Consider the following 56,923-nt stretch of genomic DNA (forward strand, 5'->3'; position numbering starts at 1 on the left):
GACGGCTGCCGTCGTGACCGGGCGGCCCGCGGCGGCGTCGGCGAAGAGTTCCTTGACGGCGGTGCCGACGACGGTCTCGAACTGCGATTCCTCGGGGACCTGCGGGAGCGCGGCGGCGCTGGTGGCGAGGGTCTCGCGGAGCACGGTGAGGGCCGGGTCGTCGAAGGCCCGGTTGTGCTGGGCGGCCTTGACGGGCGGGATGGAGCCGTACGCCTTGTTGAGGGTGATCTGCTCCTCGTCGCTGGTCATGAACTTCACGAACTTCTTGGCGCCGTCGAGGTTCTTGGTGTTCTTGAAGACGGCCATGTTGATGCCGGCGACCATGGAGTTGGTGGCCCGGTCCGCGCCGGGCTCGCCGGATCGCACCGGGGCGGGGGCGACGCCCCACTCGTCCTGGTCCATGCCCTGCGCCTTGAAGGTGGCCGACGCGGTCTGCCAGAGCACCATGGCCGTCTTGTCCTTGGCGAAGTCGCTCAGGGACTGGTTCTTCGCGTACTCGGCGTTGCCCGGCGCGATGATCTTCTCGTCGGCCATGAGGTCGACGTACTGCTCGACCGCCGCCACGGCGCCGGCGGAGGTGAAGTCGGCCTTGCCGTCGGGGGTGAAGAAGTCCGCGCCGTGCTGCTTGGCGAGGACGAAGACCTGGTGGCTGTTGGAGGAGAGGTTGGAGCCCTCGGCGCCGAGGGCCCACTTGCCGTCCTTGGAGAGCCTCTTCCCGGTCTCGGCCATCTCCTCCCAGGTGGCCGGGGGCTTGTCGACACCGGCCTCGGCGAACATCTTCTTGTTGTAGTAGAGCGCGTAGGCCATGGAGTACAGGGGCACGGCGGCCGGGTCCTGGCCGTGGGCGCCGGTGGAGTCGAGCGCGGACCGCACGAAGCGGTCCTTGCCGCCGATGGCCTCGAAGTTCTTCGCGTCCCAGGGCAGCAGGGCGCCGCTGGACTGGAGCGAGGCGCTCCAGGTGTTGCCGATGTTGAGCACGTCGGGGCCCTGACCGGAGGTGGTCGCGGTGAGGATGCGGTTGAGGAGGTCGGCCCAGGGCACGACCTCCAGCTTCACCTCGATGCCCGTGCGCTTCTCGAACTTGTCGAGTTCCGGCTGGAGGACCTTCTTGTCGACCTCCAGGTTCGCGCCCTGGTTGGAGGCCCAGTAGGTGAGGGTCCGCGGCTTCTCGTTGGAGCCTTCCGTGCCGGCGGACCCCCCGCCGCAGGCCGCCGCGGTGAGGGTGAGGGTGACGGCGCCGACGGCTGCGGCTCTGATTCTGCGCATGACTCCAGAGGCCTTCCGGGAAGTGACGGGGTCGCCCGCGGAGGGGGGTGGGAGCGGCGCCCCGCGTTCCCGAAGCCCCCCACGGCTTAATTTAGGATGTGAGTTAAACCTCAAGCGAAGGTCGCGTCAAGGGCTCCTCCACATGTAAGTTGCGGTGACGACTTCGGAACGAGGGGGGCAGGGTGAAGATGCGCAGTGGCCGTACAGTGCGTGACCTGCGGCGGGAGAACCGCAGCGCGGTATTGCAGCGGTTGTACTTCGACGGGCCGCTCAGCCGGTTCTCGCTGGGGCCGGTCACCGGGCTGAGTTCGGGTTCGGTGAGCAACGTGGTCTCCGAACTGGTCGCCGAGGGGCTGGTGGAGGAGGCCGGCAGCGTCGACTCGGCCGGCGGCCGTCCCCGCACGCTGCTGCGGGTCAGCGCCCGGAGCGGCTACATGATCGGCGTCGACATCGGCGAGACCCGGGTGCGGATCGAACTCTTCGACCTCGCCCTCACCGAACTGGCCCGGGTCGAAAGGCCCCTGGAGACCGACGGTCCGCGCCGCCTCGACCGCTACGACGTCGACGTCGTCGTGCGCCATCTGCGCGAGGGCATCCCCCAGGTGCTGGAGGACGCCGGCGTCGCGGCGGGGCGGCTGCTCGGCGTCGGGATCGGGGTGCCGGGCATCGTCGCCGGGACCGCGGAGGACGGCGCCGTCGTGCACGGCCAGACGATCGGCTGGGACGCCGTTCCCCTGGAGCGGTTGCTGCGCGAGTCCCGGATCCTGCCCGAGACCGTGCCGTTCTACATCGCCAACGGCGCCCGGACACTGGGCCAGGCGGAGATGTGGTTCGGCGCGGGCCGGGGCGCGCAGAGCGCGGCGGTGGTGCTCTTCGGCTCCGGCGTCGGCGCCTGTGTCGTCGGGGAGGACATGGGGCCGGGCCGTGCCGTGGAATGGGGGCACCTGACGGTGCGGGTGCGCGGGCGCCGGTGCCGTTGCGGCGCGCGCGGCTGCCTGGAGGCGTACGCGGGCGCGGAGGCCCTGCTGGAGCGCTGGGCGGAGGCGGGCGGGCAGCCGCCCGCGGGCGCGGACGAGGAGAGCGCGCTCACCGCGATGCTCGCCGCCGCCTACCCGGAGACCGACGAGAAGGGGGACGGCCCGGAGCCCGACGCCACGGCCCTGGCCGTCCTGGAGGAGACCGCCGAGTACCTCGGCGCCGGGTTCTCCGACCTGATCAACCTCTTCCAGCCCGAACGCATCCTGGTCGGCGGCTGGGCCGGACTGCAGCTCGGCCGGCGCTTCCTGGACTCGGTGACGGCGTACGCCACCTCGTACGCCCTGAGCTACCCCGCCGCCCGCGTCCGCATCGACCTCGGCACGCTGGGACCGGACGCCGTCACCGTGGGGGCCGCGATCCTGCCGCTCGCCGACTTCTTCGAGCGCGGCGGCCGGCCGGAGGCGGCGGAACCGGTGGAACCGGATCCGGCGTGGCGGACCGCCCTGCGGGAGCGCTCGGTGCAGTGAGCGGCGCCGGGTCCGTGCGGCGTTTCCGGCGAACTCGCCGGCCGGACCGGCCCGCCCGTCACGGGGCGCCGACCGTGACGCTCCCCTCCCACCGCGTGTCCCCCGCCGACCTGCCCACCATGGGCCGGTAGCGGCCCGGCTCCGTGGTCCAGCCGTCCGCCCGCGACCAGTGCCGCAAGGCGCGCGGGCCCACCACCACCTCCGCACGCGCCGTCCTGCCCGCTTCCGCCCGGACAGCAGCGTGACCGGCGAACCAGCGCACGGGACGCTCCACCGCCGAATCGGGGCGTGCCAGGTAGACCTGTACGACCTCGCGCCCGGCGCGGACGCCGGTGTTGCGCACCGTCACCCGGACGGTGAACGGCTCGCCCACCGCGACGTGCGGAGGAGCCCACACCTCCACGTACTCCCACGTCGTGTAGCCGAGTCCGTGGCCGAACCAGTAGGCGGGCTCGCGTCCCGACCGCAGCCATGCCCGGTATCCGATGTGCAGGCCCTCGGTGTAGTCGAGCCGGCCGTCGACCGGCCGGGTCCGCGTGACGGGCGCGTCCGCCAGGGACGCCGCCCACGTGGTGGGGAGCCGGCCGCCGGGCTCGACGCGGCCGAACAGGACGTCCGCCAGCCCCGCGCCGGCCTCCTGCCCCGGGACCCACGTGAGCAGCACGGCGCCCGCCTCCTCCCGCCAGGGCAGCTCGACGGGGCCACCGCTGTTGACGACCACGACCGTGCGGGGGTTGGCGGCCGCGACAGCGCGGACGAGTTCGTCCTGCTGCCCGCCGAGCGAGAGTCCGGCGCGGTCGTGCCCTTCGGTCCCGCTGTGCTCGGTGGTGCCGACGACCACGATCGCGGCGTCGGCGTCCCGGGCCGCCCGCACCGCGTTCTCCAGCGCGGTCGCCGGGTCCGGCTCGGGCGGCGCCGCGCTCACGACGGTGGCGCGACCCCGGCCGGGCACCAGTTCGCGCCGTGCCACGACGTGCACGGGCCGCTCGGTGGCCAGCGTCAACCGCGCCGTCCGCACGGGCGGATTGACGTGGACGACGGCCGGGTCGTCCGTGTCGCCGGGGAACTCCCCGTCCAGGAGCGGGCGGCCGTCGACGGTGAGCGTCAGGTGCCCGAAACCCCCGACACCGAACGTCCACTCCCCCGCCGGACGGGGGCGCAGCACCGCGCTGATCTCCACCGTGTGCGCGCCCGGGAGCAGGTCCGGCTACAACTGCCGTCCCGAGAGGCGATGGTGCGCGGACAGCTCCCGCCCCGCCGCGTCCAGCACCCGCAGGAGTACGCCGGGAGACCCCGAGCGCGGGTCGAGGCACCGGTCGGTGTCGAGGGGGTCGGGCGGGGCGTCCGGTGCCGGCCCGGGTGCGTGCACGACCCGGGCCCGGCCCCGCAGTCGGGCCCGGACGGCGGCCAGTGGGGTGACCACGTCGGAGCAGAAGACGCCCGCGCTGCCGCCGCCCTGGACGCGCGGGTTCGCTGCGTGCGCCCCGATGACCGCGACGGTGGACAGCTCGGCGGGGTCGAGCGGCAGGACGGCGCTGTTGCGCAGCAGGACCGAACCGGCGCCGACCGCGCGCCGCAGCAGCGCCCGGGTGTCGCGGGCCGCGCTCGCAGGCACCCGACGCGGACGATGTGGTTCCAGGGCGCCCACGCGGCCGGCGAGCCGCAGCAGCCGCCGCACCTTCTCGTCGACGGCCTCCTCGGTGACCCGGCCGTCCCGCACCGCCCGCACCAGGGAGGCGCCCCAGGGGCCGTCCGGACCCGGCATCGCCAGGTCGAGGGCGCCGCGGCCGGTGTCCTCGGTGGTGCGCACGGCCGCCCAGTCGGAGACGGCGACCCCGTCGAACCCCCACGCGCCTTTGAGGGGTTCGGCCAGGAGGGGGCTGGCCGTCATGGTGGTGCCGCCGACGGTGTTGTAGCCCGCCATGACCAGCCACACCCCAACCTCGACGGCCACCTCGAAGGGGACGAGGTACACCTCTCTGAGGGTGCGTTCGGACGCCCGGACGTCGACGGTCAGCCGGTCGGTCTCACCGTCGTTGGCGACGTAGTGCTTGGCGGTGGCCGCCACCCCGAGTGCCTGGATGCCCCGGATCAGCGCGGCCCCGGTGCGGCCGGTCAGTTCCGGGTCCTCGGAGAAGCACTCGAAGTGGCGGCCGCCCAGCGGGCTCCGATGGAGGTTGAGGGTGGGGGCGAGCACCACGTCGACGCCCTTGCGGGCGGCCTCCCGGGCGAGCAGGCGGCCGAGCCGCTCGACGAGGTCTTCGTCCCACATCGCGCCCAGCGCGCAGGCGCAGGGCAGGAGCGCCGACGTGTGCCGCTCGTCCCACGCCTCGCCGCGCACCCCGGCGGGCCCGTCCGAGGTCACCATCTCCCGCAGGCCGATGGCGGCCTCGCCGGCGGTGCGCCAGGTCGTCACGCCGGTGAGCAGGCGCACTTTCTGTTCGAGGCTCAGCTTGTCGAGGAGCCGATCCAGTGCCTCGTCGTCCATTCCCTCCCCCCTCCCCCTCTCACGCCTCCGTGCCGGACCCGTCGGTCAGGGCAGCCGATGATCCGCGTTCAGCACCGCGCCGCGCTCCGGGTGGTTCTGGTCGTAACCGCGCGTGTCGCACTGGAGGCCGCCCACGACGCAGTGGTCGACCAGCGCCTTGAGGGTCCGCTCCTCCCAGGCGTTGAAGAAGTCGTAGTGGAAGGAGTAGCCGCGGCCGCTGGCCAGGCGGACCTCGCTCATGTCGCCGTTGACCGGGAAGGCCATCTTGAACTCGATCATCGGCAGGGCGACCGGGTGGGAGGCGGGGCACATGTTGTCGTTGGTGCCGGGCTTGACGACCGGGTAGGCCATGTGGCTCTTGTGGTCGGGGGTGTCGAGGTACTTGCCGTTCCAGCAACTGGGCGCTTGGAAGCGGATGTTGAGCTGGACGTCGGGCCGGCTCGGACAACGCGCCGGGAAGTCGACGTTGAAGAAGCTGTCACCGCATTCCCAGCCCTCCACGAAGCCCTTGTGGCCGCGGAACTCCTGGGCGCTCTGCAGGGGGTCGCCGACGACGAACCGCAGCCCCTTGGGGAAGGGCCGCACGCTGGTGTAGTCGGTGACGCCGGCCTTGTAGTAGATGACCTGCGGGCCGACGGGCAGGATCTTCTTGTCGCCCTTGTACAAGGACGGCATCCAGTACGCGGAGGCGTCGGCCGGCGCCTTGCAGGTGGTGCTGCCTCCGTAGAGGCTCGCCGTCGTGCTGCCCGCGTTGGTCGTCGTGTTGCCCAGGAAGGTGTGGTCGTGGGACTTGCCCGGCTGTCCCGGGTAGACGATCGGATCGTCCGGAGCGGTGTGGGTGACGGCGCAGTTGGCCTGGAACTCCTTGTGGTAGCGCGGCGGCGGGGTGGCATCGGACGGGCTCACGCCGGTGACCTGCGGGACGGCCGGTATGTAACCGTTGCCGTCGGGGTCGTCGCCGGACGCCTGGGTCGAGACCGCCATGGTGTGCCCGGAGTGACCGGCGGCCGAGGCGTGCGAGGCAGCCGGGGTGCCGCTGGGACCGGACGTGGGATCGGACGCCGTGGCCACGGTGCCGATGCCGAGCGTGCTTGCGAGGAGTGCGCTGCCGAGCAGCAGCGCGGGAAGTCTGGAACGCCGTCTCATGGGGGGCCTCCTGCCCGCTTGCGGTGCTGAGTGGGGGGATGGTGCGAAGGGCGCCGCCGGGCACCCTTCGCCGTCAGCTGTAGATGCCGAACTCGTGCAGCGAGTAGCCCCAGCCGGTGCCACGCGCCGTCAGACGCAGTCGTACGTGCCGCGCGGTCGCCGCGACGTCGATGGTGTCGATGTCGCCGTTGCCCGTGGTGGTGGTGTGGACCGTGCGCCAGGTGGTGCCGTCGTCCGAGACCTGGACCTCGTAGGACTTGGCATAGGCGGGGTCCCACACGAGCTGGAGCCTGCGGAACGCGGTGGCGGCGCCCAGGTCGACCTGGATCCACTGCGGGTCGCTCCAGTCACTGGCCCAGCGCGTGTCGTTCCTGCCGTCCGTGGCCTTGGCGGGTTCGCACGGGCAGTCGCCGTACGACGGCTGGAAGGAGGACGCGGTGGTGGGCTTGCCCAGCGCCACGTCGGTGCCGGAGACCGGCGGCGGGACGACCTTGACCGACTTCGTCTCGATGCCGGCGTTGCCGCGGCCGTCCTCGGCCTGGATGTACACCTTCCACACGCCGAGCTTCTCGGGGGCCGTCACGGCGAAGGTCCCGCCGCCCGTGGCCCGCCACTCGGCCTCGACGAGGCGTTTGTCGCCGTTGGCGTGGTTGCCGCTGAGGAAGATCTTGTACGTGATCGGGTCGCCGTCGGGGTCGCGCACGCCGGCGCGGACGGTGAACTCGTCGCCGGCCGCGGCCGATGCCGCCGGGCTGACCGCCATGTTCGTGATGACGGGCGGCGTGTTGTCGCCGGCGGTCGAGCCGGTGTACGCCTTCTTGACGGCGTAGTAGGACAGGCGCTTCAGCCCGTCGGGCACGAGGTTGAACCAGACTCCGCCGAAGTCGTGTCCGAGGCCGTAGTGGAAGAGGGTGGCGCCTAGGGCGACGCCCCGGTGGCCGGTGACGCAGTTCCAGGCTTTCGTGTAGCCCTCGGCCTTCTGCACGTCGGTCGGCTCGTCGGGGACGCCGTTGGCGTCGTCGGGCACTTCCCACTCACCGGCCGGTCCGCTCTCGGTGATGATGTACGGCTTGGTGTAGCCGCCCTCCTTCCAGTCCTCCTGGACGCCGCAGATGTCGCCGTAGGAGTTCATCGAGTACAGGTCGAGGTCGGGCGCGTTGCGCTTGTAGTACGGCCAGGCGCCGGTCCAGGCGTCGGTCGAGGTGACGGGGTGGTCGGGGTCGATGCCGTGGATCTTCTTGGCGACGTCGTTGACGAAGCCGGTGTAGGCGTTGCGCTGCGCCTCCAGTTCGGACCCGCTGTAGCAGTTCTGCAGGCCGAGGACCGACTCGTTGCCGACGTTCCACATGAGGGTCGCCGGGTGGCTCTTGTAGGCCGCCACCCACTTGGCGAATTCGGCGAGCGCGTTGTTCTTGTACGTGGTGTCCGTGACGTAGTTGACGCAGCCGCCGGAGCCGGGGCCGCCGCCGGGTCGCAACCAGAAGCCGTTGACGACGCGGATGCCGTTCGCGGCGGCGCTGTCGAGCAGGGGCTTGGTGCCGCTGTCGGTGCCCCAGGTGCGGATGGTGTTGACGCCCATGGACTTCACGTCGGGCAGGTACTTCGGGGCGTCGGCGATGGCGGGACCCCAGGTCAGGCCCTTGACGGTGTACGGCTTGCCGCCGACCGTCAGCTGCCAGTCCCCCTGGGAGCCGGCGACCTCGACCGCTCCCCCGGCGGGCGGCGTGCCGTCCGTGGTCCCGTAGACCTGGAACTCCCGCAGGGAGTATCCGTAGCCGCCGGACCGGTCGGTGCCCAGCATGCGCACGTACCGGCCGGACCCGGAGAGGGCGACCTCGTCCGTGCCGCCGTCACCGCCGGTCACGGTCTTCAGGGGCCGCCAGTCCGTGCCGTTGTCGGACGCCTGGATCTGGTGGCCCTTGCCGTACGCGCCGTCCTCCCAGGTCAACACGGTGCGGCTGAGGTCGGCCCGCTGCCCGAGATCGACCCGCAACCACTGCGGGTCGCTCCACTGGCCGGCCCAGCGGGTGCCGGTGACGTTGCCGTCGACGGCTTTCGAGGCGGCGTATCCGTCGCCCTCCTGGGACGACGCGGTGGCGGGCTTTCCCTGCGAGAGCAGGGTCTCCGCGGCCTGGGCGGGCGGGGCGGCCAGGACGAGGGAGGACGCCGCCCATAAGCCGAGGGCGAGCAGGGGGACGCCGACGCGGCGGCCGGCCGGTCTGCGGGGCGAGCGTGCTCTGGACACATCTCCTCCTGGCGGGTCGGGGGGAGGACCGACGGACGGCTCGGTCAGGGGTACGACACGACGGTGGACGGCACGGTCGAGGTGCCGGAGGGCACCGTGGAGTCGCCGGTGTCGTTGATGACGTGGTTGTAGTGGCCCATGCCGCCGAGCGAGACCACGAGGAGGCTGTGGAACTTCACCCCCGGTTTGACGGGCGTCTTGAAGCCGTGGTCCTGGCGGATGTTCGGGTCGACGTTGTAGTTGCAGTAACTGCCCAGGCCCCACGCCTCGTGGGTGTCCACCGAGTCGTCGACGCGGTAGGCGGCGTACCCCTTCGTCGAACCGTTCTGGATGGCGGCCTGGTCGGGGGCGTCGTACGCCTTCTCGTTCTGGTAGAAGATCGTCCGGCCGCGCTCGCCGTACCACTCGACGTCGTACTTGTTGAAGTGCTCGACGAACAGTCCCGTGGCCAGGACGTCGTCGCCGTTGACGCGCACGCCGTAGTCGGCCCGGTTGGTCTCCCAGCCGACGCCCTCGCCGTGGTCGGCCCGCCACACCCAGGTGTGGTCGATGATCGTGTCGTCGCTGTTGACGACCACGCTGGTGGTCGCCTTGCCCGCGCCCGCCCCGCCGATACGGATGTAGACGTCCTGCACGGTGGTGGGGTCGGCCGCGTGGTCGGCGGAGGCGCCCTGGGGGCCGATCTCCAGCAGGGTCGGGGAGTTGACGCGTCCGGCGTCGATGAGCAGTCCGGCGAGCTTCACGCCGTCGACGTCGGCGACCTTCATGGCGGTCACCCCGTTGTCCGGGATGATCGTGGCGAGGCCGAGGCCGAGGACGATGGTGTCGGGCCGGTTGATGTCGATCGTCTGGTCGACGTGGTAGACGCCCGGGGTGAAGAGCAGGTGCAGGCCTTGGGCAAGGGCGGCGTTGATGGTGGCGGCGGTGGCGCCCGGCTTGACGACGTAGAACTTGCTCAGCGGGATCGACTCGCCCTGCGGGGTGCCGTTCGCCCAGGTGGTGCCGCGGGCGTTGGTGCGCTTGGCGGGGGCAAAGACCTTGTAGTCGTCACCGTCCAGGTAGAGGAAGGGCTTCTCGCGGGAGACGGGGGTGGTGTCGAGCGTGGTGTAGCGGGGCTCCGGGAAGCTGGTGGCCGGCGCGCCCTCGACGCCGGAGAAGACTTGGTTCCACACCGAGTTGGACCAGCCGCCGATCGAGCTGTCCCGGGTGTACCACTGCTGCTGCGAGTAGTTGCCGATCTGGCCGTCGATCTTGCTGTCGGCGATGTAGCCGCCGCTGGCCCAGCCGTAGCCGTTGGGGGCGAGGTTGAGTCCGCCCTTGACGTGCATCCGGCGGAAGGAGGCGGCCTGCGAGACCGCCCACCGGTTGGTGCCGTTGACCGGTTTCACGGCGAGGTTCTCGGCGGCGCGCCAGAAGTTCTGGGTGGCGTTGCCGTTGAACCAGCCGGCGTCGACGGTGACGTCACCGTTGATCGTGGTGTCGTCGGGGCGCAGGCCGAGGCCGGCGATCTGGGTGTAGAAGCCGATCTGGGCGTTGAGGTCGCTGTAGGTGCCCGGCTTGAAGAGGAAGGCGTGCCGGCCGGAACCGAACTGGGCCGACTCCTGCTCCTTGAAGACCTGGTCCAGCTTGGCCTGGATGCCGGGTGTGGACGGGCTGAACACGTGCACGTTCGGGCCCAGGTCACCGCCGCCGGGGATGACCGGTCCGGGGTCGTCTCCGGTGGTGCCGTACACCTTGAACTCCCAGAGGGAGTAGCCGTATGGGGTGGCGCGGGCGGTGCCGAGCATACGGACGTAGCGGGCGGTGCCGGAGACGTCCAGGGTCTCGGTGCCGCCGTTGCCGGCGGTGGTGGAGTAGGCCGTCGACCAGTCCGTGCCGTTCTGGGACGTCTCGATCCGGTAGGCCTTGGCGTAGGCGACCTCCCAGCGGAGTTCGACCCGGGTGAGGGAGGCGCGGGCGCCGAGATCGACGCGGATCCACTGCGGATCGGAGGCGGCGCTGGACCAGCGGGTGCCGTTGTCACCGTCGACCGCGGCGGTCGCCGGAGTGCCGTAGTGCTCCTGGCTGGAGGCGGTGACCGGCTTGCCCTCGGACAGCAGGGTGGGCGCGGCGTGGGCCGACGGGGCGGGGACGAAGGCGAGAAGGGCGGCGGTCAAGGCGGTGACCACCATGCCGACGACACCGCGGTGGTGACGGCGGAGGTGGCGGCGGCCGGGTCTGCGTGACACCGGCGCCGCCGGAGGTATGCCGACTGCGGACATGCGGGAGCTCCTCGGAATGGGCCGGAACGGGAGAGCGCTCTCCGGAACCTTGCCCGTACCGCCAGTGGCGGTCAAGCTTCCTCACACGTCTTTTCTTTCGTCTTTCATTAAGTGGAGATCATTGCGTTGAGTGCTGACAGTCCTTGCCCGCGCCCCACTCAGTTCCCGGTCAAACCGGCCTTGTTCGCCGCCCTCGTCATGCCGCCTTCGAGCCGGCTGCGGACCTGGGCCAGGGCAGGTCCTCCGCGAAAGCACCACAGGGCGATGACCGGATCGCAGATGGCGCAGGCCAGGGACGCGTCGTGGTGGAACGGCAGGATGGAGTGGCCCTTGAGGTGGTGGGCGACGTCCCAGGCCGTGTGGAGCAGCCAGCCGACGCCGATGAAGGTCCAGGAGTCCAGGCCGCGGTAGGCGACGTAGGCCATGAGCGCGACGAACGGGAGCTCCCACGGGCCGAATCCGCCCCCGCTCAGATAGGCGGCGCCGGCTCCGCCCACCATGATCGCGTTGAAGTGGCGTCGGTGCGGTTCCTTGATCAGGGACATCAGCAGGCAGTAGACGATGCCGACGATCACCGGTGACACGAGGTTCATGAGGGGATGACTTCTTCCTGCAGACAGGACGACCTGGAGGTGCGGGGGTGCCCTACGGCGTCGCTTTCCATCGGGACGCTCCGAAGTCAACCGGCTGCCCGTGCGCTCGCCCAGTGGCACTGATGACAGGCTTCGACGGGATAACGCCAACGCCTTCTCGACGTGTGCGAACCGCGATGCCATGGGGCTTCCGGAAGGACGGTTCGGTTCCGTCGAGCTGTTGGGAAGGTAGGTTCTGGCCATGCACACGGTCGCCGTTCTGGCGTTGCATCAGGTGATCCCGTTCGACCTGGCCACCCCGCTCGAGGTCTTCTCCCGGACCCGCCTGCCCGACGGGCGGCCCGGCTACCAGGTCCGGGTGTGCGCCGAGCGCGACGAGGTCGACGCCGGAGCCTTCACCCTGCGCGCCCCCTGGGGTCTGGAGGGCCTTCGGGGCGCGGACACGATCATCGTGCCGGGCGTCACCGATCCCGCCGCCCCGCTCCCGCCCGCCGTGCACGACGCGCTGCGGTCGGCCGCTGCCGCCGGCACCCGGATCGCGTCCATCTGCGTGGGCGCGTTCCCCTTGGCCGCCACCGGGCTCCTCGCCGGGCTGCGCGCCACGACCCACTGGCGCGCGGCCGGTCTGCTGGCCGCCACGCACCCGGACGTCGACGTCGACCCCGACGTCCTCTACGTCGACAACGGCCAGGTGCTCACTTCGGCCGGTGCCGCGGCGGGGATGGACCTGTGCCTGCACATGATCCGCCGTGACTACGGCTCGGCCGTCGCCGCCGACGCCGCGCGCCTGTCAGTGATGCCTCTCGAACGGGAGGGCGGTCAGGCGCAGTTCATCGTCCACGAGCACGCCCCCACGCCGCAGGGCTCCGAGTTCGAGGTGCTGCTCACGTGGCTCCAGGAGAACCTGGCCCGGGGCCTCACCCTCGCCGACATCGCCGAGCGGGCCGGGACCAGCACCCGCACCCTGATCCGGCGCTTCCGCGACCAGACCGGCACCACCCCGCTCCAGTGGCTCCACCGGGCCCGCGTCCGCCGGGCACAGCACCTGCTGGAAACCACGGAGCACTCCGTGGAGCGCATCGGCCGCCAGGTCGGCTTCGGCTCGCCCACCACCTTCCGTGACCGCTTCAAACGCACCACCGGCGTGAGCCCGCAGACCTACCGACGGACGTTCAGCTGACCACGTATCGGGGAGCCGCCGCGGATCCGAAGCGGTGAGCGCGGACCCTCCGAAGCGGCGGGCGCGGAACCGGCCCGCCTATCCCTCGGCGACCTGCTGGTCGGCGGCTTCGTGGGCGCGGTCGATCTCGGCCATGTGCTCCTCCGCCCAGGTCCGCAGCCCCGCGAGCGCGACTTCCAGGGACAGCCCGAGTGCGGTGAGCCGGTAGAAGACCCGTGGCGGCACGGTCGGTTCGACCCGGCGCGACACCAGCCCGTCGCGGGTCAGGCTCCGCAGCGTCACGGACAGCATCTTCTGCGAGACGCCGGGCATCCGGCGTCTCAGCTCCGCGAAGCGCACTTCGTCCGGTGCGGCATCGGCGAGCGTCTTGACGGCCATGGACGTCCACTTCGTGCCGATACGGTCCAGCAACTGCCGGGTCGGGCACTGGGGATCGAACAGATCACCGCGGCCCCCGCGCCCGGTTGCCCGGGCCCCCTGGGTGGTCACCTGTGGCTCACCACCTTCCCTGAAAGTGCCTTCTAGGAAGCGGTCGGGCACTTACCTATCGTTGGGTGGTCACCAATGGTAACCAGTCGCAGGAGCGGTCATGCCCGGCACCACCGCACACCAACTCCACCGCGTCGCGACGAACGGCGTCCGACTCAACGTCGCGGTCGCCGGGGACGGCCCCGCGGTTCTCCTGCTGCACGGCTTCCCGCACACCTGGCGACTCTGGAGCGGCATCATGGGCCGACTCGCCGGGCGATACCGGGTCATCGCCCCGGACCTGCGAGGCTTCGGTGCCAGTACCCGAGCCGTCGAAGGGTACGACGCGGGCACCCTCGCCGCCGACGCCGAAGGGCTGCTCGACGCACTCGGCGAGCCCTCGGCGGCAGTGGTCGGCATCGACGCGGGTGCCGCCCCCGCCGTCCTGCTCGCGCTGCGCCGTCCCGGCCTCGTCCGGCGTCTGGTCGTGATGGAGGCACTGCTCGGCCGCCTGCCCGGAGCGGAGGACGTCCTCGCGGGCGGCGCCCCGTGGTGGTTCGGCTTCCACGCCGTCCCCGGCCTCGCCGAGACCGTCCTGGCCGGCAACGAGGGCCCGTACATCGACTGGTTTCTCGACTCGGGGACGCTGGGGCGAGGAGTACCCGACGACATCCGTGCGGCCTTCGTCCAGGCGTTCACCGGGAGCGAGGCCCTGCGCTGCGCGTTCTCCGTCTACCGGGCCCTGCCCACCAGCGCTCAGCAGCTGCGGGACGCCGTCGCGACGGCTCGGCTGACGATGCCCACCATGGCCGTCGGCTCCCACCCCGTAGGCACCGGGCTCGAACGCCAACTCCGCGCCATCGCCGATGACTTAGTGGGGCACCACCTCCAGGACTGCGGCCACCTCATCCCCCTCGACCGTCCCGACGCGTTGTTCGCGCTCCTTGCCCCCTTCCTCGCCGCCGACCTGCCGAAGTGAGCGGAGCGGGGCCGAAGGATCACGGCCGACGGTCCGGCCGGCGCCCTGTCGGTGCTCTGTCGGCGGCCTGTCGGTGACCTGTCGGTGCCCTGTCGACGGCTGGCGGGACGGTGGAGCTCGCCGGCGCGACCGGCAGGACCGGCCGGGTGTCCGCCCGGCGGCCCGGGACCAGGAAGGAACCCCCATGACCCCTGACGTCACGATCATCGGTGCCGGACTCGGCGGCCTCACGCTCGCCCGCGTCCTGCACGTCCACGGAATACCGGCCACCGTCTACGAGGCGGAGCCCTCCCCGGCCGCCCGCTCCCAGGGCGGGATGCTCGACATCCACGACTACAACGGGCATCTGGCGCTTGAGGCAGCCGACTTGATGGACGAGTTCCGTGGCATCGTCCTGGAGGGCCGCCAGGCACTGCGGGCCCTCGCCCCGGACGGGACCGTCCTGTTCGACCAGGCCGACGACGGCACGGGGGGACGCCCCGAGGTGCAACGCGGCGAGCTGCGACAGATCCTGCTCGACTCACTCCCGTCCGGCACCGTCCGGTGGGGGCACAAGGTCAGCGGCGCCCGTACCCTCGGCGACGACCGCCACGAGGTGACGTTCGCCGACGGCAGCGGCGTCGTCACCGGCCTGCTGGTCGGTGCGGACGGCGCCTGGTCCCGGGTCCGCCCGCTGCTTTCCACCGCCGTACCCGAGTACACCGGCAAGTCGGTGGTCGAGACCTACCTGTACGACGCCGACACCCGGCACCCCGCCGCGGCGAAAGCGGTCGGAGGCGGTTCGATGATCGTGCACACGCCGGGCCGGGAACTCTTCGCGCACCGGGAAAAGGGCGACACGCTGCATGCGTACGCGGGGCTGTCCGAACCGCGGGAATGGTTCGACGCCCTCGAATGCGCCGATGCCGCCGCGGCCACAGCGCGGGTCGCGAAGGAGTTCGACGGCTGGGCGCCGGAACTGACCGCGCTGATCACCGACGGCGACACCGCGCCGGTCGTGCGCGCCCTCTACGCCCTGCCGACCGGGCACCGGTGGGACCGGGTGCCGGGGGTGACCTTGCTCGGCGACGCTGCCCACCTCTCGGCCCCGAACGGCGAAGGCGCCAACCTGGCCATGCTGGACGGCGCCGAACTCGGCGAGGCCCTGGCCGCGCGGCCTGACGACATCGCGGCCGCACTCACCGCATACGAGGAAGCCATGTTCTCCCGCGCTGCCGATGCCGCCACCGCCGAGGGCACCGAGTCCCATGGACCCGACTCCGACGACGACCCGATCCGCGCCCTGCTCACCGCCCTCGCCCAGGAGGAGCAGCCCCACTGAAGGAAGCAAGCCGCCTGGCGCTGACGGACGCCCGCAGCTACCAGGTACGCGAGCTGGAGGGCCATACCCTCGCCCCGAAAGACTCCGGCTGGTCCGCATGGGACGGCCGCGAACGCTCCCCCCAGTGCGGGCAGCGCGGGACGAACACAGCACCCGAGCAGCGCTGACCCGCCCGATGAAATCGCGGACGGGCCAGCGGCCGATGCCCGGGCCGGGCCAGTCCTGCGGCGGGTGTGAGCGCTCGGTGCACTGCCGAAACAGTTCGCGAGCGCACGCGCGACCCGGCGCTGCAGTACGGCGATGCTGGCCGGGATCGCCCTGACGTGCGAGGCCGTGGGCGGGCGGCCGCGGCTCCCGTCCGGCGGGCGGAGAGTGATGGCGGTGCAAGCGCCGTGGGAATGCTCGTGAAACGTAGGAACGCTCCGATGATTCGCAGGGAATCCACTGGCTAGGACAGCCCGACTGGGGCGGCCCTCAACGGGTGACCGTTCAGTTCCAGACAACCCGCTTCGTCCCACCACATCCCGCCTTGTGTGGTGAGGTAAGGGTGCAGTCCGCGGACGTCTCCGCCTGCGTGCAGTGCTTGCGCGACTGCGTGGAGAAGACTCGCCAGGTCAGGCCAGGAATCGGTGAAGTCGCCGCCACCGCTGTGGCCTGCCCAGCCGAGACGCCGGTTCTCTGGGCCAGGCCGCAGGTCGATCACCTGAGTCGCCCCATCGGCACCCTCAGCCCAGGGAACCCAGAGCGGGTGCCACCATGGCTCGTCTTCCCAGGGGCGAGCGGTCAATCCCTCGTTCTCCGCCGCGACGGTCATGCAGTTCTGCCAATGTTCCACGATGCCGCTCACTGCAAGCGGGGCCTGCTCCGGCAGGATGGATGTCCAGGCGCTCACACCGTTGTGGCATTGCAGAGACTCAGCGAGATCACCGGGCATCTGGGCGCCGAGGATCCGTTCCGCGTGTCGGATCTCGTCCGATGTCGCTGGTGGATTGAGGAGCGCGAAATCGGCGGCAGCGTGCGTCTCCAGCCAGGCGTCGATCAGGCGCCAGGACTCCGACGGGGGCAAGATCTTCCGTGCCATGGCGCCATCCTGCCCCACACGTCTGACAAGCGGATCGAAGGCCCTGCCGACCGATGAAACGAGGCTCAGCCAGCTGCCCTTTGCGGCGGCCAGAGAAGGATTCGTTCGAGGCGACCGCCACGCTGCAGTGGGCGTTTGTCGGGTGGCAGACGCGCCCGAACGGCAGCGGGCAGCAGGACGATACCGGGCTGCTGGACGTTCTTCCGGCCCCAGCCTGAGCGCATGACCGCAGACCCCCCGCGGCGGCCTGGCCCGCCCCATGTTCCCGGCCGCCGGCTTCAGTCCCGCAGAGGCCGGCCACGCCGAGCCGGACGCCGCCGGTCAGCCGCTACCGGGACCATCACCCTGAGTAAAATGCGTCTCTGGCATCCGGTTGTCGTGCTTCAAGGGTTCCTTCGTCCCCAGGCGGGCCCAGAGCAAGAACGTCCCCAGGCCCACGGCCAGCAGACCGACCGGAATCACTATCGCGAGAGCCCACTCGGGCATGCCGCCTCCCCCTTGGCGTCACCGGACCTGCCAAACCAGGGTAGACCCACGCCCATCCGGCCGGAACGGACGAACTCGCCAACCCCGCCGACCTGTTCAACGCCTGACCGCGGACAAGGCCTTCAGCAACGGCCCGTGCCGCCGTCACCTATGCCCCCGGGGGCATCCGACACACCATCCCGTAGAAGGCCGACAGGTCGCAGCCCTGACCATCTGGCTCCGCACCTGATGGGTCTGCAAAGGTTCTAGGCGACGCTGACGCTGCGTACGGAGGATTGCGGCCTGGCAGAAGCAGCCGCGGCCCTCTACGACCTGCTCACCGCGCACGAGCTGCGGCGCTCGCCGTCGGCACTCCCGCAGAGATTTGCGCGTCCACGCCCTGGCTTTCGGGATCGCGTCGGCGAGGGAGTCTACGCGGCCAACTTGGCGGAGATGGACCGCGGGGAGTAGCCGCCAGCTGCAAGCTTCGGTCGCCCCTGAGGAGGTAACTGGGGCATCCTCCGAGGAGCAGCCGAGGGATGGCGGAGGCGTCGGACGCGCTTAGGGCGTCGCCCGCCCTACCCGGAGCCAGGCGTGCGGCGCGCGGGCGGTGTCGGCCGCGTACTCGCTCATCATCGTGCGGTGGCCCCCCGGCACGTGCACGGTGTCGTAGTCGAGGGCGCCGGAAGAAGTCCGGCGGCGAACCCTGTTTGCACGGCCTGACGCAGGTTCTCACCGAACAATGCGGCAAAAGCCCTCAGCTGCGGAACGACTAAGCCGACATCGCGCTTACGGGGCGCGCAGAATTACGTCGAACCGTCCGGGATATCGCCGGCCCATCGGCTCGGACCCTACTCCGGTGGACCTCTGCTCGAATGCCCGCAGCATGCAGATAGGTCGCATACCTGCCCCGGCGCACAGAAGAATCCGATTAGGCCGCCACGCGTTACGAGGCAACACCAAACCCGAGAACGGCACAAGACCATTCACGCCGCACCCAACTCGTTGATGGCGTGAATCGATCGCTTACGCCACTGCACCCCGCCATTTTTGGCCGAAGGAGCCCCCGTCCGAACCTCGGCCCGAGCGATCAAGGGGCTGAAAATTGTCCACTGGATAGAGCGGCAGGTAGCTGGATCATCATTCCAAAAGGGACACCACTCCAGAGCAGCGATGCCCCATTCATCGATTAGGGTGCCGCGAACCCCTGAATATGTCTGCGAGACGCGCCCGCGTCGAAGAAGACCAAAAACTATTTGTCCACCCCTGGAGCGTCCTGTATTTTCCGATGCCGTCCGCAGCCACATCCGTGATCCGCATCCGAACCGACACACGAGGATCCTTGATGTACATCCGGTTACTCGAAGCGCAGTTCGACGATCCCGCCTACGACACCTACCTCGAAGCCCAGCAGCGCGCCTACTCCGCACCCGGCTACGAGACGTTGACGAAGTACGGAAGCACGGACGCGCGCACCACTCGCGACCCGTTGAGTTACCTCGCTGTCTTCGACGAGACGGCAGGCGACGAAGGCGAGAGGCCCGTCGGCGGTATACGGATCCACCGGAAGATAACGGGCCAACTGCCGTCCGAGATCCACCTCGCGAGCCAGGAGCTCAACGACGCCTTGGCGGCCGAAGTCGCCGCCGGCGAGTCGGTGGCGGAGATTTGCGGCATCTGGGTGGACCACGACTGGAGGGGCCGCAACCTCGCGTCCCTGCTCTGCTTCACCTCCGTCGTGGCCGCTCAGCGACTGGGCGCCACCGTGATCTGCGGGAGCGGCCCCACGGAACGCATCAAGGGATACGAACGTTGCGGTCTGCGCTTCCGGCACGACCGCCCCCTGCACGACCGCCCGTTCCCGGGCATCACGGCGTACTACTCCGTCAACCGGGCAGAGGCCATCCGCCACCGCGAGGAGCGGTTGACCCATGCGGCGGTCCTGCTGGACCGCGCCCTGGACGAAGCCCCCTGCATCCCCACCGACGTGGTCCGCGCCGTCACCGAGACACTCGGCCTCGGGCACTCCACCGCCTCGGCATCTATAGGCAACGCACGTTAGGCGATCAATGAACCTGGAAGCCCATCTCGGCACCCTCACCCAGACCGCCGGCGACACCGCTCCATGGCGACCGACGCTGTACGCACCGGTCGAGCCCGAGCAACGCTCCGCCCTGACAGAGCTCCTCGAAAGCGGTGCCGTCAACTCCGTCCACGACACGTGCGCCGACCAGCTGGAGGAGCTCCTCTCCGCCCGGCGCCCCGACTGGCGGCCGGACGCCGTCGAGTTGGCCTCCGCGGTCAGGGACCACCTCGGTGGCACGTCCCCGGCGGAGTACGGCACATGGGCGTGGTACGCCTGGTCGCGTCAGCTCGTCCACGTCCTGCCGGCGGCCGAGCACCGCGAACTCCGTCAGTCCCGCAACCGGTACAAGATCACCGCGGAGGAGCAGGACCTCCTGTCGGGGAAGACCGTGGCCGTGGTCGGCCTCTCCGTGGGCGCCGCGAGTGCGGTCACCCTCGCCCAGGAGGGGGTGGGCAACCGTTTCCGGCTCGCCGACTTCGACCTCCTCTCCCTCTCCAACCTCAACCGGCTCCGCGCCTCGGTCGCCGACGTCGGCCTGCCCAAAGTCGTCATCGCCGCACGGCAGATGTACGAGATCGACCCCTACCTGGACATCACCGTCTGGCCGGAGGGGCTGACCGAGGAGAACACCGACGCCTTCCTCGCGGGCGGTGGCCGCACCGACCTCCTCGTCGAGGAGTGCGACGACATGTACCTCAAGGTCCATGTCCGTGAACGCGCCCGCGCGCTCGGCATCCCCGTCCTGATGGAGACGAACGAGCGCGGCATGCTGGACGTGGAGCGGTTCGACCTCGAACCGGAACGCCCCCTTCTGCACGGTCTTCTGCAGGGCGTGGCGGCCGCCGGGGTCAAGAAGATGTCGACCCGCGAAAAGCTCCCGCACCTCCTGCGCATCCTCGGTCAGGACGAGCCCTCCGAGCGTCTGGTCTCCTCTCTCGTCGAGACGGGCAAGACCATTTCCTCCTGGCCACAGCTTGCCTCGGGCGTCAGCCTGGGCGCCGCGCTGGTGACCGACACCGCTCGCCGCCTCCTGCTCGGTCAGTTCACGTCCTCGGGGCGGTACTTCGTCGATCCCGGGACGCTGATCCGCGAGGGCGCGGAGACCTCCTTGGCACCGGCGGAGCCGACGCCCGAACCCGCCACGGAGGTGGCGTCCCCGCCCCTCCTGCTGCCGCCCGGCACCGCCGGCGCCACCCTGGGCGAGGAAGGCCTCCGCCGCCTGGTCGCCCACGGCATCCAGGCGCCGTCCGGCGGCAACAGCCAGCCCTGGCAATTCGTGGCCCGTGGCGAGGCGTTGGACTGCCGCGTCGACACCGCACAGCCGCAAACCATGCTCGACTTCGAAGGCCGCGCCACCCAACTGGCCATCGGCGCGGCGGTGGAGAACATTCACCTCGCGGCCCAGGCCTCGGGCCGGGCCTGCCAGGTGCAGTACTTCCCCACCCCGGCCGACCCCGGTCTGGTCTGCCGGCTCACCTTCTCCCCCGCGGCCGACGTCCCGCGCCCCGCACTGTTCGACTGGATCGAGCGCCGCACCACCAACCGCGGTCTGGGCCCGGTTCGTCCACTCGCCGAGTCGCACGCCGCAGCGCTGAGGGACTGCGCCGCCGAGAGCGGCGCCCGACTCCATCTCATCACCGCACGCGATCAGTTGGACGAGATGGGCCGGATCCTGGGGGCGGGCGACCGGCTGCGGATGCTGTCCCCGCAACTGCATCGGGAAATGATGAACGAGTTGCGCTGGGACCCCGAGGAGACGCGGCGCACGCGCGACGGCATCGACGTCGCCACGCTGGGGTTCGACGAGGTCGACCTCGCGGGCGTCCGGCTGGCACGACAGTGGTCCGGGCTGGCTTTCGTCCGGCGGATCGGCGGCGGCAAAGCCTTCGAGGAGAGCGCCGCAAAGGCCCTTGCCGCCTCATCGGCCGTCGGCTGCCTCACCGTCCCGCGCAAGGGCCCGGAAACCTTCGTCGACGGCGGACGCGCCCTGCAACGGCTCTGGCTCACCGCCACCTCCCTCGGCCTGGGATTCCAGCCCCACACCTCCCTGCTCTACCTGTTCCCCCGCCTGGAGAATGAGGGCGAGACCGGACTCGACACCACCGAGACCGACGTTCTACGCACGCTGCGCACCAGGTTCGCCGCCGTCATCCCCAGCAAGCCGGACGAGGCCGAACTCATGCTCTTCCGGCTCTCCTACGCGCCACCGCCCACGGCCCGCTCACTGCGCCGCCCCGTCGACTCGGTGCTCCACTTCGGAGGACCGCCTTCACGGAGCGGGGCGTGACCGGCTCCGGTACGGCCTCGGGGCGCGTTCGGTGATCCTCGGGTGACGGCAACCGGTACTGCTCGAACCGTCACTCCGCCAGGGGCAGGCACTCGTCGAGCAGACCGATGACATCACTCCAGGCACGTCGCGCGTGCCGGGGGTGGTGGCCCACTCCGGGGCGTACGGGCTGGTTCACCGGAGGGTGATGGAAGGCGTGCAGGGCACCTCCGTAGACCACGAGACGCCAGTCGACGCCCGCGGCCAGTATTTCGGCGGCGAAGGCGTCCCGTTGTGCGGGCGGCATGATCGGGTCTTCCGAGCCGACCCCCGCCCACACAGGACAGCGGATGCGGGCCGCCTCACCCGGCCGGCCCGTCGTCAAGGCGTTGACTGTCCCGATCGCACGCAGATCGACACCGTCACGCCCGAGTTCCAGCCCGATGGCACCCCCTGTGCCATAGCCGATGACGGCGATCCGGTCGGGGTCGGTCCGCGGTTCGGCGCGCAACACGTCGAGCGCCGCGTGACCGATCCTCCGCAGCCGGTCGGGATCCGCGAGCATGGGCATGACTCGGGCCATCATCTCTTCGGGGTCGGTGAACCACCGTCCGCCATGGATGTCGAAGGCGAACGCCACATACCCCATCTCGGCCAGTGCGTCGGCCCTGCCGCGCTGGAAGTCGTTCAGTCCGGTGCCCTCGGGCCCGACCAGAACCGCGGGCCGCCGGTCGGCGCCGGCCGGGAGCGCCAGGTGCCCGATCATGGTCAGACCGTCGGCCGGGTAGGCGACCGAGCGTGTGGTAACCGTGCTCATGCGACCGCACTGTAGCCACCTCCGGGACGGGGCGATCGAACCGACAGGGCCGACCGGACAACGCTCGTACGTCTGTGACGTGCGCTGATGACCGGCGCTGATGACCGGCAGGGCGCCGGTCTCGGTTTCGGTACGTCACCGGCTTGGAGTAAGGGCGCTGTTGACCTCGGCGACGGCCGGCGTCCCGACTCGCCGCGCCCTCCCCCGGACGGCCGGCAAGGGCCGTAACCTCCCCGTACAAGGGAAGCGTGACAGCCGGAACGCACCGCTCCATCACCGACCACGAACACCCCACCGGCACCAAGCCCCTTGGTCCGCCGAGACGACCTCACGCACTCAAGGTGAGCTGTTAAGGAAGGTAGTTGTGGGGGTGGAGGTGCGGGATTAGAGTGAGCCGCCGTGCTCGGAGTGATCGGCCGGGGGCCGGTAACCCGGGCCTGAGGAAAGGGAATTCCGTCGTGACAAAGACCGAGAAAGCCGCCGCCGAACCCGCGATACCCGGCAGCACCGACCGGCCCGACAGCCCCGACGGGATCGAGGTGCTCGCCTCGCTCAGCCCCGACTTCCAAGCCGACCCGTACACCGCCTTCGCACGGCTGCGCGAGCGCGGTCCGGTGCACCAGGTGGTGACGCCCGACAGGGGCGTGGTGTGGCTCGTGGTCGGATACGAGGCCGCGCGCGAGGCCTTCACCGCCCCGCAGCTCAGCCGGGACTGGCACCGCGAGTGGCGGCAGACCGGCTGGAGCCCGCCGTACGCCCTGAACATGCTGGGCAACTCCAACATGCTGATGAGCGACCCGCCCCACCACACCCGGCTGCGGAAGCTGGTGTCGCGGGAGTTCACGGCCCGGCGGGTCGAGGGGATGCGGGGGCGCGTCCAGGAGATCACCGACGAGCTGCTGGACCGCATGGCGGCGGACGGAACGCACCGCGCCGACCTCATCGAGGCGTTCGCCTCCCCGCTCCCCATGATCGTCATCGCCGAACTGCTCGGCGTCCCCGGCCTGGACCGCGCCTCCTTCCACGCCTGGTCCAACGAGACCCTCGCGCCCACCAGCCCCGAGGCCGAGAAGGAGGCGTACGAGCAGATCATGCCGTACCTCACCGGGCTCATCGCCGCCAAGCGCGAGAACCCCGGGGAGGACCTGCTCAGCGCCCTCGTGCACACGGTCGACGAGGGTGGCGACCAGCTCACCGAGGACGAGTTGGTCTCGTTGGCCTTCCTGCTGCTCGTCGCCGGGCACGAGACGACGGTCAACACGATCGGCAACGCGGTGCGCGCGCTCTTCGCGCACCCCGACCAGATGGCGGCCGTGAAGGCCGATCCGGCGGGGCTGGCGGTGGGGCTGGTGGAGGAGACGCTGCGCTACGACGGGCCGGTGGCGACCACCACGCCGCGCATCGCCCTGGAGGAGACCGAGATCGGCGGCGTACGGGTGCCGCGTGGTGCGATCGTGCTGATCGCCATGGCCGGCGCGGACCATGACCCGGTGCGCTTCCCCGAGCCGGAACGTTTCGACGTACGGCGCACGGAGGCCCGGAACCATCTCTCCTTCGGCCACGGGATCCACTTCTGCCTGGGCGCCCCCCTGGCCCGCCTCGAGGGCGAGGTGGCGCTGCGCACGCTGCTGGAGCGCTGCCCGGACCTGACGGCGGACGGGGAGCCGGGAGAGTGGCTCCCGGGGCTGCTGATCCGGGGACGGCGGACCCTGCCGGTGCGGTGGTGACACGCTCGCCGCGGGCGGCCTGACGGTCGGGTGAGCGGCGGTCGCGGCGTCCGTTCGCGTAGGTCAGCGGGCCTGTCGGTGGCGGAGTTCGCTGCGGGCCCGTGGCCGGCGGCGAGGGCATCGGCCACAGCGAGCGGGTAGCCCGTCCCGAGGTCTTGGACCAGCCCTCCGAAAGCAACCGCACTCAACCACTCAACGCACTTGCCGCACGGGAGCACCTCCATGTCTGCTGTTGAAGCCGTTGACTTGAGCAGTCTGAGTGCCAAGTCCGGGGGCTCGCGGAGGCTGGAGGGGCACCTCGTCCGACCAGAAGGCACAGGGCCCTGGCCGGGCGTGGTCATCGCACACGAGGTACTCGGCGTCGACGACGTCATGCTCCGCCAAGCCGAGCGCCTGGCCGGCGCCGGGTACCTCGCGCTGCTGCCCGACCTGTTCACCGAGGGCGGCGCACGGCGCTGCCTGATCCCCACGATCCGGGCGGCCATGTCCGGAACCGGGCGGGCTTACCAGGACCTGGAGGCTGCCCGCTCTTATCTGCTGTCCCAGAGCGACTGCACCGGCGCGGTCGGCATCATCGGCTTCTGCATGGGAGGCGCGTTCGCCCTGCTGTCGGCAGGGCGCGGTGACTACGAGGCGGCGTCTGCCAACTACGGGTTGCTGCCCAAGGACCTGGACGTCCTCGCCGACGCCTGCCCCGTCGTGGCCAGCTTCGGCGGGAAGGACCGCACCCTGAAGGGGGCGGCGGGCCGGCTGAGCGCGGCCCTCGAACGTCATGGAGTCGTGCACGACGTCAAGGAATACCCGCAAGCGGGCCACGCCTTCCTCAACGACGCCGAGGCGGGCCCCAGGCCGCTGCGCCCCCTGTTCCGCGTGATGAACATCGGCCCGGAACCGGACGCCGCGGCGGACGCCTGGCAGCGCATAGAGACCTTCTTCGCCACTCATCTCCACACCCATCGCACCTGAGGCGGCCGGGTCGTGGGCATTCTTGCCTGCGCAGCCCTGACTAACCGGCCAAGACAGCAAGTGAGTTGATGCTGAGGAGGCCATAGGTCAGCGCACCCGCCCCCGCGGCTTTAGCGTCGCCGGGGGGAGTTCCGGGGCAGGGAGTGCGGGGCCGGCGTAGCCCCGCACCTCGCCGAAGCGGGTGCCCGTTGCCCAGTCCTTGCGCGCCTGTTCGATCTCCTCGTGGGAGCGGGCGACGAAGTTCCACCACATCACCAGTTCCTCCTCGAACGGTTCGCCGCCCAGCAGCATCAAGGCGGCGTCCGACTCCGCGCGGAGCGGGAGTTCCGTGCGGCCGCAGCCGAGGTAGAGCATGGAGCCGGGGAGCACCGGGACGCCGTCGACGTGGGCTTCGCCGGACATGGACAGGACGGCGTATTCGAAGTCGGGCTCCAGCGGCAGACGTACGTCCGCGCCGTGCTTCAGGGCGAGGTCCGCGCCGACGATCGGGGTGTACGTCGTGCCGGGCGAGCGGGCCCCGTCCAGGGCGCCGAGGATCAGCGTCGCCGTCAGGCCGGGGGCGGTGACCCGGGGCAGCTCCGCGTGGTGCTCGAACCGGGGGGCCGTGTGGCGGTCGGTGTCGGGCAGGGCCACCCACAGCTGGGCGCCGTGCAGGAAACGGGCGTGCGACCTCGGGCTCTCCTCCGAGTGCGAGATGGCCCGGCCTGAGGTCATCAGGCCCAGCTCGCGGGGGCGGATGGTCTGCGTGCTGCCGGTGGAGTCGCGGTGCAGGACTTCGCCGTCGTGTAGCCAGCTGACCGTCTGCAGGCCCATGTGCGGGTGCGGGGGCACCTGCATGCCGGGCTCGTCCGCGATGTCGTCGGGGCCGTAGTGGTCGACGAAGCACCAGGCTCCGACCATGCGGCGTCCGAGACTGGGCAGCAGGCGCCGGACCTCGGTGGACTCACCGAGCCTGACCCGCCGAGGGGTGAGGAGTTCCCGCACCGGTTCCGCCACGACGAAGCCACGGCCGCCGCACCGGCTCGGGACCGCATCGCGATCAAGATTGCTCATGTCGCACAACCTAGCCCCGGTGACGCCGCGGCGTTGAGCACCGCCCACCCCCATGTTGTGGAATATTCAACTACTGCGGGCCGTTGCAGCGTCCGTAGGAGAAGGAGGCAGACAGTGGAGACGACCTACTACGACCACGGGACTGCGGCGGAGCGCTGGCAGCGCGCGCGGCAGTTCTTCGACGCCAAGGAGTACGCCACGGCGGCCCGCATCCTCGCCGCCCTCGTCGACGAGGTGCCCGAGCAGGTCGCCCCGCGGCTGCTGCTCGCCCGCGCCTACTACCACTCGGCCCAGCTGCTGCGCGCCGAGGCGGAGCTGTCCAAGGTGCTCGAACTCGACCCCGTCGAGAGCTACGCCCGGCTCATGCTGGGGCGCACCCTGGAGCGGCAGGGCAGGCCCGCCGACGCGGCACCGCACCTGCGGATGGCCGCGGCCCTGAGCGGCGACTTCACCCAGGTGTGACGGGAGGGGCGGCCAGGACAGGTGGGAGTGGCGGGCCGGGCGGGAGCCGTGCGGCGGACGGAGTGACCGGGCCGGCGGAGAGGCCGGGCAGGTGCAAATGGCCCTCGCCCCCGGAGCGTGCCGCCGCGCCCGCGCCGCCTCCCCGCCCTCCCCGGCGTATCGTCGAAAGTGCCGCCCCAGCCGCCGCCACGGCAGCCCCGTCCACAACGCCGCGCCCACGATGCCGTGGCCACCCGGCATGGACCCCGCCGTGGCCACCCGCCGTGAGCCACGGCGACGACCCCGTGAGGACCGCGATGCGAAAGATCGTCTGGACGATGTCGGCCTCCCTGGACGGCTTCATGGAGGGGCCGAACCGCGAGATCGACTGGCACCTCGTGGACGAGGAACTGCACCAGCACTTCAACGACGAGGTCCGCGCGATGGGCGCGTTCCTGGACGGCCGCCGCACCTGGCAGCTGATGGCCGACTACTGGCCGACCGCGGACCGGAACCCGTCGAGCAGCGGCCCCGAGAGGGAGTTCGCCGGGATCTGGCGGGACATGCCGAAGTACGTCTTCTCGCGCACCCTGCGCCAGGCGGACTGGAACACCACCATCCTGCGGGAGGTGGTGCCCGAGGAGATCGGGGCGCTCAAGCGGGAGGCGGGCGGGGACCTGGCCCTCGGCGGCGCCGACCTGGCCGCGTCGTTCCTGCGTCTGGGGCTCGTCGACGAGATCCGCACCTACGTCCACCCGGTCGTGCTCGGACGCGGCAAGCGCATGTTCCAGGCGCCGGAGGTGACGGCCGACCTCCGGCTCACCGGGACGCACGCCTTCGGCAACGGCGTCGTACGGCTCTGCCACGAGATCACGAACTAATGCGCTTTAGCTCTTCCTCGCCCTGGTGATTCGCCGCAACGCCCGTAAGAATTGCGGCGACTTCGACCTCAGGGGAGAGATGAGCATGAAGAGGCGCAGCGTCCTGCTCTCGGCACTGGCCCTCACCGCCACATCGAGCGGTGCGGCGATGGCGGCGGCGACACCTTCCGCGACGGGCAGACGCGTGGTCGTTTACTACCAGACGCAGTACGCGAATGGCACCTACGTGTCGCCGCTCGCGCTCACCGAGAACCACACCGGCGTGACGGACGTCCTGGTCGCGGCGGTGCACCTCAACGACCTCAACGGGCCGTACGCTCCGGTGCACCTGAACGACGACCCGCCGAGCGCGGCGAAGTACGACCGGATGTGGCGCGACCTGAAGGCCCTGCGCGGCCAGGGCGTGCACGTGCTCGCGATGGTCGGCGGCGCGGCGCCCGGCAGTTTCACCCGGCTCGACAATGAATTCGACACGTATTACCCGCTGTTGCGGGACTTCATACGGCAGTACGAACTCGACGGCGTCGACCTCGACGTCGAGGAGCGGATGTCGCTGCGCGGGATCGAGCGCGTCATCAGCGCGCTGCGCGCCGACTTCGGCGCGGATTTCCTCATCACGCTCGCCCCCGTGGGCAGTGCCCTCAGCGGCGGCGGAAATCTCTCCGGATTCGACTACGACGCCCTCTACCGCAGCCGGGGCGGCGACATCGCCTGGTTCAACGCCCAGTTCTACAACGGCTGGGGCCGCATGAGTTCCACGGCCGACTACGACCGCGTCATCGCGCGCGGGCTGATCCCGGCCTCCAAGGTGGTCGCGGGCACGCTCACCTCGTCCGCCAACGGCGGCAGCGGCTATGTCGGCATGTCGACACTCAAGTCGACGCTCCGCGCGCTCGCCGCCAAGCATCCCGGCTTCGGCGGGGTGGCCGGCTGGGAGTACTTCAACTCGCAGCCCGGCGGCACCGCGGCGCCCTGGAAGTGGGCGGCGGAGGTCTCCTCGGTCCTGAAGCGCTGACGCGGGGACGGGCAGACAAACGGACGAAGTGACGCGGCGACGCGGCGACGCGGCGACGCGGTGACGTACGGAGTAGTCGGTGTCACTGCCACAGGGTCTCGGCGACGGCCACCCCCACGAAGGCCGCGCCGAGGCCCGCCGCCACGCTGCCCAGCGCGTTGGCCACCGCGCGGAACCGCGCCCCGCTCTCGGCGAGCCGCAGCGTCTCGTAGGAGAACGTCGAGTACGTGGTCAGGGCCCCGCACAGCCCGGTGCCGAGGAACAGCAGCGTCCGGGAGGAGGCGGCGCCCGCCGTGACGGCGCCGGTGAGCACGCCGAGGACCAGGCAGCCCACGACGTTGACCAGGAAGGTGCCCCACGGGAAGAGCGTGGCGTGGCGCCTTTGCACGGCGCGGTCGGTCAGATAGCGCAGCGGGGCGCCGATCATCCCGCCGACGACGACGAGCAGCCAGTTCATCGGTCCTCCTCCCCTCCCCTCGGCCGGGGGTCCTCGCGGGCCGCGGTGGCGGGCCGCCTCGCCAGCAGGCGGCGCGTCGTCCATGCCGCGCCCCACACCGCCGCCAGCGCCGCCAGCAGCGTCAGCGCCATGTAGGCGAGGCCGGTACGGGCGTGGCCGCCGCTCACGAGGCGCTCGATGTCCACCGCGTACGTCGAGAAGGTGGTGAAGCCGCCGAGCACGCCCGTCCCGAAGAACGGCCGCACCAGGTGGTGCGCCGCCCAGACGTCGGTGATCAGCACCATGAAGACGCCGATCACCGCGCAGCCGACGGCGTTCACCACGAGCGTCGGCCAGGGGAAGCCGTCGGCCGCGACCGGCCACAGGAGGGACACGCCGTAGCGCGCCGAGGCCCCGAGGGCGCCGCCCAGGGCCACCGCGGCGAGGGTCGGGCCCTGCCCGCGTGCCGACGCGGCGCGCTGGGCGGGCACGGACAGGTCGACGTCGGGGTCCACGGGTTCGCCGGCCGCGTCGGGCCGCCCGGCTCTGCTGGGCATGTTCCTCCTACTCGCCGTCGCCCGTCGGCGGGCGCGCTCGTTCGCAAGTAGGGACCGTTGGCGGCGCTCGCCGCGGTTCGGGTACGGCGGGCCCCACCGCCGTGCGGCGCCGGGCAGGCCCGGGAAGATCGCCGCTGGCCTTCAGGGTAACCGCCCGCACGCACCCCCCGCGCACTCCAGGCCCGGGGCCCGGATTCCTAGGCGAAGTCCCCGCGCCGGTCGCGGGGCGGTGGGAGCGGGCGTGCGGTGGGCGCGGCCACCTCGGGCGGCCACGCCGCCGGGTCGAGGAGGCCGAGGACGTAGGCGCGGGCCACCAGGGCCGTGCGGTTCGGGGCCCGCAGCCGTCGGCACAGCCGGGTCAGGTGGTAGTTGACGCCGTCCACGCCGATGCCCACGGCGCGGGCCACCACCGCCGTCGTGGCGCCGCCCGCGACGAGCCGCAGAATCCGGGCCTCCTGCGCGCTGAGGGCCGGATGGGCCGGCTCCAGGTCCGCGTCGTGGGAGCGCGCCGCGGGGCCGGGCCCGGCGGCCTGCGCGCCTTCCTCGGCCACGCGCAGCGTCACCAGCAGGGGCGGCGTGTCCTCCAGGGGGTCGGTGACCGGCTCGACCGTCAACTGCCCGTGGTGGGGCGTCTTTCCGGCCGTCCAGCTGACTTCGACCGGGTAGCGGGACCGGCGGCCGGAGCGCATGGCCTCGTCGAGCTTGCGGAGCTGTTTCCTGTTGGTGGGCGTGAGCAGGTCCAGCAGCGGCCGGCCCGCGACCCGGCCCGGCCGAAGGCCCAGCGCCCCGGCGAAGGCCGGGTTGGCGACCGTGACCACGCCGTCGCCGGTGCTGATGGCGGTGGGCGCCGGCGAACGGTCGAGCAGGCTCAGGAACCTGCCCCGCCAGACGGCGGCGTCCGCCACCCTGGGCCCGCCCACGGCTTCGGCGCCCGGCGGACCACCGTCGGCGGCTCCCCCACCCTGCGACCGGGACACACGTCCTCCTCCTCGCCCCGCATAACCACGTCACCCCTGTCCGCGCAAGCGGCGAAGGGGAAAAGGCCCCTACAAGATTACGTAGTTCTCGCGGCGGGCCCGTGACCGGGGCGCGCGACGGTGGAGGCGGCGCTCAGCGCATCGGGCGTCCAACTCCCCCGCACCCCTGGGAAGAGGCACTGGCCATGAGCGAATCCCCCACCCTCGGCGTCGACGTCACGACCGGCGAGGTCGCGACCGTCGACGTCACGGCAACCGGACTCACCAGCACCCCCGTTCAGCAGGCCGTGGAACTCGCGCGCCGCCACGGTCCGCTCTACGTCCGGCGCTACCACGGGCGCGAGAGCGTCTGGGCCTCCTCCCTGGAGCTGGTCGAGGAGCTGTGCGACGAGACGCGTTTCGCCAAGGGGGTCGGGCCGGCCCTGGAGAACGTGCGCGGCATCGCAGGGGACGGCCTGTTCACCGCGTACGACGACGAGCCCAACTGGGCCAAGGCGCACGACATCCTGCTGCCCGCCTTCGCGATGAACTCGATGCGGACCTACCACCCGCACATGCTGCGCGTCGCCCGGCGCCTCATCGCCTCCTGGGACGGCCGCCTCGCACCGGACGGGACCGGGTCCGCGCCGGTCGACGTGTCGCAGGACATGACCAGGATGACCCTGGACACCATCGGCCTGTCCGGGTTCGGCTACGACTTCGAGTCCTTCGCCCGCGCCGAGCCGCACCCCTTCGTCGAAGCCCTCGTCCGCGGGCTCGGCCACAGCCAGGCGAAGCTGGCCCGGGTGCCCGGCGGGGAGTACGCGGCCGAGGACGCCGAGTTCGCCGCCGACGCGGCCTTCCTGGCGCGGGTCGTCGACGAGGTGATCGGGGCCCGCAAGGCGGCGGGCGACACCTCCACCGACGACCTGCTCGGCCTGATGCTCAACTCCCCCCATCCGGACAGCGGAGAGGTCCTCGACGAGGCCAACATCCGCAACCAGGTCATCACCTTCCTCATCGCCGGACACGAGACGACGTCGGGCACGCTCTCCTTCGCCCTCTACTACCTGCTGAAGAACCCGGCCGTGCTGCACCGCGCCCAGGCCGAGGTGGACGCGCTGTGGGGCGACCTCGCCGACCCCGAGCCGACGTACGAGGACGTGGGCAGGCTGCGGTATGTGCGCCAGGTGCTCAACGAAGCGCTGCGGCTGTGGCCGACCGCCCCCGCGTTCCAGCGCCGGGCCCTCGTCGACACGACGCTCGGCGGGCGCCACCCGGTGCGGGCCGGCCAGTTCGTGGTGGTGCTCACCCCGATGCTGCACCGCGATCCGGTGTGGGGCGACAGCGTCGAGGAGTTCGACCCGGAGCGCTTCGCCCCCGAGGCCGAGGCGGGCCGCTCCCCGCACGCGTACAAGCCGTTCGGCACCGGCGAACGGGCCTGCATCGGGCGGCAGTTCGCGCTGCACGAGGCCACGATGCTGCTCGGCATGCTGGTGCACCGCTACCGCTTCGTCGACCACGCCCGCTACGACCTGAAGGTGAAGGAGACCCTCACCCTCAAGCCGGACGGCTTCACCATGACGCTGGCCGCGCGCACCCCCGAGGACCGGGAGCGCACCCGGGCCGCGCTGCGCGAGCTGCGCTCCCTCGCCGGATTCGCCGGATTCGCGGAATTCGCCGGTACCGGCGCGGGCGAGGCCGACGCGGGTGAACGGGCGGCGGACGGTACGGCGACGCGGGCCCGCGCCGGGACCGCCCTGACCGTGCTGCACGGCTCCAACTTCGGGGCGTGTCGGGCGTACGCGGAAGAGCTCGGGGAGCAGGCCGCCGACCTCGGCTTCGACGTGCGCGTCGCGGCCCTGGACGAAGCCACCGGCGCCCTGCCGACCGACACGCCCGTGGTGATCGTCGCCGCCTCCTACAACGGCCGGCCCACGGATGACGCACGCCAGTTCATGTCCTGGCTGACGGAGGCCGCGCCCGATGTCACCGGGGTGCGGTACGCGGTCCTCGGTGTCGGCGACCGGAACTGGGCCGCGACCTACCAGCGGGTGCCCACCCTCATCGACGACGCGCTCGCGGCGTCCGGCGCGAGCCGCCTCCTGGAGCGCGCCGAGGCCGACGCCTCCGGGGACCTCGCCGGTTCCGTGCGCCGCTTCGCGACGGCGCTGCGGCGCGCGTTGCTGGAGGAGTACGGCGACCCGCTGAGCGTCGGGGCGGCGGCCACCGAGGTCCCGGCCCACGGTTACGACGTCGTGGAGGTCACCGGCGGGCCGCTGGACGCGCTGGCCGCGCGGCACGGGGCGGTCGCGATGACGGTGGTGGAGAGCGCCGACCTCGTCGACATGGCGCATCCGCTCGCCCGCCCGAAGCGGTTCCTGCGGATCGCGCTCCCCGCCGGGGTGACCTACCGCACCGCCGACCACCTGAGCGTCCTGCCGGTCAACGACCCGGAGGTGGTCGAGCGGGCGGCCGCGGTGCTCGGCGTCGACCTGGAGGCGGTCCTGAACATCCGGGCCCACAAGAGCGGGCGAGCCACCCTCCCGCTGGATCGCCCGGTGTCCGTGCGCGAACTCCTCAGCCGTTACGTCGAATTGCGTGACGCTCCGACCGCCGAACAGGTCGCCCTGCTCGCCGAGCACCATCCGTGCCCGCCCGAGCGGGCCGCCCTGGAGCAACTGGCTGCCGATCCAAGCGCGTTGGCCGCACACCGGGGCAGTCTGCTCGACCTGGTCGAGGGCCACCCGGCGCTGCGGGGGCTGCTGCCCTGGCCCGTGCTGCTCGACCTGCTGGCGCCGATGCGGACCCGCCACTACTCGATCTCCTCCTCGCCCGCCGCCTCGCCGGGCCACGCCGACCTGATGGTCTCGCTCCTCTCGGCGCCGGACCGCTCCGGGCGCGGGACCTTCCGGGGCACCGGATCCGCGTACTTCCACCGCGTGAGGGCCGGTGACACCCTGTACGCGCGGGTACAGCCCTGCCGCGACGCCTTCCGTGTCGCCGCTGACGCGCGGACGCCCGTCGTCATGGTCGGCGCGGGCACGGGCCTCGCCCCGTTCCGGGGGGCGATCGCCGACCGGCTGGAGCTGGCCCGCGCCGGTGGTGAACTCGCTCCGGCGCTCTGCTACTTCGGCTGCGACCACCCCGACGTCGACTATCTGCACCGCGCCGAACTGGAGGCGGCGGAACGGGCGGGCGCCGTGTCCATGCGGCCCGCGTACTCCAAGGCCCCCGACGGCGACGTGCGCCATGTCCAGCACCGGATCGCGGCCGAGGCCGAGGAGATGTGGCGGCTGCTGGAAGCGGGGGCGGTGGTCCGCGTGTGCGGCGAAGGTTCCCGGATGGCGCCCGGCGTGCGCGAGGCGTTCCAGCGGATGCGGACGAAGTTCGCGGGCGGGGACGCCGCGGCGGCCGAGGCGTGGTGGCGGGACCTGGTCGCCGAGGGACGCTATGTCGAGGACGTCTACGCGAGCAGCTGACGGCGCGCGCGTCCGGGCGGCCGTGACCCAGGTGGCACCTGCGACACGCCGCCCGTCCCGGCTCGACCGTGCCACCCGGAAATCCCCCTCCGGGCGCCACCTCGCCTCACGCGGCGTCCCCGGCGAAGTCGATCGGGCCGGGGTCAGCCGCGGTAGGTCTCCAGGAGCCGCAGCCACACCTCGCTGATCGTCGGGTAGGCCGGGACCGCGTGCCACAGGCGGTCCAGGGGGATCTCGCCCGCCACCGCCATCGTCGCGGAGTGGATGAGCTCGCCCACGCCCGGGCCGACGAAGGTGACGCCGAGCAGGATCTCGCGGTCCAGGTCCACGACCATGCGGGCACGGCCCCGGTAGCCGTCCGCGTACAGGCCCGCGCCCGCGACACCCGACATGTCGTAGTCGACGGCCCGGACGCGGTGGCCCGCGGACTCGGCCTCCGCGAGGGTCAGGCCCGCCGACGCGGCCTCGGGGTCGGTGAAGACGACCTGCGGGACGGCGGCGTGGTCGGCGGTGGCGGAGTGGGCGCCCCAGCGGTCGGTCTCCAGGAGAGGGACCCGCCGGGCGCGGGCGGCGATGGCGGCGCCCGCGACACGGGCCTGGTACTTGCCCTGGTGAGTGAGGAGCGCGCGGTGGTTCGCGTCGCCGACCGCGTACAGCCAGTCGCTGCCCTCCACGCGCAGGCTCTCGTCCACCGACAGCCATGAGCCGGGCTCCAGGCCCACCGTCTCCAGGCCGATGTCGTCGGTGCGGGGGGCGCGGCCGGTGGCGAAGAGGATCTCGTCGGCCTGCACGGTCGAGCCGTCGTCCAGCGTCGCCGTGACGGTGCCCTCGCGCCGCTCCACGGCGGTCACGGAGACGCCCGAGCGGACCTCGGCGCCCGCCTCGGTCAGGGCCTCCTGGACCAGTTCGCCGGCGAACGGCTCCATGCGGGGCAGCAGGCCCCCGCCCCGCACCAGCACCGTCACCCGGGAACCGAGCGCCTGCCAGGCCGTGGCCATCTCCACGGCGACGACGCCGCCGCCCACCACCAGGAGGCGGCCCGGCACGTGGTCGGCGGCGGTCGCCTCGCGGCTCGTCCACGGCTTGACGTCGGCGAGGCCGGGCAGGTCGGGCAGGGCCGCGCGGGTGCCGGTGCACACGGCGACCGCGTGGCGGGCCTCCAGCTGGGTCAGGGTGCCGTCCGCGCCGGTGACCGTGACCTTGCGGGGGCCGGCGATGCGGCCGTGGCCCCGGTACAGGTCGACGCCGACGCCCTCCAGCCAGCCGACCTGGCCGTCGTCCTTCCAGTGCGAGGTGTACTCGTCGCGGTGGGCGAGGACCGCCGCGGCGTCCAGCGGGCCCTGGACCGACTGGCGCAGCCCGGGGACGCGGCGGGCGTCGGCGCGGGCGATGACGGGGCGCAGCAGGGCCTTGCTGGGCATGCACGCCCAATAGGAGCATTCGCCCCCGACGAGTTCGCTCTCCACGATCGCGGCGCTCAGGCCCGCCGCGCGGGCCCGGTCCGCCACGTTCTCCCCCACGGGACCCGCACCGATGACTACTACGTCGTACGTCTTGGTATCCGTCATGGGGACAGTCTGTCGGGAGGTGTGTGCCGCGGCCACATGGGTAAGCGCGCGGGACACGCCTGTGCGCGTACGGAACAGGTCCGTGCGCGCGGGCGGAATACGTTTCGCACCATCGGCCGTTGTGGACAGCGGCCATGCCCCACACAGGAAGCAGGGACACACCATGAGCAGCGCGACGGTGGAGCTCACCAAGGAGAACTTCGACCGGACGGTCACGGACAACGAATTCGTTCTGATCGACTTCTGGGCTTCGTGGTGCGGCCCCTGCAAGCAGTTCGCCCCGGTCTACGAGAAGGCCGCCGAGGCCAACCCGGACCTGGTCTTCGCCAAGGTCGACACGGAGGCGCAGCCGGAGCTGGCCGCCGCCTTCGACATCCAGTCCATTCCGACCCTGATGATCGTCCGCGATCAGGTGGCGGTCTTCGCCCAGCCGGGCGCACTGCCCGAGGCGGCGCTGGCCGACGTCATCGGCCAGGCCAGGAAGCTGGACATGGACGAGGTGCGCAGGCAGATCGCCGAGGAGCAGGCCAAGCAGCAGGGCCAGCAGGATCAGCAGTAGGAGCAGTAGGAGAGGTGCGGCGGGCTCCGGTCAGCTGGACTCGCGGTGCACGACGTCCGCGCCGAGGACGTCGTGCACCTCCGGTTCGGCGCCCGGGTCGCGCACCACGCGGTCGACGAGTTCGGCGAGGCCGCGGCCCGAGGGCAGTTCGATGCGGACGGTGCTGAGCCGGGGCCTCAGCAGTCGGCCGAGCACCAGGTCGTCGGAGCCGATGAGGGCCGTCTCGTCGGGGATCGCGATGCCTTCGTCCTGCAGGGCCCGCATCAGCAGCATGGCGTACTCGTCGTTGTAGGTGAACACGCCCTCCAGGCCCAGGGAGCGCCAGCGCGCCGCGAGCCGGGCGGCGGACTCCTCCTCGTGGGCGAGAGGCAGCTCCACGACCGAGGCACCGGTGACGTGCGCGGCGTCGACCGCCGTGCGCAGTCCCTCGACGCGGGGCCGCGAGAAGTTCTCCAGGCCGGGCTCCTCGGGGACGACCACCCCGATCCGGCGCCGGCCGCGGGCCAGCAGGTGCAGGGCGGCGGCCTCCCCCACCCGGCGGCCGTCCATCAGGAGGGCGTGGGCGCCCTCGACGCGGTGCGGCCCGAGCGTGAAGACGGCCCGGGCACCGGAGCGCTTGAGGACCGTCACGCCGCGCGGTCCGAGCGCCGAGGCGTCGGGGGCGAGGACGGCGACGGGGCGCAGCTCGGCCCAGGCGCGCGCGGCGTCCTCGCCGGTCATGCCGAGGCTGCCGTACTGCACGACGGTGTAGTCGAGGCGGCTGAGCGCCCACTGGAGTTCGTTGAAGAACCGGCTGAAGAGCGGGCCCATCGGGATCTCCGAGGTGGGCATGAGCACCATCCGGCTGTGGCCGGCGCGCAGGCTGCGGGCGGCGGCGTGCGGGACGTAGCCCAGTTCTCTCGCGGCCTGGTGGACGCGGCGTCGGGTGGGCTCGCTGATGCGCACGGAGGCGCTGTTGTTCAGGACGTAGGACACGGTCGCGCGGGAGACGCCCGCGAGGCGGGCGACGTCGGTGCTCGTCGGCACGGGGCGCCGCGCGGGCTGCTGGTTCGGTATCTGCGCCATGGCATCGGCATCTTCGCAGACCCGGGTGGGGCCCTCGACGGCGGGCGGCCGGGATCTCCTCGGCGGCACGGCCTGAACTTCCCTTCCCCGCAAGCGTCTTGATCCGTCCGGCTCGTTCCCCGCCGGGCTACTCGCCGGTTAACGTGCGGGCATCCGTCCTCGACCGGAGGTGCCCCGCATGACCGCCGACCGTGCCGAAGGGCTGGCGCGCACCGCTCGCGCGCTGGCCGCCTCAGAGGTCTCCTCGCGCGAGCTGACCGAGCGGACACTGGCCAGGATCGAGGCGGCGCAGCCCGTCCTGAACGCCTTCAAGCGGGTGCGGGCCGAGGCCGCGCTCGCCGAGGCGGACGCCGCCGACCGGGAGTTGGCGGCGGGCGGCCCGTCGGCCGGGCGGCCGCTGCTGGGGGTGCCGCTGGCCGTCAAGGACGACATGGACGTCGCGGGCGAGCCGACCGCGTTCGGCTGCGGGGGCGAGTTCCCGCCGAAGTCCGAGGACTGCGAGGCCGTACGGCGGCTGCGGGCGGCCGGCGCGGTGATCGTCGGCAAGACCAACACCTGCGAGCTGGGGCAGTGGCCCTTCACGGAGGGGCCGGGGTTCGGGGACACCCGCAATCCCTGGCACACCGGGCACACGCCGGGGGGTTCGTCGGGCGGCTCGGCGGCGGCGGTCGCCGCGGGCCTGGTCCCCGCCGCGCTGGGCTCCGACGGCGCCGGGTCGGTGCGGATACCGGCCGCGTGGACGCATCTGGTCGGCATCAAGCCGCAGCGCGGGCGGATATCGACGTGGCCGTGGCCCGAGGCGTTCCAGGGGATCACCGTCAACGGCCCGCTCGCCAGGACCGTCGCCGACGCCGCGCTGCTCCTCGACGCCGCCAGCGGCAGCCATGCGGGTGACCTGCACCGGCCGTTGCCGGTGCGCGCCGCCGAGGCCGCGACCCGGGACCCGGGGCGGCTGCGGATCGCCCTGTCGCTGCGCATGCCGTTCACGGCCACGGCCAAGCGGCTGCACCCCGGGGTGCGGCAGCGGGTGGTCGCGCTGGCGGACCGGCTCGCCGCGCTCGGGCACGACGTGGAGGCGGCCGATCCGGACTACGGCCTCATCGGCCTGGCGTTCGTGCCGCGCGCCACGGCGGGCATCGCGGAGTGGGCGGAGCACGTCCCCGACGCCTCGCTCCTCGACCGGCGCACCCGCGAGGCGGCCCGCGTGGGGCGGCTGCTGGGCGGCGCGCCGCTGCGGCTCGCGCGGCGCGCCGAGGCGGCACTGCACGAGCGGGTGGGGGCGGTCTTCTCGACGTACGACGTGGTGCTCGCGCCGACGACGGCCGCTCCCCCGCCCCGGATCGGCGCGCTGGCCGGCCTGAGCGGCCTGCGCACCGACCGGGCGATGATCGCCGCCTGCCCCTACGCGTGGCCGTGGAACGTGCTCGGCTGGCCGGGCGTCAACGTCCCCGCCGGGCGTGTCGCGGGCGGTCTGCCGGTCGGCGCCCAGCTGCTGGGCCCCGCGGGCAGTGAGCCGCTGCTGATCTCCCTCGCCGCACAGCTGGAGGCGGACCAGCGCTGGTACGAGCAGTGGCCGGCGCCCGTCCCCGGGGCACCGGCGCGGGCGTGAGGAGCGGCGCGGGACCGGCGCGCCGGGAGTGCGCGGGGCGGCGCGGCGGGGCCCCAGGGGCTGGCGCGGCGGGGTCACACGGCGGTGCGGCAAGGCCCCCGGAGGGCCCGGCGGGGTCACCGGGCGGCGGGGGCGGCGGGGTCACAGGGTGGCCAGGGTCTGCCACAGCTCCGGGTCCTCGAAGCCCAGCGCCCACAGCACGGTGTGGCGCACCCCGTACCGCCGCAGGACGGGCAGGTGGGCGGCGGTGCCGCGGGCGTCCTGGTACCAGACCGTGCGGCGGGTGCCGCCTTCCGCGTACGTGAAGTGGGGCGTGCCGGAGGCGGGGTCGAGGTGGTAGGGCGCGCCCACCTTGCGGCGCAGCGCCTCCGCCTCCTTGGAGGTGACGTGCCGGGCGCGCCCCCGGCTGCCGACGGCCCAGTCCCAGCCATAGGCGGGCAGCCCCATCTCCAGCTTGTCGACCGGTACGTCGGCGGTGGCGCGCCGCAGGATCTCGTCGTACCAGGCGGGGGTCGACAGCGGGCCGGGGGCGCCCTCGGCCCAGTGGAGGTTGTAGGCCATGACGCGCAGCCGGTCGGCGGCGGCGCCGAGCCGCTTGTAGTCCCAGACCCGGCCGGTGCCGGCGGTCTTCGGCGAGACGGTCACGACGCACTGCTTGCGCAGGGCGTGCAGCTGCCCGCACAGGTCGGTGACCAGCGTGGCGTACCCGTCGCGGACCTTCTCGTACGCGGCGTCGCCGGTCGGTGCGATGGTCTCGTAGTCGAGGTCGAGGCCGTCGTAGTCACGGCTCTTCACGACGCTCAGCAGGGTCTCGATGTGCGTGGCGCGGCGGCCCGCGTCGGTGACCACGTCGGCCAGCGCGCCGCGCGGCATGCGCTCCATGACGGTCGGCACGACCTTGATGCCCGCACCGTGCAGTCCGTCGACGACACGCCGGTCCGCCGCGTGCAGGTGCGGGTCGACACGCCCGGCCGCCTTCGTCTCGTACCAGAAGGGGCTGACGGTGTGCAGCTGGTCCGCGTGGCGCAGGGCGGTGGCGTACGCGGCCTCCTGGTCCCAGTACGGGAGCCAGGCCGAGGCGGTGCGGGGCGGCGCGGCCGGGGTGGGCGGCGGCGGGGCGGGGTCGGAGGCCGCGGGGACCGGCGCGAGGACCGCCGCCGCGGCGGCGAGGGCGATCAGGGCGGTGGCCCGGCGGGGGTGACGAGGCATCATGGACCGAGCCTGCGGGCCGCGCGGGACCGGCGCCGCGTGGAGTGGGCCGGACAGGTCTGCGAGGGCTCCGATGCCGTTCGCGAGCGGCCGCGGCCGGCGCTCCTCGTGGCGCGGGTGAACGGCCGGTGAGCCGGGGATGTCGGCAGGGCGATGAGAAATTCCTGGTACGAGAACGGCTTCAAGGGCACTCTTGTGCGGATGGCTTCAAGGGTCTTGGGTGTGACGAGCACCTGCGACAGGAAAGGATCCTCCTATGCCCGAGGGAGACTGTACGAAGCACCTCCCTCCACCTCGCACCAAGGCACCGGACCCGGTGACCGAGGCGGAGGTGGAGGCACTGGTGCGCGGCATCTGCTTCAAGACGGGGCCGCCCCGCACCACCGGTGTCGAACTGGAATGGCTCGTCCACGAACCCGGACTGGCCCATCTGCCGGTCCCCGCGGCCCGTCTCGAAGCCGCCTACGCCGCCCTGCGGGCGCTGCCCGTGAAGGCGTCGCTCACCGTCGAACCCGGCGGACAGCTGGAGCTCAGCTCGCTGCCCGCCGCTTCCCTGATGGAGTGCGTGTCGGACATGCGGGCCGATCTCGGCCTCGTCCGCGACACCCTGCGCGGCCATCGCCTCATTCTCAGCGGGATCGGCGCCGACCCCTGGCGGCCGCCTTCGCGGTTCCTGCGCGAGCCGCGCTACGACGCGCTGGAGTCCTGCCTCGACCGCGGCGGCCCCGCCGGGCGCCGCATGATGTGCTCGACGGCGTCCGTGCAGATCTGCCTGGACGCGGGGTACGAGGAGCCGGGCCCGCTCGGCTACGCGCGCCGCTGGCGTCTGGCGCATCTCCTCGGTCCGGTCCTGGTGGCCGCGTTCGCCAACTCGCCGCTCCAGGAGGGCCGCCCCACCGGCTGGCGCTCCACCCGGCAGGCCGTGTGGGCGGGCATCGAACCCGGCAGGTCCGGCGCCCCGTCGCTGGAGGGGGAACCGCGGGAGACCTGGACGCGGCACGCCCTCGACGCGCCGGTCATGTGCGTGAAGAGACCGCCGGGCGAGGAGGGGGCGTGGACCGTTCCGGAGGATTTGACCTTCCGTGACTGGACCCGCTCGGGCCTGCCGCGGCCGCCCACCCGCGACGACCTCGACTACCACCTGACGACCCTGTTCCCGCCGGTCCGCCCGCGCGGCCACCTGGAGCTGCGCATGGTCGACGCCCAGCCGGGCGAGGACGGCTGGATCGTGCCGCTCGCCGTGACGAGCGCGCTGTTCGACGACGCGCAGGCGGCCGAGACCGCCTACCGGGCCGTGAAGCCGCTGGCCGAACGGGACGGCCCGCCCGGCTCCGTCGCCGCGCCGCGCAGTCCGCTGTGGCTGGACGCGGCGCGCCACGGCACGGCCGACGCCGAGCTGCGCGAGGCCGCCCTGGTCTGCTTCGCCGCCGCCGTCGACGCGCTGCCCCGGCTGGGCGCCGACGCCTCGGTGCGGGACGCGGTCGCCGCGTACGCCGAGCAGTACGTCGCGCGGGGCCGCTGTCCGGCCGACGACCTGCTGGACGGCCGGGGCGAGGCACTTGGACACGACGACGCCACGGGGAAGGACGCCCGACGATGAACGGCCCCACCACCGATCCGCAGGCCCTGCGCGAGCGCGCGCTCGCCGCGCTCCTCGCCGCCCGGGACCGCACGTCCCTGCTGACCGACTGTGTCGAGGACGCCGAACTGACGGCGCAGCACTCGCCGTTGATGTCGCCCCTGGTCTGGGACCTCGCGCACATCGGCAACCAGGAGGAGCAGTGGCTGCTGCGCGCGGTCGCGGGCCGCGACGCCATGCGGCCGGAGATCGACTCGCTCTACGACGCCTTCGAGCACCCCCGCGCCGAGCGGCCGAGCCTGCCGCTGCTCGCGCCCGCCGAGGCCCGCGGCTACGCGGCCGAGGTCCGGGGGCGGGCCCTTGACGTGCTGGACAGCACGCCGTTCCACGGCAGCGCGCTCACCGACGCGGGCTTCGCGTTCGGCATGATCGCCCAGCACGAGCAGCAGCACGACGAGACCATGCTCATCACGCATCAGCTGCGCTCGGGACCCACCGCCCTCACCGCGCCCGACCCGGAGCCGGCCCCGCCCTTCACGGGGCCGGCCGAAGTCCTCGTTCCCGGGGGCCCGTTCACGATGGGCACCTCCACCGAGCCGTGGGCCCTGGACAACGAACGGCCCGCGCACCGCCGCCTGGTCCCGCCGTTCTTCATCGACACCACGCCGGTGACGAACGCCGCGTACCAGCGTTTCATCGAGGACGGCGGCTACGAGGAGATGCGCTGGTGGTCACCGGCCGGCTGGGCCATGGTCCGGCGAAACGGCCTGCGGGCGCCGCTGTTCTGGCGCCGCGAGGGCGGGCAGTGGCTGCGGCGCCACTTCGGGACCGTGGAGCCGGTGCCCGCCGACGAGCCGGTGCTGCACGTGAGCTGGCACGAGGCCGACGCGTACGCGCGCTGGGCAGGCCGGCGCCTGCCGAGCGAGGAGGAGTGGGAGAAGGCCGCCCGCTACGACCCGGTCACCGACCGCTCCCTGCGCTACCCGTGGGGCGACGACGACCCCACCCCCGAGCGGGCGAACCTCGGGCAGCGGCACCTGCGTCCGGCCCCGGCGGGCAGCTATCCGGCGGGCGCGTCGCCGTTGGGCGTACGGCAGTTGATCGGCGACGTGTGGGAGTGGACGTCCAGCGACTTCCTGCCCTATCCCGGCTTCGTCGCCTTCCCCTACCGGGAGTACTCGGACGTGTTCTTCGGCGGCGACTACAAGGTGCTGCGCGGCGGGGCCTTCTCGGTGGACGCCGTGGCCTGCCGGGGCACGTTCCGCAACTGGGACCACCCGGTGCGCCGGCAGATCTTCTCCGGGTTCCGCACCGCACGGGACGCCGGCCCCGCGGAGGCGTCCGCACCGGAGGCAGCCGCGCCGGAGGCCTTCTGATGTGCCGTCATATCGCCTACCTCGGTCCGCCGGTGCCGCTGGAAAGCCTCCTCGTGACACCCCCGCACGGCCTGTACCGCCAGTCGTGGGCGCCGCGCCGCCAGCGGTACGGCACGGTCAACGCCGACGGCTTCGGGGTGGGCTGGTACGCGGACGGGGACCCCGCGCCCGCGCGATACCGCCGCACGGGGCCGATCTGGGGCGACCAGTCCTTCGCCGACCTCGCCCGGGTCGTCCGTTCGGGGGCGCTGCTCGCCGCGGTGCGCGACGCCACCCTGGCGGGTGCCGACGGGGAGGCGGCGGCCGCGCCCTTCGCCGCCGGGCCCTGGCTGTTCAGCCACAACGGCGCCGTCAAGGGCTGGCCCGGGTCCCTGGCCGCCCTGGCCGAGGGCCTGCCGCCCGCCGAGCTGCTCGCCATGGAGGCGCGCTGCGACTCCGCGCTGGTGTGGGCGCTCGCCCTGCACCGGCTGCGGCGCGGCGACGCGGCGGGGCAGGCCCTGGCCGACACCGTCCTGGAGGTCGCCGAGGCCGCCCCGGCCTCCCGTCTGAACCTCCTTCTGACCGACGGCGACACGATCACCGCGACCGCCTGGGGCGACACGCTCTGGTACCGCGCCGAGCCCGGTCGCGGCACCGTGGTCGCCTCCGAGCCCTACGACGACGATCCCCACTGGCGCGAGGTGCCCGACCGCACCCTGCTCGCCGCGAGCCCCACCGACGTACTGCTGACACCGCTCAAGGAGCCACCCGCGTGAGCCCGTTCCTGCTGACCCGCACCCTGCCCGAGGACGCGACCGGCGCCGCCCTGCGCGCCGACGTGCTGCACGGCCTGACCAGCGCCGTGAAGACGCTGCCGCCCAAGTGGTTCTACGACGCGCGCGGCAGCGCCCTCTTCGAGGAGATCACCACCCTGCCGGAGTACTACCCGACGCGCGCCGAGCGGGAGATCCTGCTCTCGCGTGCCGCCGAGATCGCGGACATCACCGGCGCCCGCACCCTGATCGAGCTGGGCTCGGGCTCGTCGGAGAAGACCCGCCACCTCATCGACGCCATGACGTCCCTGCACACCTACGTGCCCGTCGACGTCAGCGAGAGCGCGCTGACCGGCGCGGCGAACACCCTGCTCGCGCAGCGGCCCTCGCTCGACGTGCACGCCCTGATCGCCGACTTCACCCGGGGCCTCGCACTGCCGGGTACGCCCGGGCCGCGCCTGGTGGCCTTCCTCGGCGGCACGCTCGGCAATCTCCTGCCCGCCGAACGCGCCGCGTTCCTGTCCTCGGTGCGCGACCTGCTGGCGCCCGGGGACGCGCTGCTCCTCGGCACCGACCTGGTGAAGGACGAGTCGGTGCTCGTCTCGGCGTACGACGACCGGTCCGGGGTGACGGCCGCGTTCAACAAGAACGTCCTGGCGGTGATCAACCGCGAGCTGGACGCCGACTTCGACCCGGCCGCCTTCGACCATGTCGCCGTCTGGGACCGCGAGCGCGAGTGGATCGAGATGCGGCTGCGCTCCACGGCCGACCAGACGGTGAAGATCTCCGCGCTCGATCTGGCCGTCGACTTCGCCGCCGGCGAGGAGATGCGCACGGAGATCTCCGCGAAGTTCCGGCAGGAGGGCGTACGCGCCGAACTGGCGGCCTCGGCACTGGATCTGACGCACTGGTGGACGGACGAGCGGGGCCGCTTCGCGCTGTCGCTGAGCACGCCGGTGTGACACCGGCGGCGCGGTGCGGCCCCCCGGTCACAGTCCGCCGATGCTCAGCGCCCTGGTGATCTCGCGGGAGGCGGCACGGGCCTCGGTGGCCGGGTCGCCGCCCGTCAGGACCGCGGTCATGTACGCCTTGATGGGGTTGTCGGCCTCGACGGCGGCCCAGCGCGGCGAGTTGGGCGTCGCCCGCCCGTTCGCCGCGCCGGCGGCCATCGCGGCGACGCCCTCCTCGCCGGCGACGGCGGGGGCCAGCTTCGCCTTGTTGGGCACGTAGTTCATGGTCCTGGCCAGGTCGGTCTGCCATTTCTTGCCGGCCAGGGCCTCGATCACCTCGACGGCGCCCTTGTGGTCGTCGCCGCGTTCGGGCACGACGAGGTCGGAGCCGCCGGTGAAGACCGCGCCGGGCCTGCCCGCCTTCTTGCCGGGGATCGGGAAGTAGCCGAGTCTGCCCTTCAGGCGGGGGTTCTTCTCCTCGATGGCCCGGGCCGCGCCGGGCACCGCGATGATCTGGGCGACGCCGCCGTCCGCGAACACGCCGGCCTGCGACGGGTGCTCCTCGTCGGCGTCGCGCGGGCCCCGGCCGAGGGCCTGGAGGCGCTGGTAGAACGCCATGCCGCGCAGCGCGGGGCCCGTGTGCAGGCTGCCACGCCAGTCGCCGGAGGACTCCTTGGTCTCCTCGGCGAGGTCGCCGCCCTCGTCCCAGATGAATCCGGCCAGGGTGTACCAGTCCTGGCCCGCGAGATAGATGCCCTGGTCGCCGCCGGTGTTGAGCTTCTCCGTGTCCGCGAGCCACTCCTCGCGGGTGCGCGGCGGCCGGGTGATGCCCGCCTTCTCGAAGAGGTCCTTGTCGTAGATGACGACACGGTTGGCCGCGTACCAGGGGATGCCGTACTGGGCGCCGTCGTAGCGGCCCGGCTCGGCGAGGCCGGGCAGCCAGTCGTCCATGCCGAGGTCGCGCGCGGACTCCAGGGTGAGGTCGTACAGGCCGCCCTCGTCGACGTACTGCGCGACCTGGGTGTTGCCGACCTCGATGACGTCGGGCCCCGAGCCGTCCTCCTCCTTCAGCGCCCGTTTGACCTTGGCGCCGATGCCCGTCCACTCCTGGACCTCGACGGCCAGGTCGATGTCGTCGTGCTCCTTCTCGAACTCCTCGGTGAAGCGCTCGACGAACTCGGGGGACGCGCTGCCCTTCATGAGCCAGACGGTGACGGTCCTCGGCTCGTCCTGCCCGGGCAGCAGCCCGCACCCGGCCAGCAGGACGGCACAGGAGAGGGTGAGGGCCAAGGGCATGACGGGGCGGCGGTGCGGGTTCACGTGGGTCACTTTCTGCCTGCGGACAGGGAGGGGCAGCCCGACGCGGGGGGTGAGCAGATGGCTCGAACGGGTACTGGCTGGATTTTGGTCCGTACCAATGGAGCGGTCAAGGGGTGTTTCGTCGCGGACGCCGTCTCGCGTGTCGGCATGTGCTGGTGCACGGTGGAGTGACGTACTTCCACGACGTCATCCCACGGCCGGGAGGAATCCCCTCATGTCGGACCACACCTACCGCGTCACCGAGATCGTCGGCACCTCCCACGAGGGCGTCGACCAGGCGATCCGCAACGGCATCGCGCGGGCCTCGCAGACGCTGCGCTCGCTGGACTGGTTCGAGGTCACGCAGGTGCGCGGACACATCGAGGACGGGCAGATCCAGCACTACCAGGTCGGGCTGAAGGTCGGCTTCCGCCTGGAGGACGAGGCGTAGGCGCCGCACCGGACGCCTGTCCGCCGGAGGGAGCGGTCAGGTGCGGCCCTCGCGTTCCTGGGCGTCCCGCAGCTCCCCCGACGGGCTCGCCCAGTCGGCCCGGACGACCGTGAAGCCCGCGCGGCGCGCCTCGGCGCAGACCAGTTCGTCGTCGTCCACGAGCACGCGCACCTTCCGCGCGCGGGCCATGGACCGCAGGATCTCCAGCTTCGTGCGGCGGGCGGGGCGCCGGTCGTCATCGCGGCGCATCCAGACGCGGCCGGGCGGCAGGCCCTGGCGGGCCAGCCACTCCTCGGTGTCCGTGCGGCAGCGCTCGGGGCGTCCCGTGAGGTAGACGACCTCGCACTCCCGCGCGCTGTCCAGGGCCAGCGCCACGCCCCGTGCCAGCGGCGGATCGTCCTTCGCCGCGGCGAAGAACGCGTCCCAGTCGCGGGGCGCGCGCTCCAGGTACCGCTGCCGGTGCGCGGTGTCCGCGAGGGTGCCGTCGAGGTCGAACACGGCCAGAGGTCTGCTGTCGTCGCTCACGGCGCCAGCGTAGTCAGCGCGGCCGGGAATCACGGCGGACGTCAGGCGTTGAAGCGTGTGTGAGCTCAGTGATCGCGGCAACCCGGTTCTCCGTCCTCGACCGTTCGCGCACCCGTGAGGGGCACGACGGGTCCGAGGCCCTGCGCGACACCGTGCGCCTGGCCCAAGAGGCCGAGGCGCTCGGCTACCACCGCTTCTGGGTCTCCGAGCACCACGGCGTGCCGGGGGTGGCCGGCTCGGCGCCGACGGTCCTCGCCGCGGCGGTCGCCGCGGCCACCCGCACCATCCGGGTCGGCACGGGCGGCGTGATGCTGCCCAACCACCGCTCGCTGGTGGTGGCCGAGCAGTTCGGGGTGCTGGAGTCGCTCTTCCCCGGCCGGATCGACATGGGACTCGGCCGTTCCGTCGGGTTCACGGACGGCGTCCGCAAGGCGCTGGGGCACGACAAGCACGACGCGCGGGACTTCGCCGCCCAGCTGAGCGAGCTGCTCGCCTGGTTCGGCGGCACCTCCGGCACCGGCGTCCACGCCCGCCCGGCGGAAGGGCTCACGGTCCCGCCGTACGTGCTCGCCGTCGGCGAGGGCGCGACGATCGCGGCCGAGGCGGGGCTTCCGCTGGTCATCGGGGACATCAAGGGGCGCGGGAAGATGCTGCGCGGCATCGAGACGTACCGCGGCGCGTTCCGCCCCTCGCCCTGGCTGGCCGAGCCGTACGTCATGATCGCGGGCACGGTCGCCGTCGCCGGGAGCGAGGAGGAGGCCCGCCGGCTGCTGATCCCGGAGGCCTGGTCGATGGCGTACTCCCGCACGCACGGCACGTTCCCGCCGCTGCCGCCGGCCGAGCGCGTGGAGGCGCTGGCGATGACGGACAAGGAGCGCGACCTCTACGAGTCGGGGCTGCGCGGCCAGGTGCACGGCACGCCCGAGCAGGTCGCCGACGAGCTGGAGCGGGTCATCAAGGAGAGCGGCGCGCAGGAGGTGCTGGTGACGACCAGTACGTACGACCGCGCCGGGCTCAGCCGGTCCTTGCGGCACCTGGCCGAGGTGGCGGGGCTGACCCCGGCCGCCTGAGAATCCCGCCCGCGCCACCTCATGCCGCGAGGCCGCTCAGGAGTCCGCCCACCCCCGCTTCTCGGCGAACTCCAGCAACCTCGCGCGGACGCGTACGATCTGCTCGCCCGTCAGGTCGGGCGCGGCGGACAGCAGGGCCTCGGTGATCTCGTGGGTGAACTCGGCCCGCGACAGGACGTCGCACACGCCCTCGTCCCCGCCCGTCGGCGCCGCGACGGCGGGCGCGGCCGGCGCCACGTGGTCCGTGAGGTGCGCCGCGAAGGCCTTGCGGCCGCGGTCGTTGGCGATGATCTGGAACTCGACGCGCGCCCCGGGCACGAGGGCCCCGGGATCGCCCGCGAAGACCGACGTGTGCAGGAAGACGTCCTCGCCCCCGTCGTCCGCCGCGATGAAGCCAAAACCGCGTGTCTCGTCGAACTTGAGAATCGTGCCCGTACCCGAAGCCATGTCCCCCACCACCTGACGCCGCCGCAAGAGCGCACACCCTAACAAGGGCCCGTGGCGCCCAGGTAGACCCGGTCGGGCTCCGGCGCGCGAGGGGTGCGCGGGGCCGCGTCGCGGGGGAGGTAAAATTGTGGGGTTTGTCCCCGAGCCACGCACGGAGTCCGCCGATGCACAGCCCTCACGACCCGTACGTACGCGTCCGGGGTGCCCGGGAGCACAACCTCCGGGGCGTCGACGTGGACATCCCGCGTGACGTCCTCGCCGTCTTCACCGGCGTCTCGGGGTCCGGCAAGTCCTCGCTCGCCTTCGGGACGATCTACGCCGAGGCCCAGCGGCGCTACTTCGAGTCCGTCGCGCCGTACGCCCGGCGTCTCATCCACCAGGTGGGCGCCCCGAAGGTCGGGGAGATCACGGGGTTGCCGCCGGCGGTCTCGCTCCAGCAGCGCCGGTCGGCGCCGGGTGCGCGCTCCTCCGTCGGCACGGTCACCACCCTGTCCAACTCGCTGCGGATGCTCTTCTCCCGTGCGGGCCGCTACCCCGAGGGCGCCGGGCGGCTCGACTCCGACGCCTTCTCGCCGAACACGGCGGCCGGCGCCTGCCCGGAGTGCCACGGCCTGGGCCGGGTGCACCGCACCTCCGAGGAGCTGCTGGTCCCCGATCCCTCGCTGTCCATCCGTGAGGGGGCGATCGCCGCCTGGCCCGGCGCCTGGCAGGGCAAGAACCTCCGTGACGTCCTGGACGCGCTGGGCCACGACGTGGACCGCCCGTGGCATGAGCTGCCGGCGGCCGACCGGGAGTGGATCCTGTTCACCGACGAGCAGCCGGTGGTGACCGTGCACCCGGTGCGCGAGGCGGGGCGGATCCAACGCCCGTACCAGGGCACGTACATGAGCGCCCGGCGCTATGTGATGAAGACCTTCTCGGACTCCAAGAGCCGGACGCTGCGCGCCAAGGCGGAACGGTTCCTCACCAGCGCCCCCTGCCCGGTGTGCGCCGGGAGCAGGCTGCGCCCCGAGGCGCTGGCGGTGACGTTCGCGGGCCGGACGATCGCCGAGCTGGCGGCGCTGCCCCTGTCGGACCTGGCCGACGTCCTGGAGAGCGGCGCCGGTTCGTCCCCGACGGCGCGCGTGCTCACCGATGATCTGCTGGCCCGTATCGCGACCGTCACCGAACTCGGGCTCGGCTATCTCAGCCCGGACCGCGCCACTCCCACCCTGTCGGCGGGAGAGCTCCAGCGTCTGCGGCTCGCGACGCAGCTACGGTCGGGGCTCTTCGGCGTGGTGTACGTCCTGGACGAACCGTCGGCCGGCCTCCACCCGGCGGACACCGAGGCCCTGTTGACGGTTCTGGACCGTCTCAAGGCCGCGGGGAACACCGTCTTCGTCGTGGAGCACCATCTCGACGTCGTGCGGCACGCGGACTGGCTCGTGGACGTCGGACCGCAGGCGGGCGAGCACGGCGGACGGGTTCTGCACAGCGGCCCGGTGGCCGAACTGGAGGGCGTCGAGGAGTCCGCGACGGCCCGTTTCCTCTTCGGCCGCGCTCCGGCTCCGGTACGCCAAAGTCGTACGCCCCGGGGCTGGTTGAAGGTCGGGCCGGTCACGCGGCACAACGTGCGCGGGGTGACGGCGGAGCTGCCTCTGGGCGCCTTCACCGCCGTCACGGGCGTCTCGGGTTCCGGCAAGACCACACTCGTCGGCGAGATCACCGAGGAGCTGGCGGGAGTCGGCCGGCTGGTCCGCGTCGACCAGAGGCCGATCGGGCGCACCCCGCGCTCCAACCTCGCCACGTACACCGGTCTCTTCGACGTCGTGCGCAAGATCTTCGCGGGCACGGACGCGGCGCGCGAGCGCGGGTACGGCGTCGGGCGGTTCTCCTTCAACGTGGCGGGCGGCCGGTGCGAGACCTGCCAGGGCGAGGGGTTCGTCAGCGTCGAGCTGCTCTTCCTGCCGAGCACGTACGCGCCCTGCCCGGACTGCGCGGGGGCCCGCTACAACCCCGAGACGCTCGACGTGAGGTATCTGGGCAAGAGCATCGCCCAGGTCCTCGACCTGACGGTCGAGGCGGCCGCGGAGTTCTTCGCGGACACCCCGCCCGTACTGCGCAGTCTGCACACGCTCCTCGATGTCGGGCTCGGCTATCTGCGGCTCGGCCAGCCGGCCACGGAGCTGTCGGGCGGCGAGGCCCAACGGATCAAGCTGGCGGGCGAGTTGCAGCGGGTGCGGCGCGGCCACACGCTCTACCTCCTCGACGAACCGACGACCGGCCTGCACCCCGCCGACGTGGAGGTGCTCACGCACCGCCTGCACGAACTGGTCGACGCCGGGAACTCGGTGGTCGTCGTCGAGCACGACATGGCGGTGGTGGCGGGCGCGGACTGGGTGATCGACCTGGGTCCGGGCGGCGGCGACAGCGGCGGACGGATCGTCGCGGCGGGCCCGCCGAGGGACGTGGCACGGGCGGAGGGCAGCCGCACCGCCCCGTACCTGGCCCGGGCCCTGGGCCAGGCACCGTAAAGGCCGCGGGCCCCTGCGATGGAGCTACCGACGCACCTTCCGGGTGGCTCGCAGCCACTCCTTGTTCATCGCGGCGATGGAGGGCAGCGGAATGCCCTTGGGGCAGGCGGAGGCGCACTCGCCGGTCAGCGTGCAGCCGCCGAAGCCCTCTTCGTCCATCTGCGCCACCATGTCCAGGACGCGGGTCTCCCGCTCGGGCGCGCCCTGCGGAAGCACGTTCAGATGGTTGACCTTGGCGGAGGTGAACAGCATGGCCGACCCGTTGGGGCAGGCCGCCACGCACGCCCCGCAGCCGATGCACTCGGCGTGCTCGAAGGCGGCGTCGGCGTCCGGCTTGGGCACGGGCGTCGCGTGCGCGTCGGGCGCGGAGCCCGTCGGGGCGCTGATGTAGCCGCCGGACCGGATGATCCGGTCGAAGGCCGAGCGGTCCACCACGAGGTCCTTGACGACCGGGAAGGCGGCGGCGCGCCACGGCTCGACGTCGATGGTGTCGCCGTCGGCGAAGGACCGCATGTGGAGCTGGCAGGTCGTGGTGCGTTCGGGGCCGTGCGCGTCGCCGTTGATGACGAGCGAGCAGGCGCCGCAGATGCCCTCGCGGCAGTCGTGGTCGAAGGCGACCGGGTCCTCGCCCTTGACGATCAGCTCTTCGTTGAGGGTGTCGAGCATCTCCAGGAAGGACATGTCCGAGGAGATGCCGTCCACCTCGTACGTGGACATCGCGCCGTCGGCGTCGGCGTTCTTCTGGCGCCAGACGCGCAGGGTGAGCTTCATGCGTAGCTCCGCTGGGTGGGGTGGACGTACTCGAAGACGAGGTCTTCCTCGTGCAGGACGGGGGCCTCGCCGGTGGCGGTGAACTCCCAGGCGGCGGCGTAGGAGAACTCCTCGTCGCGGCGGGCGGCCTCGCCGTCCGCGGTCTGGGACTCCTCCCGGAAGTGGCCGCCGCAGGACTCGGCGCGGTGCAGGGCGTCGAGACACATCAGCTCGGCGAGTTCCAGGTAGTCGACGACGCGGTTGGCCTTCTCCAGGGACTGGTTGAACTCGGCGCCGATGCCGGGGACCTTGACGCGGCGCCAGAACTCCTCGCGGATCCGCGGGATGCGCTCCAGGGCCTTGCGCAGGCCGCTCTCGGTGCGGGCCATGCCGCAGAACTCCCACATCACCTCGCCGAGTTCGCGGTGGAAGGAGTCGGGGGTGCGGTCGCCGTCGACGGCGAGAAGCAGGTTCAGACGGTCCTCGGTGTCGGCCAGCACCTCCTGGACGACGGGGTGTTCGGCGTCGATGCCGCCCTGGTGCGGGTTGCGGGCGAGGTAGTCGTTGATGGTGGAGGGCAGGACGAAGTACCCGTCGGCGAGGCCCTGCATGAGGGCGCTCGCGCCGAGCCGGTTGGCGCCGTGGTCGGAGAAGTTGGCCTCGCCGATGGCGAAGAGCCCGGGGACGGTGGTCTGCAGGTCGTAGTCGACCCACAGGCCGCCCATCGTGTAGTGCACGGCGGGGTAGATCCGCATGGGCACCTCGTACGGGTTCTCGGCGGTGATCCGCTCGTACATGTCGAAGAGGTTGCCGTACTTCTCCTCGACCTTCTGCCGGCCCATCCGCCGGATGGCGTCGGCGAAGTCGAGGTAGACGCCCTGGCCGCCGGGGCCCACTCCCCTGCCCTCGTCGCACACGTTCTTCGCGGCGCGCGAGGCGATGTCGCGGGGCACGAGGTTGCCGAAGGAGGGGTAGATCCGCTCCAGGTAGTAGTCGCGCTCGTCCTCGGGGATCTCGTTGGGCGGGCGCCGGTCGCCCTTGGCCCGCGGCACCCAGATGCGGCCGTCGTTGCGCAGGGACTCGCTCATCAGCGTCAGCTTGGACTGGTGGTCGCCGGTGCGCGGGATGCAGGTGGGGTGGATCTGGGTGAAGCAGGGATTGGCGAAGTACGCGCCGCGCCGGTGGGCGCGCCACACGGCGGTGGCGTTGGAGTTCATGGCGTTGGTCGACAGGTAGAAGACGTTGCCGTAGCCGCCGGTGGCCAGCACGACGGCGTCCGCGAAGTAGGTGTCGATCCTGCCGGTGATCAGGTCGCGGGCGACGATGCCGCGGGCCCGCCCGTCGACGACGATCACGTCCAGCATCTCGGTGCGCGAATGCATCTCGACGTTGCCGGCGGCGATCTGCCGCGAGAGTGCCTGGTAGGCGCCGAGCAGGAGCTGCTGGCCCGTCTGGCCGCGCGCGTAGAAGGTGCGGGAGACCTGGACGCCGCCGAAGGAGCGGGTGTCGAGCAGTCCGCCGTACTCGCGGGCGAACGGCACGCCCTGCGCCACGCACTGGTCGATGATCTCGACGGAGATCTGCGCGAGGCGGTGCACGTTGGACTCGCGGGCGCGGAAGTCGCCGCCCTTGACGGTGTCGTAGAAGAGGCGGTGGACGGAGTCGCCGTCGTTGCGGTAGTTCTTCGCGGCGTTGATGCCGCCCTGCGCGGCGATCGAGTGGGCGCGCCGCGGTGAGTCCTGGTAGCAGAACTGCACGACGTGGTAGCCCTGTTCGGCGAGGGTGGCCCCGGCGGATCCGCCGGCCAGTCCGGTGCCGACGACGATCACGGTGTGCTTGCGGCGGTTGGCGGGGTTGACCAGCTTCGCCTGGAAGCGGCGGGTGTCCCAGCGCTCGGCGATCGGTCCGCTCGGGGCCTTGGTGTCGACGAGCGGCTCGCCGGTCGTGTACGCGCGGTACTCACTGGAGTGGTTCATGGGTCAGCTCACCAGTCCGGTCATGACGGCCACGGGTACGGAGACGAAGCCGGCGGTCAGCACCAGGGCGAGGCCACCCGCCAGGGGCTTGAGGACGCGGTCGCGGGTGGCGGTGCCGACGCCGAGGGTCTGCGCGGCGCTCCACAGGCCGTGCCGCACGTGCAGGCCGAGGGCGACGACGGCGACGATGTAGATGACGTTGCCGTACCAGGTCGAGAAGGTGTCGATGACGTTCTGGTACGGGTGCAGGTGCTCGTAGCCGCCCGGGTGCACCGTGCCGGTCGTCAGGTCGAGGACGTGCCAGACGATGAAGAGGGCGAGGATGACGCCTCCCCAGCGCATGGTGCGGGTCGCGAAACTCGCCCGCGCCCGCTTGTGGACGTAAGGGGTGGGGCGCGCCCGGATGTCGCGGCGGCTGAGCTGGTAGGCGGACGTGGCGTGGGCGACGACGGCGGCGACGAGGACCACGCGGATCAGCCAGAGCGTCCACTCGCGGTGCATGAACGGCGCGCCGACGGTGCGCAGCCACTGGGCGTAGTGGTTGATCTCCTCCGGTCCGAAGAAGATCTTGAGGTTGGCCACCATGTGCGCGACCAGGTAGAGCAGCATGATCAGGCCGCTGACCGCCATGACGGTCTTCTTGCCGATGGTGGAGTCCCAGAGCGTGCGGGTCATGGACGGCCGTTTGTCCGTCCGCGTTGCCAGAGCCATGCCCGTGACGCTACGGCCGCGGGTCCCGATCGGTCCAAGAGATGGTTCTGCTCATCTCGATAGCTTGTACCTATGGACGGACCTACAGTGCGGGCATGCAATTCCAGCAGCTGCACTACTTCGTCGCCGTCGCCGAGACGCGGCACTTCACGCGGGCGGCGGAGAAGGTCCATGTCTCCCAGCCCTCGCTGTCGCAGCAGATCCGGGCCCTGGAGAAGGAGCTGGGCGCGGAGCTGTTCAGCCGGGCCCGCGGCAACATCACGCTGACCGACGCGGGCGAGGCGCTGCTGCCCCTGGCCCGCCGCATCCTCGCGGACGCGGACACCGCCCGGATCGAGGTGCAGGAGCTGGCGCGGCTGCGCCGGGGCCGCATCCGGCTCGGCGCGACCCCCAGTGTGTGCACGGGGCTGCTCCCGCAGGTGCTGCGCGCCTTCCACGACCGGCATCCGGGGATCCAGCTCCTCGTCGAGGAGAGCGGCTCGCACGACCTCGTACGGGCGCTGGCGCGCGGCGCGCTGGACCTGGCGCTGGTGGTGCTTCCGCTGCCCGGTCCGGCGCCCGCGCTGACCACCGTGGAACTGCTGCGCGAGGACCTGGTCGTGGTGTCGTCCCCGCGGGCCCGGGCGCTGGGCGCCACCGTGCGGATCGCGGATCTCGCGGGTGAGCGCCTCGTGATGTTCCGCCACGGCTACGACCTGCGGGAGCTGACCGTCGCCGCCTGTCGCGCCGAGGGGTTCGAGCCCGAGTTCGCCGTGGAGGGCGGTGAGATGGACGCGGTGCTCGGCTTCGTACGGGCGGGGCTCGGCGTGGCGGTCGTCCCGCGCATGGTGGCCGAACGCTCGGGCTCGGACCTGCGGGTGACCCCGCTGGCCGACCCGAGCCTGCACCGGACGATCGCCCTCGCGCACCGCAGCGACGTGGCCCCGCCGCGGGCGGCGCGGGAACTCCAGCGGATGCTGCTGGCCCGGGACGGGTGAGGGTTTTTCGGGGGCGTCTCGCCGGAGCACCCCCGGCGAGGTCAGCTGATCGCGTCCGCCAGCGCCAGGTCGTGCAGCTGGTCCGGCGGGCCGGGCCTCGCGTAGTACCAGCCCTGAGCCGTGTCGCAACCCAGTTCCCGCAGCTGGTCGGCCTGCGCGCCCGTCTCGACGCCCTCGACGGTGACCGCGAGGTCCAGGCTGTGGGCGAGCGAGACGATGCCCTCGACGATCTTCAGGTCGACGGGGTCGGCCGGGAAGTGCTGCATGCCCTGGGTGAAGGAGCGGTCGAGCTTGAGGACGCTCACCGGCAGCCGCCGCAGGTTGGCGAGGTTGGAGTAGCCCGTGCCGAAGTCGTCGAGCGCGATGTCCACGCCCATCTCGGCGAGCCTGCGCAGCGGTTTGAGCAGGTCGTCGTCGGCTCCTATCAGCGCGGACTCGGTGACCTCCAGGCAGAGCGAGCCCGGTTCGAGGCCCTCGCGCTCCAGGATGTCGACCGTGTCGGAGACCAGGCCCGGATGGGTGAGCTGCATGGGCGAGAGGTTGACGTTGACCCTCAGCGGCCCGGCGGCCACCCCGACCGGGGTGCGCGCCTCCCACAGGCGGGCCTGGCGCATGGACTCCTCGAGGACCCAGCGGCCGAGCGGCACGATCAGGCCGGTGTGCTCGGCGAGCGGGATGAACCGGTCGGGACCGATCACGCCGTGCTGCGGGTGCAGCCAGCGCACGAGTGCCTCGGCGCCGCGCACACTGCCGTCACCGAGGTGCACCAGCGGCTGGTACTCGATGAAGAACTCGCCGCGCTCCAGCGCCGCGGGCAGCGCCGTGGTCAGGCCGTGCCGGGTGATGGCGCGGGCGTCCGCCTCGGGGTCGGCCAGTTCGTAGCGGTTGCCGCCCGCCGACTTGGCGCGGTACATCGTGATGTCGGCGCTGCGCAGCACGTCCGCCGCACCGCGCTCCCCCGCCGGGCCCTCCACGATGCCGATGCTGCCGCGCACGGTCAGCTCGCGGCCCTCGACGCGGATGGGCGCGGCGAGGGCGTTCATGATGCGCCCGGCCAGCTCGTCGACCTCGGTCTCGGTGTCGGGGCCCGTGGTGAGCGCCACGAACTCGTCGCCGCCGAGCCGGGCGACCATCTCGCCGGGCGCGGTGGCACACGACTGGAGCCGGTCGGCGACCTCCACGAGCAGCCGGTCGCCGGCCGCGTGCCCGAGGCTGTCGTTGACGGTCTTGAAGCCGTCGAGGTCGAGGTAGCAGAGCCCGAAGCGGGCGTTCTCCCCCGCCGCCAGGGCCTTCTCCAGGCGCTCGAAGAACAGCGTGCGGTTGGGCAGACCGGTGAGCGCGTCGTGGGTGGCCTCGTAGCGCAGGCGCAGGTTGAGCAGCCGCCGCTCGGTGGTGTCCTCCATCAGCGCCAGCTGGTACTGCGGAAGTCCGTCCGCGTCGCGCAGCAGCGAGACGGTCAGGTTGGTCCACAGGACCGTGCCGTCGGGGCGGTAGAAGGCCTTCTCCACGCGGTAGTGCTCGCGCTCACCGCGCACCAGCTCCTCGTACAGCTTCCATACGTGGGGCGAGTCGTCGGGGTGGGTCCACTCCGCGGCGTTGCGCCCGCGCAGGTTGCTCTCCAGGCCGCCGAACATGCGCACCAGCGCGTCGTTGACCTCCAGGATCGTGCCGTCCAGGTCCGCGATGCCGATGCCGATGGCCGCGCCGTGGAAGACGGCCCTGAAGCGTGCCTCGCTCGCGTGCAGGGCCTCGGCGACGGCACTGCGGGCGCTGAGCGCGGCGCGGGAGATCGCCTCCTGCTCGGTCCGGGTGCGCTCGCGCAGCGCCTGGGCGAAGCCCGCCGCGAGCGCGTGCTG

The 56,923-nt window shown here is 72.2% G+C and carries 44 protein-coding genes and 1 pseudogene (2 of these 45 only partly in view); 22 read left to right on the forward strand and 23 right to left on the reverse strand.

Annotation, left to right across the window (positions count from 1 at the left end; translation table 11 throughout):
* On the reverse strand, positions 1-1,266 hold the 5' portion of the coding sequence (locus ABZ385_RS00105) for a sugar ABC transporter substrate-binding protein (RefSeq protein ID WP_358908764.1). 45 nt of this gene lie to the left of the window's left edge; the window shows 1,266 of its 1,311 coding nt (coding positions 1-1,266); its start codon is at positions 1,264-1,266; the stop codon falls past the left edge of the window.
* Between the two features lie 182 nt (positions 1,267-1,448).
* On the opposite strand from ABZ385_RS00105, the gene ABZ385_RS00110 reads away from it, so the two are divergent.
* Positions 1,449-2,771, forward strand: coding sequence for an ROK family protein (locus ABZ385_RS00110; RefSeq protein WP_358908765.1), 1,323 nt, complete (start codon positions 1,449-1,451; stop codon positions 2,769-2,771).
* A gap of 58 nt (positions 2,772-2,829) precedes the next feature.
* Here the strand turns inward: ABZ385_RS00110 and ABZ385_RS00115 are convergent.
* The 5 genes and pseudogenes from ABZ385_RS00115 to ABZ385_RS00135 form a co-directional block, all read right to left on the reverse strand.
* Positions 2,830-5,259, reverse strand: a pseudogene (locus tag ABZ385_RS00115) (glycoside hydrolase family 3 C-terminal domain-containing protein).
* Between the two features lie 45 nt (positions 5,260-5,304).
* On the reverse strand, positions 5,305-6,405 hold the full coding sequence (locus tag ABZ385_RS00120) for a DUF1996 domain-containing protein (protein WP_358908767.1): 1,101 nt from the start codon (positions 6,403-6,405) through the stop codon (positions 5,305-5,307).
* Positions 6,406-6,478: 73 nt separating this feature from the next.
* Entirely contained in the window at positions 6,479-8,650 is a 2,172-nt protein-coding gene (locus tag ABZ385_RS00125) for a discoidin domain-containing protein (protein WP_358908769.1), read from the reverse strand.
* A gap of 44 nt (positions 8,651-8,694) precedes the next feature.
* Positions 8,695-10,911, reverse strand: a complete 2,217-nt coding sequence (locus tag ABZ385_RS00130) for a discoidin domain-containing protein (protein ID WP_358908771.1) — start codon at positions 10,909-10,911, stop codon at positions 8,695-8,697.
* 158 nt (positions 10,912-11,069) lie between these two features.
* The gene (locus ABZ385_RS00135) at positions 11,070-11,504 is read right to left on the reverse strand and encodes a DUF6010 family protein (RefSeq protein ID WP_358908773.1); all 435 of its coding nucleotides are present in this window, start codon (positions 11,502-11,504) and stop codon (positions 11,070-11,072) included.
* Positions 11,505-11,745: 241 nt separating this feature from the next.
* Here ABZ385_RS00135 and ABZ385_RS00140 point away from each other — a divergent pair, with 241 nt between their 5' ends.
* Complete coding sequence (locus ABZ385_RS00140) at positions 11,746-12,684, forward strand: helix-turn-helix domain-containing protein (RefSeq protein WP_358580948.1); 939 nt, start codon at positions 11,746-11,748, stop codon at positions 12,682-12,684.
* Positions 12,685-12,762: 78 nt separating this feature from the next.
* Here the strand turns inward: ABZ385_RS00140 and ABZ385_RS00145 are convergent, their stop codons facing one another.
* On the reverse strand, positions 12,763-13,173 hold the full coding sequence (locus tag ABZ385_RS00145; RefSeq protein WP_358908775.1) for a helix-turn-helix domain-containing protein: 411 nt from the start codon (positions 13,171-13,173) through the stop codon (positions 12,763-12,765).
* Positions 13,174-13,273: 100 nt separating this feature from the next.
* On the opposite strand from ABZ385_RS00145, the gene ABZ385_RS00150 reads away from it, so the two are divergent.
* Together ABZ385_RS00150 and ABZ385_RS00155 are read left to right on the forward strand one after the other, a co-directional pair.
* A complete protein-coding gene (locus tag ABZ385_RS00150; protein ID WP_358908776.1) occupies positions 13,274-14,131 on the forward strand; it encodes an alpha/beta hydrolase in 858 nt (285 codons plus the stop codon).
* A gap of 184 nt (positions 14,132-14,315) precedes the next feature.
* Positions 14,316-15,452 (forward strand): NAD(P)/FAD-dependent oxidoreductase, encoded by a 1,137-nt coding sequence (locus ABZ385_RS00155; protein ID WP_358908778.1) that lies wholly within the window; start codon positions 14,316-14,318, stop codon positions 15,450-15,452.
* A 448-nt stretch (positions 15,453-15,900) separates the two neighbouring features.
* Here ABZ385_RS00155 and ABZ385_RS00160 read toward each other — a convergent pair whose 3' ends face one another.
* The gene (locus ABZ385_RS00160; protein ID WP_358580937.1) at positions 15,901-16,533 is read right to left on the reverse strand and encodes an SMI1/KNR4 family protein; all 633 of its coding nucleotides are present in this window, start codon (positions 16,531-16,533) and stop codon (positions 15,901-15,903) included.
* A 1,810-nt stretch (positions 16,534-18,343) separates the two neighbouring features.
* Between ABZ385_RS00160 and ABZ385_RS00165 the strand changes: the two genes are divergently transcribed.
* Positions 18,344-19,060, forward strand: coding sequence for a GNAT family N-acetyltransferase (locus ABZ385_RS00165; protein WP_358580935.1), 717 nt, complete (start codon positions 18,344-18,346; stop codon positions 19,058-19,060).
* 7 nt (positions 19,061-19,067) lie between these two features.
* Positions 19,068-21,371 (forward strand): Rv1355c family protein, encoded by a 2,304-nt coding sequence (locus ABZ385_RS00170; protein WP_358908780.1) that lies wholly within the window; start codon positions 19,068-19,070, stop codon positions 21,369-21,371.
* Between the two features lie 70 nt (positions 21,372-21,441).
* Here ABZ385_RS00170 and ABZ385_RS00175 read toward each other — a convergent pair whose 3' ends face one another.
* Complete coding sequence (locus ABZ385_RS00175; protein ID WP_358580931.1) at positions 21,442-22,167, reverse strand: dienelactone hydrolase family protein; 726 nt, start codon at positions 22,165-22,167, stop codon at positions 21,442-21,444.
* A 458-nt stretch (positions 22,168-22,625) separates the two neighbouring features.
* Between ABZ385_RS00175 and ABZ385_RS00180 the strand changes: the two genes are divergently transcribed.
* Positions 22,626-23,894 (forward strand): cytochrome P450, encoded by a 1,269-nt coding sequence (locus tag ABZ385_RS00180; RefSeq protein WP_358908782.1) that lies wholly within the window; start codon positions 22,626-22,628, stop codon positions 23,892-23,894.
* A gap of 222 nt (positions 23,895-24,116) precedes the next feature.
* Positions 24,117-24,860 (forward strand): dienelactone hydrolase family protein, encoded by a 744-nt coding sequence (locus ABZ385_RS00185; RefSeq protein ID WP_358908784.1) that lies wholly within the window; start codon positions 24,117-24,119, stop codon positions 24,858-24,860.
* 87 nt (positions 24,861-24,947) lie between these two features.
* Here the strand turns inward: ABZ385_RS00185 and ABZ385_RS00190 are convergent, their stop codons facing one another.
* Positions 24,948-25,913, reverse strand: a complete 966-nt coding sequence (locus ABZ385_RS00190; protein WP_358908786.1) for a pirin family protein — start codon at positions 25,911-25,913, stop codon at positions 24,948-24,950.
* Between the two features lie 114 nt (positions 25,914-26,027).
* Here ABZ385_RS00190 and ABZ385_RS00195 point away from each other — a divergent pair, with 114 nt between their 5' ends.
* The 3 genes from ABZ385_RS00195 to ABZ385_RS00205 all read left to right on the forward strand — a co-directional run bounded on the left by ABZ385_RS00195 (position 26,028) and on the right by ABZ385_RS00205 (position 28,250).
* Positions 26,028-26,375, forward strand: coding sequence for a tetratricopeptide repeat protein (locus tag ABZ385_RS00195; RefSeq protein WP_358696451.1), 348 nt, complete (start codon positions 26,028-26,030; stop codon positions 26,373-26,375).
* Between the two features lie 296 nt (positions 26,376-26,671).
* Positions 26,672-27,235, forward strand: coding sequence for a dihydrofolate reductase family protein (locus ABZ385_RS00200; RefSeq protein WP_358580921.1), 564 nt, complete (start codon positions 26,672-26,674; stop codon positions 27,233-27,235).
* A gap of 85 nt (positions 27,236-27,320) precedes the next feature.
* A complete protein-coding gene (locus tag ABZ385_RS00205) occupies positions 27,321-28,250 on the forward strand; it encodes a glycosyl hydrolase family 18 protein (RefSeq protein WP_358580919.1) in 930 nt (309 codons plus the stop codon).
* 82 nt (positions 28,251-28,332) lie between these two features.
* On the opposite strand, the gene crcB (ABZ385_RS00210) is transcribed toward ABZ385_RS00205, so the two are convergent.
* From crcB (ABZ385_RS00210) to ABZ385_RS00220, 3 genes are all read right to left on the reverse strand, one after another.
* Positions 28,333-28,707, reverse strand: coding sequence for a fluoride efflux transporter CrcB (gene crcB, locus ABZ385_RS00210; RefSeq protein WP_358580917.1), 375 nt, complete (start codon positions 28,705-28,707; stop codon positions 28,333-28,335).
* A complete protein-coding gene (gene crcB, locus ABZ385_RS00215; RefSeq protein ID WP_358908788.1) occupies positions 28,704-29,243 on the reverse strand; it encodes a fluoride efflux transporter CrcB in 540 nt (179 codons plus the stop codon). Before crcB (ABZ385_RS00215) ends, crcB (ABZ385_RS00210) begins: the two co-directional genes overlap by 4 nt.
* Positions 29,244-29,440: 197 nt before the next feature.
* Entirely contained in the window at positions 29,441-30,220 is a 780-nt protein-coding gene (locus ABZ385_RS00220; protein WP_358580913.1) for a PAS domain-containing protein, read from the reverse strand.
* A 185-nt stretch (positions 30,221-30,405) separates the two neighbouring features.
* Here ABZ385_RS00220 and ABZ385_RS00225 point away from each other — a divergent pair, with 185 nt between their 5' ends.
* Entirely contained in the window at positions 30,406-33,681 is a 3,276-nt protein-coding gene (locus ABZ385_RS00225) for a cytochrome P450 (protein WP_358908789.1), read from the forward strand.
* Between the two features lie 143 nt (positions 33,682-33,824).
* On the opposite strand, the gene ABZ385_RS00230 is transcribed toward ABZ385_RS00225, so the two are convergent.
* On the reverse strand, positions 33,825-35,249 hold the full coding sequence (locus ABZ385_RS00230; RefSeq protein ID WP_358908791.1) for an NAD(P)/FAD-dependent oxidoreductase: 1,425 nt from the start codon (positions 35,247-35,249) through the stop codon (positions 33,825-33,827).
* A 163-nt stretch (positions 35,250-35,412) separates the two neighbouring features.
* Between ABZ385_RS00230 and trxA the strand changes: the two genes are divergently transcribed.
* Complete coding sequence (trxA, locus tag ABZ385_RS00235; RefSeq protein WP_358908793.1) at positions 35,413-35,808, forward strand: thioredoxin; 396 nt, start codon at positions 35,413-35,415, stop codon at positions 35,806-35,808.
* A 30-nt stretch (positions 35,809-35,838) separates the two neighbouring features.
* Here trxA and ABZ385_RS00240 read toward each other — a convergent pair whose 3' ends face one another.
* Positions 35,839-36,873 carry a LacI family DNA-binding transcriptional regulator gene (locus ABZ385_RS00240; RefSeq protein WP_358580904.1) on the reverse strand — a complete coding sequence of 345 codons (1,035 nt, stop codon included), beginning with the start codon at positions 36,871-36,873 and terminating at the stop codon, positions 35,839-35,841.
* A gap of 178 nt (positions 36,874-37,051) precedes the next feature.
* On the opposite strand from ABZ385_RS00240, the gene ABZ385_RS00245 reads away from it, so the two are divergent.
* A complete protein-coding gene (locus tag ABZ385_RS00245; protein ID WP_358908795.1) occupies positions 37,052-38,482 on the forward strand; it encodes an amidase in 1,431 nt (476 codons plus the stop codon).
* Between the two features lie 141 nt (positions 38,483-38,623).
* Here the strand turns inward: ABZ385_RS00245 and ABZ385_RS00250 are convergent, their stop codons facing one another.
* A complete protein-coding gene (locus ABZ385_RS00250) occupies positions 38,624-39,694 on the reverse strand; it encodes a glycosyl hydrolase family 18 protein (protein WP_358908796.1) in 1,071 nt (356 codons plus the stop codon).
* Positions 39,695-39,947: 253 nt separating this feature from the next.
* Between ABZ385_RS00250 and egtA the strand changes: the two genes are divergently transcribed.
* From egtA to egtD, 4 genes are read left to right on the forward strand one after another with little or no spacing between them, the layout of a single operon-like run.
* Positions 39,948-41,291 carry an ergothioneine biosynthesis glutamate--cysteine ligase EgtA gene (gene egtA, locus ABZ385_RS00255; RefSeq protein WP_358586914.1) on the forward strand — a complete coding sequence of 448 codons (1,344 nt, stop codon included), beginning with the start codon at positions 39,948-39,950 and terminating at the stop codon, positions 41,289-41,291.
* Positions 41,288-42,646 carry an ergothioneine biosynthesis protein EgtB gene (gene egtB / locus ABZ385_RS00260; RefSeq protein WP_358908798.1) on the forward strand — a complete coding sequence of 453 codons (1,359 nt, stop codon included), beginning with the start codon at positions 41,288-41,290 and terminating at the stop codon, positions 42,644-42,646. The genes egtA and egtB overlap by 4 nt, the downstream gene beginning before the upstream one ends.
* The gene (gene egtC / locus ABZ385_RS00265) at positions 42,646-43,401 is read left to right on the forward strand and encodes an ergothioneine biosynthesis protein EgtC (protein WP_358908800.1); all 756 of its coding nucleotides are present in this window, start codon (positions 42,646-42,648) and stop codon (positions 43,399-43,401) included. The genes egtB and egtC overlap by 1 nt, the downstream gene beginning before the upstream one ends.
* A complete protein-coding gene (gene egtD / locus ABZ385_RS00270) occupies positions 43,398-44,360 on the forward strand; it encodes an L-histidine N(alpha)-methyltransferase (protein WP_358908802.1) in 963 nt (320 codons plus the stop codon). The genes egtC and egtD overlap by 4 nt, the downstream gene beginning before the upstream one ends.
* Before the next feature lie 27 nt (positions 44,361-44,387).
* Here the strand turns inward: egtD and ABZ385_RS00275 are convergent, their stop codons facing one another.
* Positions 44,388-45,644: an extracellular solute-binding protein gene (locus ABZ385_RS00275; RefSeq protein WP_358909279.1), complete on the reverse strand. Its 1,257-nt coding sequence runs from the start codon at positions 45,642-45,644 to the stop codon at positions 44,388-44,390.
* 238 nt (positions 45,645-45,882) lie between these two features.
* On the opposite strand from ABZ385_RS00275, the gene ABZ385_RS00280 reads away from it, so the two are divergent.
* The gene (locus tag ABZ385_RS00280; RefSeq protein ID WP_358586921.1) at positions 45,883-46,098 is read left to right on the forward strand and encodes a dodecin; all 216 of its coding nucleotides are present in this window, start codon (positions 45,883-45,885) and stop codon (positions 46,096-46,098) included.
* A gap of 36 nt (positions 46,099-46,134) precedes the next feature.
* Here ABZ385_RS00280 and ABZ385_RS00285 read toward each other — a convergent pair whose 3' ends face one another.
* A complete protein-coding gene (locus ABZ385_RS00285) occupies positions 46,135-46,623 on the reverse strand; it encodes a hypothetical protein (RefSeq protein ID WP_358586923.1) in 489 nt (162 codons plus the stop codon).
* A gap of 59 nt (positions 46,624-46,682) precedes the next feature.
* On the opposite strand from ABZ385_RS00285, the gene ABZ385_RS00290 reads away from it, so the two are divergent.
* A complete protein-coding gene (locus ABZ385_RS00290; RefSeq protein ID WP_358908804.1) occupies positions 46,683-47,693 on the forward strand; it encodes an LLM class flavin-dependent oxidoreductase in 1,011 nt (336 codons plus the stop codon).
* A gap of 36 nt (positions 47,694-47,729) precedes the next feature.
* Here the strand turns inward: ABZ385_RS00290 and ABZ385_RS00295 are convergent, their stop codons facing one another.
* Positions 47,730-48,140 carry a cold shock domain-containing protein gene (locus tag ABZ385_RS00295; protein ID WP_358586927.1) on the reverse strand — a complete coding sequence of 137 codons (411 nt, stop codon included), beginning with the start codon at positions 48,138-48,140 and terminating at the stop codon, positions 47,730-47,732.
* Between the two features lie 164 nt (positions 48,141-48,304).
* On the opposite strand from ABZ385_RS00295, the gene ABZ385_RS00300 reads away from it, so the two are divergent.
* On the forward strand, positions 48,305-50,653 hold the full coding sequence (locus ABZ385_RS00300) for an excinuclease ABC subunit UvrA (protein ID WP_358908806.1): 2,349 nt from the start codon (positions 48,305-48,307) through the stop codon (positions 50,651-50,653).
* A 24-nt stretch (positions 50,654-50,677) separates the two neighbouring features.
* On the opposite strand, the gene ABZ385_RS00305 is transcribed toward ABZ385_RS00300, so the two are convergent.
* Genes ABZ385_RS00305 through ABZ385_RS00315 form a run of 3 tightly spaced genes read right to left on the reverse strand, consistent with a single transcriptional unit; the run spans position 50,678 to position 54,090 of the window.
* Positions 50,678-51,424 (reverse strand): succinate dehydrogenase/fumarate reductase iron-sulfur subunit, encoded by a 747-nt coding sequence (locus ABZ385_RS00305; RefSeq protein WP_358697741.1) that lies wholly within the window; start codon positions 51,422-51,424, stop codon positions 50,678-50,680.
* On the reverse strand, positions 51,421-53,379 hold the full coding sequence (locus tag ABZ385_RS00310) for a fumarate reductase/succinate dehydrogenase flavoprotein subunit (RefSeq protein ID WP_358908808.1): 1,959 nt from the start codon (positions 53,377-53,379) through the stop codon (positions 51,421-51,423). The genes ABZ385_RS00305 and ABZ385_RS00310 overlap by 4 nt, the downstream gene beginning before the upstream one ends.
* Positions 53,380-53,382: 3 nt before the next feature.
* Positions 53,383-54,090 (reverse strand): succinate dehydrogenase, encoded by a 708-nt coding sequence (locus ABZ385_RS00315; protein ID WP_358586934.1) that lies wholly within the window; start codon positions 54,088-54,090, stop codon positions 53,383-53,385.
* Between the two features lie 95 nt (positions 54,091-54,185).
* Between ABZ385_RS00315 and ABZ385_RS00320 the strand changes: the two genes are divergently transcribed.
* A complete protein-coding gene (locus ABZ385_RS00320) occupies positions 54,186-55,067 on the forward strand; it encodes a LysR family transcriptional regulator (protein ID WP_358908810.1) in 882 nt (293 codons plus the stop codon).
* A 41-nt stretch (positions 55,068-55,108) separates the two neighbouring features.
* On the opposite strand, the gene ABZ385_RS00325 is transcribed toward ABZ385_RS00320, so the two are convergent.
* Positions 55,109-56,923, reverse strand: partial view of an EAL domain-containing protein gene (locus tag ABZ385_RS00325; protein ID WP_358908812.1) — the 3' portion only. The gene runs 330 nt beyond the window's last position; only the last 1,815 of its 2,145 coding nucleotides appear in the window; its start codon lies off the right edge, out of view; it ends in the stop codon at positions 55,109-55,111.

Origin of the sequence: Streptomyces sp. NPDC005898, from assembly GCF_040629635.1 — a bacterium.
In the GTDB taxonomy this organism is placed as follows: domain Bacteria; phylum Actinomycetota; class Actinomycetes; order Streptomycetales; family Streptomycetaceae; genus Streptomyces.

Coding starts and splice junctions, on each gene's coding strand:
- ABZ385_RS00120 (WP_358908767.1), bottom strand. CDS start 6,405: ATGAGACGGCGTTCCAGACTTCCCGCGCTGCTGCTCGGCAGCGCACTC.
- ABZ385_RS00130 (WP_358908771.1), bottom strand. CDS start 10,911: ATGTCCGCAGTCGGCATACCTCCGGCGGCGCCGGTGTCACGCAGACCC.
- ABZ385_RS00135 (WP_358908773.1), bottom strand. CDS start 11,504: ATGAACCTCGTGTCACCGGTGATCGTCGGCATCGTCTACTGCCTGCTG.
- ABZ385_RS00140 (WP_358580948.1), top strand. CDS start 11,746: ATGCACACGGTCGCCGTTCTGGCGTTGCATCAGGTGATCCCGTTCGAC.
- ABZ385_RS00150 (WP_358908776.1), top strand. CDS start 13,274: ATGCCCGGCACCACCGCACACCAACTCCACCGCGTCGCGACGAACGGC.
- ABZ385_RS00155 (WP_358908778.1), top strand. CDS start 14,316: ATGACCCCTGACGTCACGATCATCGGTGCCGGACTCGGCGGCCTCACG.
- ABZ385_RS00160 (WP_358580937.1), bottom strand. CDS start 16,533: ATGGCACGGAAGATCTTGCCCCCGTCGGAGTCCTGGCGCCTGATCGAC.
- ABZ385_RS00165 (WP_358580935.1), top strand. CDS start 18,344: ATGTACATCCGGTTACTCGAAGCGCAGTTCGACGATCCCGCCTACGAC.
- ABZ385_RS00170 (WP_358908780.1), top strand. CDS start 19,068: ATGAACCTGGAAGCCCATCTCGGCACCCTCACCCAGACCGCCGGCGAC.
- ABZ385_RS00175 (WP_358580931.1), bottom strand. CDS start 22,167: ATGAGCACGGTTACCACACGCTCGGTCGCCTACCCGGCCGACGGTCTG.
- ABZ385_RS00185 (WP_358908784.1), top strand. CDS start 24,117: ATGTCTGCTGTTGAAGCCGTTGACTTGAGCAGTCTGAGTGCCAAGTCC.
- ABZ385_RS00190 (WP_358908786.1), bottom strand. CDS start 25,913: ATGAGCAATCTTGATCGCGATGCGGTCCCGAGCCGGTGCGGCGGCCGT.
- ABZ385_RS00200 (WP_358580921.1), top strand. CDS start 26,672: ATGCGAAAGATCGTCTGGACGATGTCGGCCTCCCTGGACGGCTTCATG.
- ABZ385_RS00205 (WP_358580919.1), top strand. CDS start 27,321: ATGAAGAGGCGCAGCGTCCTGCTCTCGGCACTGGCCCTCACCGCCACA.
- crcB (WP_358580917.1), bottom strand. CDS start 28,707: ATGAACTGGCTGCTCGTCGTCGTCGGCGGGATGATCGGCGCCCCGCTG.
- crcB (WP_358908788.1), bottom strand. CDS start 29,243: ATGCCCAGCAGAGCCGGGCGGCCCGACGCGGCCGGCGAACCCGTGGAC.
- ABZ385_RS00225 (WP_358908789.1), top strand. CDS start 30,406: ATGAGCGAATCCCCCACCCTCGGCGTCGACGTCACGACCGGCGAGGTC.
- ABZ385_RS00230 (WP_358908791.1), bottom strand. CDS start 35,249: ATGACGGATACCAAGACGTACGACGTAGTAGTCATCGGTGCGGGTCCC.
- trxA (WP_358908793.1), top strand. CDS start 35,413: ATGAGCAGCGCGACGGTGGAGCTCACCAAGGAGAACTTCGACCGGACG.
- ABZ385_RS00240 (WP_358580904.1), bottom strand. CDS start 36,873: ATGGCGCAGATACCGAACCAGCAGCCCGCGCGGCGCCCCGTGCCGACG.
- ABZ385_RS00245 (WP_358908795.1), top strand. CDS start 37,052: ATGACCGCCGACCGTGCCGAAGGGCTGGCGCGCACCGCTCGCGCGCTG.
- ABZ385_RS00250 (WP_358908796.1), bottom strand. CDS start 39,694: ATGATGCCTCGTCACCCCCGCCGGGCCACCGCCCTGATCGCCCTCGCC.
- egtA (WP_358586914.1), top strand. CDS start 39,948: ATGCCCGAGGGAGACTGTACGAAGCACCTCCCTCCACCTCGCACCAAG.
- egtB (WP_358908798.1), top strand. CDS start 41,288: ATGAACGGCCCCACCACCGATCCGCAGGCCCTGCGCGAGCGCGCGCTC.
- egtC (WP_358908800.1), top strand. CDS start 42,646: ATGTGCCGTCATATCGCCTACCTCGGTCCGCCGGTGCCGCTGGAAAGC.
- ABZ385_RS00275 (WP_358909279.1), bottom strand. CDS start 45,644: ATGCCCTTGGCCCTCACCCTCTCCTGTGCCGTCCTGCTGGCCGGGTGC.
- ABZ385_RS00280 (WP_358586921.1), top strand. CDS start 45,883: ATGTCGGACCACACCTACCGCGTCACCGAGATCGTCGGCACCTCCCAC.
- ABZ385_RS00295 (WP_358586927.1), bottom strand. CDS start 48,140: ATGGCTTCGGGTACGGGCACGATTCTCAAGTTCGACGAGACACGCGGT.
- ABZ385_RS00300 (WP_358908806.1), top strand. CDS start 48,305: ATGCACAGCCCTCACGACCCGTACGTACGCGTCCGGGGTGCCCGGGAG.
- ABZ385_RS00305 (WP_358697741.1), bottom strand. CDS start 51,424: ATGAAGCTCACCCTGCGCGTCTGGCGCCAGAAGAACGCCGACGCCGAC.
- ABZ385_RS00310 (WP_358908808.1), bottom strand. CDS start 53,379: ATGAACCACTCCAGTGAGTACCGCGCGTACACGACCGGCGAGCCGCTC.
- ABZ385_RS00315 (WP_358586934.1), bottom strand. CDS start 54,090: ATGGCTCTGGCAACGCGGACGGACAAACGGCCGTCCATGACCCGCACG.
- ABZ385_RS00320 (WP_358908810.1), top strand. CDS start 54,186: ATGCAATTCCAGCAGCTGCACTACTTCGTCGCCGTCGCCGAGACGCGG.